Origin of the sequence: Lysobacter sp. TY2-98, assembly GCF_003367355.1 — a bacterium.
Classification (GTDB): Bacteria; Pseudomonadota; Gammaproteobacteria; order Xanthomonadales; family Xanthomonadaceae; genus Cognatilysobacter.
On record NZ_CP031413.1, the window covers coordinates 849725 to 907395 of the forward strand.

At 67.7% G+C, this 57671-nt stretch carries 49 protein-coding genes and 1 pseudogene (2 of these 50 running past the window's edge); 21 read left to right on the forward strand and 29 right to left on the reverse strand.

Translation table 11 applies throughout. The annotated features are described in order from the left end of the window. Positions 1–98: the final stretch of a 23S rRNA (pseudouridine(1915)-N(3))-methyltransferase RlmH gene (gene rlmH, locus DWG18_RS04120; RefSeq protein ID WP_115645665.1), read on the forward strand. The gene continues 373 nt to the left of window position 1, outside the view; only the last 98 of its 471 coding nucleotides appear in the window; its start codon lies off the left edge, out of view; its stop codon occupies positions 96–98. Between the two features lie 49 nt (positions 99–147). Here rlmH and DWG18_RS04125 read toward each other — a convergent pair whose 3' ends face one another. From DWG18_RS04125 to DWG18_RS04135, 3 genes are all read right to left on the reverse strand, one after another. Continuing rightward, positions 148–816, reverse strand: a complete 669-nt coding sequence (locus DWG18_RS04125) for an energy transducer TonB (protein ID WP_115645667.1) — start codon at positions 814–816, stop codon at positions 148–150. A gap of 210 nt (positions 817–1026) precedes the next feature. Then, on the reverse strand, positions 1027–1227 hold the full coding sequence (locus DWG18_RS04130) for a hypothetical protein (protein WP_115645669.1): 201 nt from the start codon (positions 1225–1227) through the stop codon (positions 1027–1029). A 1-nt stretch (position 1228) separates the two neighbouring features. Further along, positions 1229–1966 (reverse strand): SIMPL domain-containing protein, encoded by a 738-nt coding sequence (locus DWG18_RS04135; protein ID WP_115645671.1) that lies wholly within the window; start codon positions 1964–1966, stop codon positions 1229–1231. 137 nt (positions 1967–2103) lie between these two features. Between DWG18_RS04135 and DWG18_RS04140 the strand changes: the two genes are divergently transcribed. The 4 genes from DWG18_RS04140 to tldD all read left to right on the forward strand — a co-directional run bounded on the left by DWG18_RS04140 (position 2104) and on the right by tldD (position 9594). Next, a complete protein-coding gene (locus tag DWG18_RS04140; RefSeq protein WP_115645673.1) occupies positions 2104–2691 on the forward strand; it encodes a Maf family protein in 588 nt (195 codons plus the stop codon). After that, positions 2688–4178 (forward strand): ribonuclease G, encoded by a 1491-nt coding sequence (gene rng / locus DWG18_RS04145; RefSeq protein ID WP_115645675.1) that lies wholly within the window; start codon positions 2688–2690, stop codon positions 4176–4178. Before DWG18_RS04140 ends, rng begins: the two co-directional genes overlap by 4 nt. A gap of 27 nt (positions 4179–4205) precedes the next feature. Further along, positions 4206–8069 carry a YhdP family protein gene (locus tag DWG18_RS04150; protein WP_115645677.1) on the forward strand — a complete coding sequence of 1288 codons (3864 nt, stop codon included), beginning with the start codon at positions 4206–4208 and terminating at the stop codon, positions 8067–8069. A gap of 70 nt (positions 8070–8139) precedes the next feature. Next, positions 8140–9594, forward strand: coding sequence for a metalloprotease TldD (tldD, locus tag DWG18_RS04155; RefSeq protein ID WP_115645679.1), 1455 nt, complete (start codon positions 8140–8142; stop codon positions 9592–9594). A 13-nt stretch (positions 9595–9607) separates the two neighbouring features. Here the strand turns inward: tldD and yjgA are convergent, their stop codons facing one another. Then, the gene (gene yjgA / locus DWG18_RS04160; RefSeq protein WP_115648025.1) at positions 9608–10186 is read right to left on the reverse strand and encodes a ribosome biogenesis factor YjgA; all 579 of its coding nucleotides are present in this window, start codon (positions 10184–10186) and stop codon (positions 9608–9610) included. 80 nt (positions 10187–10266) lie between these two features. Here yjgA and pmbA point away from each other — a divergent pair, with 80 nt between their 5' ends. Together pmbA and DWG18_RS04170 are read left to right on the forward strand one after the other, a co-directional pair. Beyond that, on the forward strand, positions 10267–11634 hold the full coding sequence (gene pmbA / locus DWG18_RS04165; protein WP_115645681.1) for a metalloprotease PmbA: 1368 nt from the start codon (positions 10267–10269) through the stop codon (positions 11632–11634). Between the two features lie 100 nt (positions 11635–11734). Then, a complete protein-coding gene (locus tag DWG18_RS04170; protein WP_205289395.1) occupies positions 11735–12163 on the forward strand; it encodes a DUF4870 domain-containing protein in 429 nt (142 codons plus the stop codon). A 72-nt stretch (positions 12164–12235) separates the two neighbouring features. Here DWG18_RS04170 and DWG18_RS04175 read toward each other — a convergent pair whose 3' ends face one another. The 6 genes from DWG18_RS04175 to DWG18_RS04200 form a co-directional block, all read right to left on the reverse strand. Continuing rightward, positions 12236–13114, reverse strand: coding sequence for a farnesyl diphosphate synthase (locus DWG18_RS04175; RefSeq protein ID WP_115645683.1), 879 nt, complete (start codon positions 13112–13114; stop codon positions 12236–12238). Next, a complete protein-coding gene (locus tag DWG18_RS04180) occupies positions 13107–13370 on the reverse strand; it encodes an exodeoxyribonuclease VII small subunit (RefSeq protein WP_115645685.1) in 264 nt (87 codons plus the stop codon). Before DWG18_RS04180 ends, DWG18_RS04175 begins: the two co-directional genes overlap by 8 nt. 82 nt (positions 13371–13452) lie before the next feature. After that, positions 13453–14739 (reverse strand): tRNA lysidine(34) synthetase TilS, encoded by a 1287-nt coding sequence (tilS, locus tag DWG18_RS04185; RefSeq protein WP_115645687.1) that lies wholly within the window; start codon positions 14737–14739, stop codon positions 13453–13455. 87 nt (positions 14740–14826) lie between these two features. Continuing rightward, positions 14827–15786: an acetyl-CoA carboxylase carboxyltransferase subunit alpha gene (locus tag DWG18_RS04190; protein WP_115645689.1), complete on the reverse strand. Its 960-nt coding sequence runs from the start codon at positions 15784–15786 to the stop codon at positions 14827–14829. Positions 15787–15869: 83 nt separating this feature from the next. Then, entirely contained in the window at positions 15870–19388 is a 3519-nt protein-coding gene (gene dnaE, locus DWG18_RS04195; protein ID WP_115645691.1) for a DNA polymerase III subunit alpha, read from the reverse strand. A 115-nt stretch (positions 19389–19503) separates the two neighbouring features. After that, positions 19504–19731: a hypothetical protein gene (locus DWG18_RS04200; protein WP_162823694.1), complete on the reverse strand. Its 228-nt coding sequence runs from the start codon at positions 19729–19731 to the stop codon at positions 19504–19506. Between the two features lie 132 nt (positions 19732–19863). Here DWG18_RS04200 and DWG18_RS04205 point away from each other — a divergent pair, with 132 nt between their 5' ends. From DWG18_RS04205 to DWG18_RS15215, 3 genes are all read left to right on the forward strand, one after another. Continuing rightward, positions 19864–21987 (forward strand): tetratricopeptide repeat protein, encoded by a 2124-nt coding sequence (locus DWG18_RS04205; protein WP_115645695.1) that lies wholly within the window; start codon positions 19864–19866, stop codon positions 21985–21987. A 40-nt stretch (positions 21988–22027) separates the two neighbouring features. After that, a complete protein-coding gene (locus DWG18_RS04210; RefSeq protein WP_115645697.1) occupies positions 22028–22243 on the forward strand; it encodes a hypothetical protein in 216 nt (71 codons plus the stop codon). Between the two features lie 149 nt (positions 22244–22392). Next, complete coding sequence (locus tag DWG18_RS15215) at positions 22393–22551, forward strand: hypothetical protein (RefSeq protein ID WP_162823696.1); 159 nt, start codon at positions 22393–22395, stop codon at positions 22549–22551. A gap of 119 nt (positions 22552–22670) precedes the next feature. On the opposite strand, the gene DWG18_RS04220 is transcribed toward DWG18_RS15215, so the two are convergent. The 13 genes and pseudogenes from DWG18_RS04220 to pyrH all read right to left on the reverse strand — a co-directional run bounded on the left by DWG18_RS04220 (position 22671) and on the right by pyrH (position 36041). After that, positions 22671–23324, reverse strand: coding sequence for a ribonuclease HII (locus DWG18_RS04220; RefSeq protein WP_240318597.1), 654 nt, complete (start codon positions 23322–23324; stop codon positions 22671–22673). Further along, positions 23317–24503, reverse strand: a pseudogene (lpxB, locus tag DWG18_RS04225) (lipid-A-disaccharide synthase). Before lpxB ends, DWG18_RS04220 begins: the two are co-directional and overlap by 8 nt. A gap of 34 nt (positions 24504–24537) precedes the next feature. Beyond that, a complete protein-coding gene (gene lpxA, locus DWG18_RS04230; RefSeq protein WP_115645705.1) occupies positions 24538–25320 on the reverse strand; it encodes an acyl-ACP--UDP-N-acetylglucosamine O-acyltransferase in 783 nt (260 codons plus the stop codon). A 2-nt stretch (positions 25321–25322) separates the two neighbouring features. Next, the gene (fabZ, locus tag DWG18_RS04235; protein ID WP_115645707.1) at positions 25323–25790 is read right to left on the reverse strand and encodes a 3-hydroxyacyl-ACP dehydratase FabZ; all 468 of its coding nucleotides are present in this window, start codon (positions 25788–25790) and stop codon (positions 25323–25325) included. Positions 25791–25857: 67 nt separating this feature from the next. Next, the gene (lpxD, locus tag DWG18_RS04240; RefSeq protein WP_115645709.1) at positions 25858–26880 is read right to left on the reverse strand and encodes a UDP-3-O-(3-hydroxymyristoyl)glucosamine N-acyltransferase; all 1023 of its coding nucleotides are present in this window, start codon (positions 26878–26880) and stop codon (positions 25858–25860) included. 7 nt (positions 26881–26887) lie between these two features. Beyond that, positions 26888–29350: an outer membrane protein assembly factor BamA gene (bamA, locus tag DWG18_RS04245; RefSeq protein ID WP_115648027.1), complete on the reverse strand. Its 2463-nt coding sequence runs from the start codon at positions 29348–29350 to the stop codon at positions 26888–26890. 80 nt (positions 29351–29430) lie between these two features. After that, positions 29431–30789 carry an RIP metalloprotease RseP gene (gene rseP, locus DWG18_RS04250; RefSeq protein WP_115645711.1) on the reverse strand — a complete coding sequence of 453 codons (1359 nt, stop codon included), beginning with the start codon at positions 30787–30789 and terminating at the stop codon, positions 29431–29433. A 124-nt stretch (positions 30790–30913) separates the two neighbouring features. Then, positions 30914–32098 (reverse strand): 1-deoxy-D-xylulose-5-phosphate reductoisomerase, encoded by a 1185-nt coding sequence (locus tag DWG18_RS04255; protein ID WP_115645713.1) that lies wholly within the window; start codon positions 32096–32098, stop codon positions 30914–30916. Further along, a complete protein-coding gene (locus DWG18_RS04260) occupies positions 32098–32934 on the reverse strand; it encodes a phosphatidate cytidylyltransferase (protein WP_115645715.1) in 837 nt (278 codons plus the stop codon). Before DWG18_RS04260 ends, DWG18_RS04255 begins: the two co-directional genes overlap by 1 nt. Then, positions 32931–33692, reverse strand: coding sequence for a polyprenyl diphosphate synthase (gene uppS / locus DWG18_RS04265; RefSeq protein ID WP_115645717.1), 762 nt, complete (start codon positions 33690–33692; stop codon positions 32931–32933). Before uppS ends, DWG18_RS04260 begins: the two co-directional genes overlap by 4 nt. Positions 33693–33747: 55 nt before the next feature. Beyond that, complete coding sequence (frr, locus tag DWG18_RS04270) at positions 33748–34305, reverse strand: ribosome recycling factor (protein WP_115645719.1); 558 nt, start codon at positions 34303–34305, stop codon at positions 33748–33750. Between the two features lie 71 nt (positions 34306–34376). Next, positions 34377–35318 (reverse strand): cation diffusion facilitator family transporter, encoded by a 942-nt coding sequence (locus DWG18_RS04275; RefSeq protein ID WP_115645721.1) that lies wholly within the window; start codon positions 35316–35318, stop codon positions 34377–34379. A gap of 3 nt (positions 35319–35321) precedes the next feature. Further along, complete coding sequence (pyrH, locus tag DWG18_RS04280; protein ID WP_115645723.1) at positions 35322–36041, reverse strand: UMP kinase; 720 nt, start codon at positions 36039–36041, stop codon at positions 35322–35324. A gap of 249 nt (positions 36042–36290) precedes the next feature. On the opposite strand from pyrH, the gene DWG18_RS04285 reads away from it, so the two are divergent. Then, positions 36291–39272: a TonB-dependent receptor gene (locus tag DWG18_RS04285; protein ID WP_115645725.1), complete on the forward strand. Its 2982-nt coding sequence runs from the start codon at positions 36291–36293 to the stop codon at positions 39270–39272. A 136-nt stretch (positions 39273–39408) separates the two neighbouring features. Here DWG18_RS04285 and tsf read toward each other — a convergent pair whose 3' ends face one another. After that, positions 39409–40278 carry a translation elongation factor Ts gene (gene tsf / locus DWG18_RS04290; protein ID WP_115645727.1) on the reverse strand — a complete coding sequence of 290 codons (870 nt, stop codon included), beginning with the start codon at positions 40276–40278 and terminating at the stop codon, positions 39409–39411. A gap of 132 nt (positions 40279–40410) precedes the next feature. Continuing rightward, positions 40411–41235, reverse strand: coding sequence for a 30S ribosomal protein S2 (rpsB, locus tag DWG18_RS04295; protein ID WP_115645729.1), 825 nt, complete (start codon positions 41233–41235; stop codon positions 40411–40413). A gap of 406 nt (positions 41236–41641) precedes the next feature. On the opposite strand from rpsB, the gene map reads away from it, so the two are divergent. The 7 genes from map to xth are packed head-to-tail and all read left to right on the forward strand — an operon-like array spanning position 41642 to position 48809. Next, positions 41642–42418: a type I methionyl aminopeptidase gene (gene map / locus DWG18_RS04300; protein ID WP_115645731.1), complete on the forward strand. Its 777-nt coding sequence runs from the start codon at positions 41642–41644 to the stop codon at positions 42416–42418. Further along, a complete protein-coding gene (gene glnD, locus DWG18_RS04305) occupies positions 42415–45081 on the forward strand; it encodes a [protein-PII] uridylyltransferase (protein ID WP_240318598.1) in 2667 nt (888 codons plus the stop codon). The genes map and glnD overlap by 4 nt, the downstream gene beginning before the upstream one ends. Beyond that, positions 45078–45980, forward strand: coding sequence for a 2,3,4,5-tetrahydropyridine-2,6-dicarboxylate N-succinyltransferase (gene dapD / locus DWG18_RS04310; protein WP_115645733.1), 903 nt, complete (start codon positions 45078–45080; stop codon positions 45978–45980). Before glnD ends, dapD begins: the two co-directional genes overlap by 4 nt. 1 nt (position 45981) lies before the next feature. Then, the gene (locus tag DWG18_RS04315; RefSeq protein WP_115645735.1) at positions 45982–46344 is read left to right on the forward strand and encodes a Spx/MgsR family RNA polymerase-binding regulatory protein; all 363 of its coding nucleotides are present in this window, start codon (positions 45982–45984) and stop codon (positions 46342–46344) included. Continuing rightward, positions 46341–46577 (forward strand): hypothetical protein, encoded by a 237-nt coding sequence (locus DWG18_RS04320; protein WP_115645737.1) that lies wholly within the window; start codon positions 46341–46343, stop codon positions 46575–46577. Before DWG18_RS04315 ends, DWG18_RS04320 begins: the two co-directional genes overlap by 4 nt. Then, entirely contained in the window at positions 46574–47707 is a 1134-nt protein-coding gene (gene dapE, locus DWG18_RS04325) for a succinyl-diaminopimelate desuccinylase (protein ID WP_115645739.1), read from the forward strand. Before DWG18_RS04320 ends, dapE begins: the two co-directional genes overlap by 4 nt. Positions 47708–47747: 40 nt before the next feature. Then, positions 47748–48809: an exodeoxyribonuclease III gene (gene xth / locus DWG18_RS04330; RefSeq protein ID WP_115645741.1), complete on the forward strand. Its 1062-nt coding sequence runs from the start codon at positions 47748–47750 to the stop codon at positions 48807–48809. Between the two features lie 52 nt (positions 48810–48861). On the opposite strand, the gene DWG18_RS04335 is transcribed toward xth, so the two are convergent. Next, entirely contained in the window at positions 48862–49476 is a 615-nt protein-coding gene (locus tag DWG18_RS04335) for an HAD family hydrolase (protein WP_115645743.1), read from the reverse strand. Between the two features lie 450 nt (positions 49477–49926). On the opposite strand from DWG18_RS04335, the gene DWG18_RS04340 reads away from it, so the two are divergent. Beyond that, positions 49927–51528, forward strand: a complete 1602-nt coding sequence (locus DWG18_RS04340) for a M28 family metallopeptidase (protein WP_343195083.1) — start codon at positions 49927–49929, stop codon at positions 51526–51528. Positions 51529–51710: 182 nt separating this feature from the next. On the opposite strand, the gene DWG18_RS04345 is transcribed toward DWG18_RS04340, so the two are convergent. Beyond that, positions 51711–52367 (reverse strand): hypothetical protein, encoded by a 657-nt coding sequence (locus tag DWG18_RS04345; protein ID WP_115645746.1) that lies wholly within the window; start codon positions 52365–52367, stop codon positions 51711–51713. Positions 52368–52562: 195 nt separating this feature from the next. Beyond that, complete coding sequence (locus DWG18_RS04350; protein WP_115645748.1) at positions 52563–54797, reverse strand: M3 family metallopeptidase; 2235 nt, start codon at positions 54795–54797, stop codon at positions 52563–52565. Between the two features lie 151 nt (positions 54798–54948). Between DWG18_RS04350 and DWG18_RS04355 the strand changes: the two genes are divergently transcribed. Both DWG18_RS04355 and DWG18_RS04360 read left to right on the forward strand, forming a co-directional pair. Further along, positions 54949–55371, forward strand: a complete 423-nt coding sequence (locus DWG18_RS04355) for a CBS domain-containing protein (protein WP_162823697.1) — start codon at positions 54949–54951, stop codon at positions 55369–55371. 145 nt (positions 55372–55516) lie between these two features. Next, positions 55517–57553, forward strand: a complete 2037-nt coding sequence (locus tag DWG18_RS04360) for an amidohydrolase family protein (RefSeq protein WP_115645752.1) — start codon at positions 55517–55519, stop codon at positions 57551–57553. A 51-nt stretch (positions 57554–57604) separates the two neighbouring features. On the opposite strand, the gene DWG18_RS04365 is transcribed toward DWG18_RS04360, so the two are convergent. Beyond that, on the reverse strand, positions 57605–57671 hold the end of the coding sequence (locus DWG18_RS04365) for an acyltransferase family protein (protein ID WP_115645754.1). It continues 1130 nt past the right edge of the window; 67 of the gene's 1197 nt are visible here — the last part of the coding sequence; the start codon falls outside the window, past its right edge; its stop codon occupies positions 57605–57607.

A 57671-nucleotide genomic window follows, 5' to 3' on the forward strand; every position in this document is an offset into this window, starting at 1 on the left:
CGTTGACGCTGCCGCACATGATCGTGCGACTCGTCGTCGCGGAGCAGCTCTACCGCGCGGCGGCCCTTCTCGCCAATCATCCGTACCACCGCGCCTAAGGCACAAAAAACCCGCATCCGGCGAACCGGATGCGGGCTGGTCTGTGCGTCAGTCGAGCTTGAATTCCACCGGTACGATGCCGATCGCCTGCACCGCGACCCCGTTGCGCATTGCCGGGCGGAAGCGCCAGTTCGCCAGAACCTGTCGACGTGCCGCGGCATCGAGTGCGCGGTAGCCACTGCTGCGCGAGATCCTGACGTCGATCGGCCGTCCATCGACATCCACAAGTACCTCCAGCATCACCGTCCCCTGTTCGTTTGCGCGCAGGGATGACGACGGATACGACGGCGCGGGATTTGCGGCGTATTCGAGGTGTGCGCCGGTGAGGGGCTCGCCGCGATCGGGTGGTGCGATGTCGCCCTTATCCGCCACGGGCCCCAGCGTCGTGCCCGGTGGAATCACCGTATCGCCCGGTTGTGCTTCGGTATCCGGCAGCGGTGGCGGCTCGACCACTTTCTCCTGCTGTTTGATCATCGGTGTCGGATGCGTGATCTCGACCCGGACCGGCTTGGTGTCCTGCTTCGGCGGCGTCGGGTTTTCCTTCGGCTTCGTCGAGACGAAGATCACGTCCGGAGCGGCGTCGCGCACGGCTTTCATCACCGGCGACATCGGCGCAATCAACAACAGCAACAACAGCCCGTTGACTGCGATCGCACCGCTGATCGAGGCGATGCGCGTCGGGTCGAGTTGGATGCGGGGTGCGTGGATCGTGTGCATGGCCGGCTCCTCGGTGGTCGGTGCCGATACGAACGGGCCTGCGGATGAAGTGGGGTTGTGCGGATCGGAAGAAGTTTCGAAGCGATCCACGCGTCACGATTTCGGCCCGTATCGGCGAGTCGCCGATGTCGCCCGGACGGCTTGCGCCTCCCATGCAGCCAAAGAAAAAGCCCGCACGCGGCGGGCTTCTTCTCATCCATCCATCAAGTCCTATTCGCCTGCGGGATGCGGGTCATCGCCCTGCGGTCGGTCGAGGCCGCCGGCCTCCGGGTTCGGCAACTTGCCGGTGCGCGGATCCCGCGCATCGGCCTTGTCGCGCGGCTGGTTCTCCGCGTAACCCGGATTCGCGCCGGGACGTGGATCGGCGGAAGCCGGGGTGTCGCGGCCGCGGGGGATGTCGGGCGTCGTCATGTCACTTTCCGAGTTCGAATACGACGTTGAGGTTGACGGAAAGCACGTTCTCGCCAGGCGAAATCGGCGTCGCCTCGTCGCGCGCCATCTTGGCCATCGCCATCATGGGAATCGGGCGCGGAATCGTTGCGCCGCCGCTCTCGTCGATGCTGACGATGCGACGCACGCGCATGCCCAGCGTCTTCGCGTACATCTCGGCGCGGGCGCGGGCCTTGTCGAGCGCGGCGCGGCGGGCCTCGTCATAGACCGGATCCTTCTGGTCGATGTCGAACGTTGGGCCATTGATCTGGTTCGCACCGGTCGCGACGAGCGCATCTAGGATCTTCCCGAGCTTGGCGATGTCGCGCACGGTGACGTTCACGGTGTTCGTCGCCTGGTAGCCGGTGATCGTCGGCGGCTGGTTCTCGGCGTAGCGGTACTGCGGATTGAGGTTGACGCCCGAGGTCTGCACGTCGCGATCGGCTACGCCCGCGGCACGGATCGCGGCGACCACCTTGGCCATGCGGTCGGCGTTGTCGCGCAACGCGGAATTCGCGTCGGCCGCCTGTGTGACCACGCCTGTCGAGACCGTTGCGATGTCGGGGGCGCGACGCGCTTCGGCCTGTGCGGACACGGAGAGCAGGGTCGAATCCGGCGCGGCCATCGGAATGGGCGAGGCGGTCTGGGCGTCGACGGTCATGGCGAGGCTCCCGAAAGCGAGCGCGGCGGCGAGGGCGAGGGGACGAACGAGGGGGCGCATGGCAGGCATGGAAGCTCCGATGTTTGGGGGGAAGGGTCGGTACGTTGCGGTGAACGGCTGGTGAGACGTCACGGGGTCGCGACACGATGCCGAAGGTTCAGGGTCGCCGCGACAGGTGGCGGGTTATTCTCCAGTCGATGCTCTATCTCGCCTCCAAGTCCCCGCGCCGACGCGAGCTTCTCGGCCGCCTCGGCCTCGATCCGCGCCTGCTCGACATCGACATTCCCGAAGTCCGCCAACCTGGCGAACCTGCGCTCGACTACGTGCGTCGGGTCTCGCGCGAAAAAGCGGGCGCCGGCCTGCTTTCGGTGGCCGCCGTGCCCAACGCGCTGGTGCTCGCCGCCGACACCGAAGTCGTGCTCGACGACGAAGTCTTCGGCAAACCCATCGACGCGGACGACGCGGTGCGCATGCTCACGAAACTGTCGGGCCGCACCCACCAGGTGATCAGCGTCGTGTGGCTGCTGTCGGCCGGCCGCGAAGCGCAGGCGATCAGCGTGTCCGACGTCACGTTCGCGCCACTGACGTCCGCGCAGCTCGACGGTTACATCGCCTGCGGCGAATGGGCAGGCAAGGCCGGTGCGTACGCGATACAGGGACGCGCCGAGGCCTTCGTCACGCGGCTGGATGGAAGCTACTCCGGCGTGATGGGCTTGCCCGTCCACGAAACCGCCCGGCTCCTCGCGGAGTTCGGCATCGATGCATTCACGAGCGCGGCGGCATGACGGAAGAGATCCTGGTCAACGTCACCCCGCGTGAGACGCGCGTGGCCGTCGTCGAGAACGGCATGCTGCAGGAACTGCACATCGAACGCGGCTGGCGTCGCGGCGTGGTGGGCAACGTCTACAAGGGGCGCGTGCAGCGGATCATGCCGGGCATGCAGGCCGCCTTCATCGACATCGGCCTGGAGCGCGCCGCGTTCCTGCATGCCGGCGACATCGTGAAGCCGGCACCGGTGACGGACGCCAGCAACGGCGACGACGCGCCGCTGCCTCCGCAGCCCACACGGCCGATCACCGAGCTGCTTCGCGATGGGCAGGACATCGTCGTGCAGGTGGTGAAGGATCCGATCGGCGGCAAGGGCGCGCGCCTGACGACGCAGCTGTCGATCCCGTCGCGCTATCTCGTGCTGTTGCCGCGCACGCGCGTGGTCGGCGTGTCCGCGCGCATCGAGGACGAAGCCGAACGCGCGCGACTCAAGCAGATCGTGTCGTCGCTGTCGCCGCCGGGCGCACAGCACGGCTACATCGTGCGCACGAACGCGGAAGGCCAGCCGGACGAAGCGATCGCCGAGGACATCGCGTATCTCAATCGCGTGTGGTCGCTGATCGAGGAGAATTCGAAGTCGGCGAAGCTCGGCGAGCGCGTCTACGAGGATCTCTCGCTGCCGATGCGCGCGGTGCGCGACCTCCTGCGTCGCGACGTCGAGAAGGTGAAGGTGGATTCGCGCGAAACCTGCGATCGCCTCAAGGCGTTTGCCGCGCAGTACATGCCGGGGCTCAACGAGAAAATCGAGCACTACGCCGGCGCGCGGCCGATCTTCGACCTGTACGGCGTCGAGGACGAGATCCAGCGCGCGCTCGAGAAACAGGTGCCGCTGAAGAGCGGCGGCTACCTCGTCATCGACCAGACCGAGGCGATGACGACGATCGACGTGAACACCGGTTCATTTCTCGGCCAGCGCAACCTCGAGGAAACGGTTTTCCGCACGAATCTCGAGGCGGCTCAGTCGGTCGCGCGTCAGCTGCGGCTCCGTAACCTCGGCGGCATCATCATCATCGACTTCATCGACATGACGGACGCCGAGCACAAGCGGCAGGTGCTTCGTCAGCTCGAGAAGGCGCTTGCCCGCGATCACGCCAAGACGACCGTGTACGACTTCTCTCCGCTGGGTCTCGTCGAGATGACCCGCAAGCGCACGACCGAGAGCCTGCAGCGGCAGCTCTCGGAGCCGTGCCATGAGTGCGGCGGGCGCGGTTCGCTGAAGACGCCCGAGACGGTGACGTACGAAATCTTCCGCGACATCGTGCGGCAGGTGCGCCAGTTCGATGCGCAGCGGCTGTTGGTCATCGCGTCGCCGAAGGTCGTTGCGCGCATTACCGACGAGGAGTCGGCGGCCGTCGCGGAGCTGGAGGAATTCCTGAGCAAGTCGATCCGCTTCCAGGCCGACGAGCAGTATTCGCAGGAGCAGTTCGATGTCGTGCTGCTCTGACCGCGGCGTCGCGGCGTCGCACGACGCGTGATTTTCCGCCACGCCAAGCGGGCGCACGTCGGCCTCGGCTACGTCGCCGCCGTCGCGGTGCTCGGTTTCGCGCTGCTGCTGGGGCTCGTCAGCCTCGCGCTGCCGCTGCTCGCGCAGCATCCGGCGCAGGTCAAGGCGTGGTTGGAACATCGCACCCAGCGGCCGGTGTCGTTCACCGGCCTGCGTACGCACTGGACCAAGGTCGGCCCGCTGATCGAGTTGCGCGGCCTCCGTATCGGCGACGGCGATCGCGCGGTTGCGGTCGGTGACGCCGAGCTGCTTGCGTCGGTCTATCTCGGCCTGCTGCCGGGTCATGCGTTCACCGAACTCCGCCTGCGCGGCCTCGACCTCACGCTGGAGCGCGCCGACGACGGCACGTGGGACGTGCGCGGGCTTCCCGGGCAGAAGGACCAGAAAAGCGGCGATCCTTTCGGCGCACTCGACCGCCTCGGCGAGCTGCACGTGATCGACGGCCGTCTCGCGATCGTCGCGCCGGCGTACGGCGTCGACACCGCGATTCCGCGCGCGGACCTGCGCCTGCGTGTCGACGGTTCGCGCGTGCGTGCCGGCGTGCGTGCGTGGATGCGCGCGAATGCGGCGCCGCTCGACGGCGTGCTCGATTTCGATCGCGACAGCGGCGACGGCCGCGCCTATGTCGGCGCCGAGCGCGTCGACCTGCGCGACTGGGCCGCGGTGCTTCACGCCGGCGGTGTGCGTGTCGCTGGTGGCGTGGGCAGCGCACGCGCGTGGGCGGAGCTGCGCGACGAACGCGTCGTGCAGGTCACGGGGCAAGGCGCGCTTTCCGGCGTGACGCTCGAAGGCGCGCCACTCGATGGCGCGGTGCCGCGGGTGGTGTTCGATCGCGTCGACGCGCTCGGCGTGTGGCGCGTCAAAGGACGCGCGTGGACGATGACGCTGCCGACCTTGCGCGTGCAGCAGAAGAAGTCCGGCGAAGTGCTCGATGGTCTCGCGCTCGCCGGCGGTGGTCGTTTCGATCTCGCCGCGCGTCATGTCGACGTCGCGCCGCTGCTCCAGGCCGCAGCGCTCACCGATCGGCTGCCGGAAAGCACGCGTCGCTGGATTCGTGCGGCGGCGCCGGGCGGTCTGGTCGACGACGCACGCGTGAGCAGTACGCAGGGGCGTACCAACGTGCAGGCCAGGCTCGCGTCGGTGGGTTTTGATCGCGTCGGCACCGCGCCCGGGCTTCGCGGCATCGCGGGTCGGCTCGCCGGGGATACCGACGGCGTACAGCTCGACTTCGAGCCCGCCAGCACGATCCGCTTCATCTGGCCGCAGGCCTTCGGGCCGGACCACCTCGTGCATCTCACCGGCCGCGCGGCCGTCTGGCGCGATGGGCCCGGCTGGCGTCTCGGCACGCGCGCGCTGCACATCGGCGGCGAAGGTTATTCCGCCGACGTGCGTGGCGGCCTGTTCTGGCAGGGCGACGGCACGCGTCCCTTCATCGATCTCGCCGCCGACGTCGGCCCGACCGCCGTACCCGTCGCCAAGCGTTTCTGGGTACGCGACGTAATGGCGCCCAAGGTCGTGCAATGGCTGGACAACGGCCTCATCGGCGGTCGCGTCGAACACGGTCGTGCGGTGGTGGTCGGTGATCTCGACGACTGGCCGTTCCGTCATCACGAAGGCACGTTCGAAGCGCGCGGCCACATTGCAGGCGGCATCGTGAAGTTCCTGCCCGACTGGCCGCCGGCGGAAGGCGTCGACGCCGACGTGATGTTCGACGGCACTGGCTTCGATGTCGCCGGCGGTGGTCGCATCGGTCGCGTGCAGTTGCCGGTGCTCAAGGCATCGATCGACGATTACTCGCACGGCGCGCTCGTCGTCGAAGCGCACGGTACGGCCGAAGCGTCGCAGTTACTCGACGTCGTGCGTGCGAGCGGCCTGCGCAAGCTGCAGCCGGAAACGATCGACGCACTCGCCGCGAGCGGCCCGGCCAAGGTCGACTTCGGTCTCGAGCTCCCGCTTGGTCGGCCCGAGCCGCTGTCGATCAAGGGCGCGGTGGACCTCGACGGCGCGATGCTCAGCGATCGCCGCTGGGACCTGCGCTTCGACGACGTGCACGGCCGCGCGACCTACGATCTCGCCGGCTTCACCGCGACCGATCTCGACGTTCGCCATGACGGCCAGCCCGGCCAGCTGTCGCTGCGCGTCGGCGACGGTCACGTGCGCACGCCTACCAACATCGTGGAAGGTGACGTTGCCGCGAATTTCGATATCGACGACCTGCTCAAGCGCGCTCCGGAGATGAGCTGGCTGTCGCCGTACGTGGCCGGGCGTTCGGCGTGGACAGTGAGCGTGGTCGTGCCCAAGGACGTCAGTAGGCCCGGCGGCGCCGCGCACCTGCAGCTACGCAGTACGCTTGCAGGCACGTCGCTCGACCTGCCGGCGCCGTTGCGCAAGCCGGCGGCGCAAGCGTTGCCTGCGTTCGTCGATACACCGCTTCCCGTCGGCAGCGGCGAGGTGAAGGTGAGCCTGGGCAACCTGGTCGGCGTTCGTGCACGCACGATCGGAAGCCGGACCGGTGTGCGCGTGGTGCTCGGCAGCGGCACGGTCGACGATGCCGCGCCGCCGTCGGGCATCGTGGCGACCGGACGTGCCGCGCAGCTCGACGCGCTCGACTGGATCGCGTTCGCGCGCGGCGGTGGCACGGGGTCGGGCGACGGCCTCGCGCTGCAGCGCATCGACGTCACCACGCCGCGCCTCAACATGCTCGGCGGTGTGTTCGGCGAAACACGTCTGCAGGTGCAGCCGGTGGCTGGCAACGCGCTGTCGGTGCGCGCGGACGGTGCGACGCTTTCGGGCAGTCTCAACGTGCCCGATGGCAATGGTCCGATCGCGGGTCGGTTCGCGCGCGTGTACTGGAAGTCGGCGGCCGCGCCAGCGCCCGCGGTCGCAGCGACGACAAGCGCGCCGCGCGTCGCACCGATGACGCCGACGGCGCGACGTCCCGCGCCGACGCGTGCACCGGCGGCGACGAACGCGGCGGTCGATCCTTCGAAGGTGCCCGCACTCGCCATCGATGTCGACGACCTGCGCATCGGCGCCGCTCAGCTCGGGACCGCGCGCTTCCGTTCGCATCCCAACGTGGCGGGTATGCAGCTCGACCAGTTCACGGCGCGCGGTCGTGGCCAGCGTATCGACGCCACCGGAGAATGGACCGGCAGGACGGCATCGCGCACGCACATCGACGCGACCGTCGCCACCGACGACTTCGGCGCACTGCTGGACGGTTTCGGCCTCGGCGGTCGTCTCGGCGGCGGCAAGGGCGATGCGCACTTCGATGCATCGTGGACCGGCGCGCCGATGGACTTCGCGCTCGCCACGCTGGAAGGCACGCTGGCGGTCGACGTGCACAACGGTCGACTGCTGGAGGTCAATCCCGGCGCGGGCCGCGTGCTCGGCTTGCTGAGCCTCGCCGAACTGCCGCGTCGCCTCACGCTCGATTTCGGCGACTTCTTCGCCAAGGGCTTCAGTTTCAACCAGCTCGGCGGCAACGTGCGCTTCGACGGCGGCCTCGCGCGCAGCGACGATTTCGGCATCAAGGGCCCGGCCGCGGACATCCGCATCCGCGGCGCCGCCAACATGCGCGCGCAGACCTTCGACCAGACAATCGAAGTGCATCCCAAGTCGGGCAACCTGCTGACCGCCGTCGGTGCGATCGCGGGTGGCCCCGTCGGCGCGGCGATCGGCGCCGCGGCCGGCGCGGTGATGCAGAAACCGCTCGGCCAATTGGGCGCGAAGGTCTACCGCGTCACCGGCCCGTGGGCCGATCCCAAGGTCGAAGTGATGACGCGCGACCAGACGCGCGCGATGGCGCTCGCGAAGCCACCGGCCGGTTGAGGCCGATCACATCGCCCCGCATATAGTCCGGACGCGGCGCATGCGCGCGTCCTCCACCAATGGAATTCCGATGACGACTTCGCTTTCGACCGCCGAATCCCGCCTGCTCGCGCCTGCCGGCCTCGATGTCGCGTCGCTGGATCGCGCGCTGGGTGCGCTGGTGGGGCCGGGTGTCGACTTCGGCGATCTGTATTTCCAGCACGCACGGCGCGAGAGCTGGACGGTGGAAGACGGCATCGTCAAGGACGGTGCGCATTCGATCGAGCAGGGCGTCGGTGTGCGCGCCATCAGCGGCGAGAAGACCGGCTTCGCGTATTCGGACGAGATCGACGGGCGTGCATTGCTCGAAGCCTCGACGTCCGCGCGTGCGATCGCCAAGGGCAGCGTCGTCGGCACTGAGCTCGCGAAGGATCGTCCGCTGGTGCGCGGCAGTGGTCGCGAGCTGTACGCCGCGTTCGATCCGATCGATGCGCTGGCGAACGAGGAGAAGGTCGAGTCGCTGCGCCGTATCGACCGCCTGCTGCGCGCCGCGGATCCGCGCGTGAAGCAGGTGACGGTGAGCCTGTCCGGCGGCGTCGACACCGTGCTGGTCGCGCGCAGCGACGGCCTGCTTTCCGCCGATGTGCGTCCGCTGGTTCGGCTCAACGTGCAGGTCATCGTCGAGCAGAACGGACGACGCGAGCAGGGCTACGCGGGTGGCGGTGGTCGCTACGGCTATGCGGAGCTGCTCGGCGGAGGTCGCCCTGAACATCTCGCGCGCGAAGCGCTGCGCCAGGCGCTGGTGAACCTCGATGCGGTGGATGCGCCGGCCGGCGTGATGCCCGTCGTGCTCGGCAGCGGCTGGCCCGGCGTGCTGCTGCACGAGGCCGTCGGTCATGGTCTGGAAGGCGACTTCAATCGCAAGGGTACGTCGACGTACGCGGGCCGCATCGGCCAGCGCGTGGCGTCACCCGGCGTCACGATCGTGGATGACGGCACGCTGCCGGGACGTCGCGGCTCGCTCAACATCGACGACGAAGGCACACCGACCAACTGCACGACGCTGATCGAGGACGGCGTGCTCGTCGGCTACATGCAGGACACGCTCAACGCGCGCCTGATGGGCATGGCGCCGACGGGAAATGGGCGTCGCGAATCGTTCGCGCACCTCGTCATGCCGCGCATGACGAACACCTACATGCTCGCCGGCCCGCACGATCCGCAGGAGATGATCCGGTCGGTGAAGAAGGGCCTGTATGCGGTGAATTTCGGCGGCGGGCAGGTCGACATCACGTCGGGCAAGTACGTGTTCTCGGCGACCGAGGCCTACCTGATCGAGGACGGCCAGATCACCGCGCCGGTGAAGGGCGCGATGCTGATCGGCAACGGGCCCGAGACGATGCAGAAGGTGCGCATGATCGGAAATGATCTTGCGCTCGACGAAGGCGTCGGGGTCTGCGGCAAGGACGGACAGAGCGTGCCGGTCGGCGTCGGCCAGCCGTCGCTGCTGATCGAAGGTCTGACGGTCGGCGGGACGAAGGCCTGAGCCTTCGCGTGGATCAGTCGTCCGTGTCGTCGATCTCGATCGGGTCGACGCCGTCGTCGTCCGCGCCTTCGTGCGTACCGAGGATCACGGCGCGCAGCTCGCGGAACAGCTCACGGAACGCGCGCGGCGGCTTGTTGCGGTTGCGCTCCTCGACTGCGTTGCGCACGAGCTGGCGCAGACGCTGGCGATCGGCGTCCGGATGCAGGTCGAGCAGTTCGGCGAGCGCGGCATCGCCGCCGTCGAGCAGCTTCGTACGCCACGCTTCGACGCGATGCATCGCCGCGACTTCCGCGCGCGAGCTTTCGCTCTTTTCGTCGAGCGCATCGCGCATGGCCTGCAGCTCGCTGTCGTCGAGCTTGCGCATCTGCTTGGCGAGGAACGCCAGCTGTCGCTTGCGCGCGATGTTGGAGGTGATGCGGCGCGTATCCAGAATGTGCGGCGTGATCGATTCCGGCACCGGCACGCGCGCGAGCTGCGCGTCGGTCAGGCCGGCGAGCGTCTCCGCGAGATCGAGCACGCCCAGCGCCTCGCGCCGCTGCTCACTGCGGGAGGGGCTGTGGAATTCACCGGTTTCTTCGTCGCGACCGCGCATCGTCATAATCCTGCGCGACGGGCGACGCCACGCGTTGAGCCGTCCGCAGGCCTGCGGACATGGGATGAAAGGATAAGACATTGAACGCGACGACCTCTTCGCCGGCCCTCCACGACGACAGCATCGAGCGCCTCGAGGCGCTCGACGGCCTGTCGCAGCGGCTGCTCGACCTGGCACGTGAGCGCGGCGTCACCCAGGCCGAGGTGAGCTGCTCGGAGGAGGCCGGCCTGAGCGTCAACGTGCGCATGGGCGAGGTGGAGACGGTCGAATCCACGCGCGATCGCGGTATCGCGGTCACCGTCTACTTCGGCCGTCGCAAGGGCAGCGCGAGCACCGCCGACCTGCGCGAGGAGAGCCTGATCGCGACGGTCGACCAGGCCTGCGCGATCGCGAAGTACACCGAGGACGATCCGGCGGCCGGCCTTGCGGACGCCGAGCTGATGGCGCGCGAAACCCCCGAGTTCGATGCCTGGCATCCGTGGGCGATCGACGCCGACCGCGCCATCGACCTCGCGCTGGCCTGCGAGCAGGCGGGGCGCGATGCCGACGCGCGCGTGGAGAACTCCGACGGCGCGTCGCTCAGCACGGGGCGCAGTCTTTCGGTGTACGCGAACAGTCACGGCTTCGTAGGCCGCGAGCGCGGCACGCAGCATTCGCTGGGATGCGCGCTCATCGCCGGTCGCGGCGATGCGATGCAACGCGATGGCTGGTACACGTTCGGTCTTGCGTCGGACGATCTCGAGTCGCCGGTCGCGGTGGGCCGTCGCGCCGCCGAGCGCGCGGTGTCGCGACTGTCGCCCAAGCAGCTGCGCACCGGCGAATACACCGTGATGTTCGCATCGGAAATGGCGCGCTCGCTGGTCGGCCATCTGCTGTCGGCGGTGTCGGGTGGCGCGCTGTATCGCGGCGCGAGTTTCCTCGTCGACAGCCAGGGCACGCAGCTGTTCCCCGACTGGTTCTCGATCCACGAACGGCCGTTCCTGCGTCGCGGCCTGCGTTCGTCCGCCTACGACGCCGAAGGCGTGGCAACGCGCGAATCCCCGCTGGTCGAGAACGGCGTGCTGCAGCGTTACGTGCTCGGCAGCTACTCGGCGCGAAAGCTCGGCTTGCAGACCACGGCGAACGCGGGCGGCGTGCACAACCTCGATGTCGCCGCGAACGCCGGTGATTTCGACGCGGTGCTCGCCGGCATGGGACGCGGCCTGCTGGTCACCGAGCTCATGGGCCACGGCGCGAACGCGACGACCGGCGATTACTCGCGCGGCGCCGCAGGCTTCTGGGTCGAGGACGGCCGCATCCAGTACCCGGTGGACGGCATCACTGTCGCGGGCAACCTGCGCGAGATGTTCCAGCGCATCGAGGCGGTGGGGACCGACGTCGACCCGCGTTCGCACATCCGCATGGGATCGCTGGTGCTCGGCCGCATGACCGTCGCCGGCGAGAGCTGATGGCGACCGCTGATCGGGCAAATGGCGATCGATGGTTGACCGTCATGCACGCTTGGACTGAAAGTCGGTGTCTACACGACCTTCACGCAGGAGCGAACCGATGAGCGAATTCGACCAGAACCCCGGCGGCGCGACACCTCCGCCGTACTCGCAGCCCACGCCGCCGCCGCATTCGGGCTCGACGGGCGCTGATTCCGCCGAAGAGCGCAACTGGGCGATGCTGGGCCACCTGTCCTCGTTGTCCGGCCTGATCGTGCCGTTCGGCAACGTGCTCGGTCCGCTGGTGGTGTGGCAGATCAAGAAGGACACCATGCCTTTCGCCGCCGAGCAGGCGAAGGAAGCGGTCAACTTCAACATCACCGCCGCGCTGGCCGCGATCGTCGCGTCCGTCTGCATGATCGTGCTGATCGGCTTCCTGCTTCTGCCGATCGTGGTGATCGCTTGGCTGGTGCTGACGGTGATGGCCGGCATGGCGGCGAGCCGTGGCGAGAACTACCGCTATCCGTTCACGCTGCGCCTGATCAACTGATTCCGCTGCGGTGATGCGAAAACGCCGGCTTCGTGCCGGCGTTTTTGTTTGGTGCGATCGGTCGTCGCGCGCTCAGTGCGCGCGTTCCACGGCAAGACGTGCGAGCGAGCGCAACGGCGCTGCCGCGTCACCGAACGCATCCAGCGCACCCGACATCGACGCCGTCAGGTCCGCGAGCCGTAGACGCGACGCATCGAGACCCAGCAGCGTGGGGAACGTCGCCTTGTCCTGCGCGAGGTCCTTGCCGGCGGTCTTGCCGAGCTGCGCCGTATCGGCTTCGACGTCGAGGATGTCGTCGCGCACCTGGAAGGCGAGGCCGAGCGCGTCGGCGAAGGCGTCGAGATGGGCGCGGGCTTCGGCATCGGCGCGACCGCTGATCGCACCCATGCGCACGGCGGCGCGGATCAGCGCGCCGGTCTTCATCGCATGCAGCCGTTCGAGCGCGGCCACGTCGACGTCCGCGCTGCGGCCGGTGGCGTCGAGATCCAGCGCCTGGCCGCCACACATGCCAACGGCGCCGGACGCGCCGGCAAGTTCGCGAACCAGCGCGATGGCGATGTCCGCATCGGCGCGCGCGTGGGCGAGCGCGTCGAACGCCAGCGACTGCAGCGCGTCCCCGGCGAGCACGGCGGTGGCTTCGTCGAAGGCGACGTGCACCGTCGGCTGGCCGCGACGCAGCGCGTCGTCGTCCATCGATGGCAGATCGTCGTGCACGAGCGAATACGCGTGGATCAGTTCGACCGCCACCGCCGAGGCGAGCAGCGCGTCCTCGTCGGCGTCGAACAGCGCACCCGTCGCGAGCACCAGCAGCGGGCGCATGCGCTTGCCGCCGAGCAGCACGGCATGGCGCATGGCGTCGCGCAGGCGCGGCGGGGCGTCGGGGAGGTCGAGCGCCTGGTCCAGCGCGGCGTCGATGCGCCTGCGCCAGGCGTCCAGGCGGGCGTCATGCATCGGGCGCGGCGGCGTCCGGATACGGCTGGGCCGTCGACGGATCCTGCGGGTCGGTGAGCAGGCGCACGCGCATCTCGGCTTCTTCGAGCGCGGTCTGGCAGCGCCGGTACAGGCCCACGCCTTGCTCGTACGCGGCCAACGACTCGTCGAGCGAGAGGTCGCCCTGTTCCATCTTCTCGACCAGCTGTTCGAGCGCGTCGAGCGAGCGCTCGAAATCGGCGACGGGGGAGGGTTCGGTGGCTTCTTTGCGCGGCATGGGGGAAGTGTGGCGGCGGGCGCGGGGCAGGGTCAATGCGACGGAAGTGTTGCCTCAGCCACGTCGCATGCGGGTGACGCGCTCAGGCGGGGACTGTCCACACGACGCGGGAGCCACGCGCGTCGAGCAGGCGAGCCAGCGCATCGCCGACGACGCGGTCGCCCGCGGCCCAGACCGTGTCGTCCACGACCAGCAGTGGCAGCTGCTCGCGGATCCACGGTGCGATGCCTGCGTCGCGCAGCGCGTCCTTCAGGGCGTGGTGGTGCGTGCGACCGGCCAGGCGAATGCGTTCGCCGCCGCGGCGTGCGCGGACGCGGGCGTTCGCAGGCAGCTCGACCGGCGGGTCGAGCGCGAGCCGGCCGCCATTCGGCAGCACGAGCGGCACGAGTCCGTCCCACGTGACGTCGAACGTCGCGTCGAGCGGCGCAACGAGCCGCGAGGCGCGCAGGCGATCGCGCCACGCGCGAGCCGTGGCGCCGTGCCAATCGAAACGCGCCTGCGCGTCGTCGCGCGCATCGAGCAGATCACGCGTGATGCGTTCGACACCGTTTGCAGGCAACGGTGGGAGGCCGAGCCCCGCGATCCAGCGACGCAGCACGCGTGCGCGCGCGTCGGGCGAGAGTGCGCGCAACGCGGGAATCGATAAGGTGTCCGTCGAGTCGAGTGTGCAGGCCGCCAGCGATGCCACGTCGTCGCCCTGCAGCTGCGACGAGGCTTGCGCCGCGAGTGCGGCGGAGCGCGCCAGCGCGGCATCGACAGATGGCCAACGCTGGCGGAGGAGCGGCATCACCTGCTCACGCAGGAAAACGCGGTCGAGCGACGCGTCGCCGTTGCTGGGATCGGCAAGCCACTTCAAACCGTGCGCGTTCGCATAGGTCCGCAGCGTTTCGCGCGACACCGCGAGCCACGGGCGCCACACGACGCCTCGCGCAAGCGGACGCAGCGGGCTCATCGCCGCGAGGCCATCGACACCGGATGCACGCAACGCGCGCAGCAGGAACGTTTCGGCCTGGTCGTCGCGGTGGTGCGCGAGGGCAAGATGCTCGCCGGCGCGAAGATGGCCGGCGAATGCGGCATACCGCGCTTCGCGCGCGGCGCCTTCGCGTCCGAGTCCGGACGCGCGCACGTCGACTTGCACGACGTCGACCTCGACGCCGCACTGCGCACCGACGGCAATGCAGTGCGCGGCCCAGTCGTCCGCATCGGCCTGCATGCCGTGGTGCACGTGCAGTGCGCGCAGGCCACGCGTGCGAATGCGTGCGTCTGTCGCGAGCGCATGGAGCAGCGCCGTGGAATCGAGTCCACCGCTGAATCCCACGCACACCGGTGCGTCGACGATGGGATCGAAAGGCGGTGCGGCACGGGTCATGCCGGAATGCTGCCACGCGTCTTGCAAAGGACGAAGCCCGACACGATGGAGAGCGGCGATGTCGGTCGACGCGTGTCGACCCTGCGATTACGCGGCTTCGTACGCGCCGTAACCGCGCAGGCGCTGGTAACGACGCTCGAGCAAGGTATCGGCGGGAAGGCCTGACAGCGCATCGAGCTCGTTGATCAGCACCGTCTTCAGGCGCTTGGCCATCTGGCGCGGATTGCGGTGCGCGCCGCCCGTGGGTTCGCGCACCACCTTGTCCACCAGACCCAGCGACTTCAGGCGCGACGCGGTGAGGCCCAGCTGTTCGGCGGCGTCCTTGGCCTTGTCGGCCGACTTCCAGAGGATCGACGCGCAGCCTTCCGGCGAGATCACCGAGTAGGTGCTGTATTCGAGCATCAGCGTGCGATCGCCGACGCCGATCGCGAGCGCGCCACCGGAGCCGCCTTCGCCGATCACCGTGCAGACGATCGGGATCTTCAGCTCCGCCATTTCCATCAGGTTGCGCGCGATCGCTTCCGACTGGCCGCGCTCTTCCGCGCCGACGCCCGGGTACGCGCCCGGCGTGTCGATGAAGGTGAGCAGCGGAAGGCCGAAGCGCTCGGCCATCTTCATCAGGCGCAGCGCCTTGCGGTAGCCCTCGGGACGCGGCATGCCGAAGTTGCGGCGGATCTTGGACTTGGTGTCGCGGCCCTTCTGGTGGCCGATGATCATCACGCTGCGGCCGTCGATCCGACCGAGGCCGCCGACGATGGCGGCGTCGTCCGAGAACGCGCGGTCGCCGTGCAGCTCCTGGAACTCGTCGCACATGGCCTCGATGTAGTCGAGGGTGTACGGGCGCTGCGGATGGCGGGCGAGTTGCGAGACCTGCCAGGGCGAGAGGTCACGGAAAATCTGCGCGGTGCGCTTGCGCGCCTTGTCCTGCAGGGCCCGGATTTCGGCGTCGGCGTTGACCGCATTGCCGTCGCTCGCCTGCCGCAGTTCGGCGATCTTCGCTTCAAGATCGGCGATGGGCTGCTCGAAATCGAGGTAGTTCGGGTTCATGCGGGACCGGCGGGGTGAAAGGCGGGCAGTGTAGCGGGTGAGGGCGGAAACCTGCCCACCGGGACCGTATGGTCGGAGCGGCGCTAGTGCGCCCAGGGCTTCGAGAGCGAGGCTTTCACCGTGACGACGCCGGGTGTCGCCCGCAACGCCTCCATGAGGTCGGGGCTCAGGCGCACGCCCTGCGCGCCGTCGAGGTCCACCATGCCGTGCGTGCCGTCCAGCAGCAGGTGCAGGCGCAGCGGCGTGGGGCCCGGGCGGTGCGCGGCCAGCACCGCTTCGACACGCGCCATCGTGCCCGGCTGGCGCAAGTCGAGGCGCACCGACAGACGCTGCGCATGGCGTCCGCAGACCTGCGCGAAATCCCAGCAGCGTTGCGCCTTGAGCGCGAAGCCCCCGGAGAAAGCATCCTCGCGCAGGCCGCCCTGCACGACGAGCAGCTTGTCGCGCCCGATCAGCGACGCATGTTCGGCGTAGGTCTCGGCGAAGAACGCGCATTCCAGGCGACCCTTGCCGTCCTCGATCTGCACGAAGACCTGCGAGTCGCCCTTCTTGCGGAAGCCGACGACGAGGCCCGCGACGGTCGTCTCCATTTCCGGACGCCAGCCGCCGCGACCGCTGTCGGGGCGCCCCGCCCAGATGCGTTCGAGATCGCCGAGGTCGAAGCCGATCAGCGCGTGCACGTCCTCGCGGTGCGGATCGAACGGATGGCCGCTGAGGTAGTGGCCGAGCGTCTCGCGCTCGTGTTCGAGCAGCTTGCCGACCGGCCACTCGTCGCATTCGGGCAGGTCGAGATGCAGCGCGGGCGCGGCGGTATCGAAACCGCCGAACAGCGAGACCTGTCCCGCGGCGGTTTCTTTCGCCAGCTGGTCGGTGGCGCGCAGCACCTCGGGAATCTGGAGGAACAGGCTCGCGCGGTTCTTGCCGATCGCATCGAGCGCGCCGGCCTGCGCCATCGCTTCGAGCGCGCGGCGATTGAGCTTGCCGTCGTCGGCACGCTGGCAGAGGTCGAGCAGATCGGTGAACGGACCGGCGCGGCGTGCTTCGACGATCGCTTCGCAGACGCCGCGTCCCACGCCTTTCACCGCACCGAGGCCGTAGCGGATCGTGTCCGGCGTGCGTGCTTCGAACATGTAGGCCGATTCGTTGACGTCCGGCGGCAGCACCGTCATCCCGATGGCGCGTGCCTCGTCGAGGAAGCCCGTCACCTTGTCGGTGTTGTCCATGTCCGACGACAGCACCGCGGCCATGAACTCGGCCGGGTAGTGCGCCTTCAGCCATGCCGTCTGGTACGACACCAGCGCATACGCGGCGGCGTGCGACTTGTTGAAACCGTAGCCCGCGAACTTCTCGAGCAAGTCGAAGATCGGCCCGGACACACGCGGTTCGATGCCGTGGTGTTCCTTCGCACCGGCTTCGAACTTGACGCGTTCCTTCGCCATCTCCTCGGGCTTCTTCTTGCCCATCGCGCGACGCAGCAGGTCCGCGCCGCCCAGCGAATAGCCGCCCAGGATCTGCGCGGTCTGCATGACCTGCTCCTGGTAGACGACGACGCCGTACGTGGGCGCGAGCACCGGTTCGAGCAGCGGATGCGGGAAGACCACGTCCTGGCGTCCGTGCTTTCGCTCGATGAAATCCGGGATCAGGTCCATCGGGCCCGGGCGGTACAGCGACACGAGTGCGATGAGGTCGTCGAAGCGGTCGGGCTGCGCGCGCTTGAGCAACTCGCGCATGCCGCGCGATTCGAACTGGAACACCGCGACGGTATCGCCGCGCGCGAACACCTCGTACGCCTTCGCGTCGTCGAGCGGCAGCGTGGTGATGTCCAGCGGTTCGCCGCCTTCCTTCGCGCGCCGCTTGTTGATCGCCTTCACCGCCCAATCGATGATCGTGAGCGTGCGCAGGCCGAGGAAGTCGAACTTCACCAGGCCGACGGCTTCGACGTCGTCCTTGTCGAACTGCGTGACCGGATTGCGGCCGCGGCCGCCTTCGTCGTGTTCGGCGAACAGCGGGCAGAAGTCGCTCAACGGCGACGGTGCGATCACCACGCCGCCGGCGTGTTTGCCGGCGTTGCGCGTCAGGTCCTCGAGCGAGAGCGCGAGATCCATCAGGTCGCGCACGTCGTCTTCGGCGCGGTAACGCGTGATCAGTTCCTGCGACGCGAGCTCGGGATCCTTCTTCGATGCATCCGACTGACCGAGGGCGTCTTCGAGACCGATGCCGAGCGTGTTTGGAATCAGCTTCGCGATGCCGTCGACCATGCCGTACGGATGGCCGAGCACGCGGCCGCAGTCGCGCACTGCCGCCTTCGCCGCCATCGTGCCGTACGTGATGATCTGCGAGACGCGGTCGCGGCCGTACTTGCGCGCGACGTAGTCGATGACTTCGTCACGGCGATCCATGCAGAAGTCGATGTCGAAGTCGGGCATCGACACGCGTTCGGGATTGAGGAACCGCTCGAACAGCAGGTCGTAGGGCAGGGGATCGAGATCGGTGATGCCGAGCGCCCACGCAACCAGCGAACCCGCACCGGAACCACGACCCGGACCGACGGGAATGCCCTGCTGCTTACCCCAATTGATGAAGTCCGCAACGATCAGGAAGTAGCCGGGAAACCCCATCTTGATGATGACGTCGAGCTCGGTCTCCAGACGCGACGTGTACTCGTTCGTGGTGCGGCCGTCCGACGGCGGCACCTTCTCGAGACGCTTGGCCAGACCGTCGCGCGCGGTGTTGCGCAGCCACGACTCGATGGTGTGTTCGCTCGGCACCGGAAACGCGGGGAGCGCGTATTCGCCGAGCTTCATCTCGACGTTGCAGCGCATGGCCAGCGCATGCGCATTCGCGATCGCGTCGGGCACGTCGGCGAAGAGATCGTCCATCTCCTCGCCGGAGCGCAGGAACTGCTGCGGACTGTAGTCGCGCGGACGCTTGGGATCGTCGAGCACGCGGCCGGTCGCGATGCAGACGCGCGCCTCGTGCGCTTCGTAGCCGGCTTCGTCGACGAAGCGGACGTCGTTGGTCGCGATGACCGGAATCTCGCGCAGCGACGACGCATGCAGCGCGAACGCGTTGAACGCATCCTCGCCCTTGCGGCCGGTGCGCGTGAGTTCGAGATGCAGCCGGTCGCCCAGCACGTCCTTCCAGTCGACCAGCCAGGCTTCGGCAAGATCGTGGCGGCCGCCGCCAGCGAGCTGCGCGGCCAGGCTGTCGCGACCCGCGATCGCGAACAGGCTGCCGTTGTCCTCGCGCAGCCAGTCCGGACGCATGGCGACGCCATCGGCGCGATGGCCTTCCATCCACATGCGCGTGAGCAGGCGCGACAGCGTGAGGTAGCCCTGGCGGTCGCGGCAGAGCAGCGTCATGCGCGAGGGGGACTCGTTGCCGTCGGCGAGCGCGACGTCGGCGCCGATGATGGGCTTGATGCCCGCCGCTTCCGCCGCCTTGTAGAACTTCACGGCGGCGAAGACGTTGTTGATGTCGGTGATCGCCACCGCCGGTTGGCCCAACGCCACGCATCGCTTGATCAACTCGCCGATACGGATCGTCGAGTCGGCGAGCGAGTATTCGCTGTGGAGATGGAGGTGAACGAAGCGGGACGTCATGCAGTCGGGCGGCCGGCCGCGCAGCGGCGGATTTGCAGCCTAACAGCCGCCCGTCTCAGGGTCAGGACTTGACACCGCCGGCGCGGGCGCGAAGTGCGCCGCGCGCCACGGTCGTTCAGCAGATATGGAAGACATCGGCGGGGGAGTCGGTGTAGTGGGACTCGCGCACCCGGCGGCACTGTGCTTCGAACGCGGCGGCCTCGGGATCGTCCGACGGCACGAGCGCGCCACGGCGGGCGGCGTCGAGCGCTTCGGCACACTGCAGGCGGCGCGCGATGGCGTCCGGGTCGGCCGACGGCGCGGACACGTGAAACGCATGAGAGAGGGCGGACAGGACGTTCATGCTGGTTCTCCATTCGCACCTGACGAGCGGTGCGTGTGCAGAGTCCCCCAAGGCGCGCGCTGAGTCATGATGCGAAAGTGATGCTTCTCCGATTCATCTCGAAGGTTTGCGAGGGATTCAGGAGCTAGACCGATGACGGCGGATGGCGTGCCCCCCAACGCCCCCGTCGTCGCAAGCCGCTACTGCTTCGACGACGTCGTGGTCGATCTGAACGCGCGCACCCTGGTGCGTGCCGGCGAAGTGCGCACCCTCGAGCCCAAGGCGTTCGCCGTGCTCGCGCTGCTTCTGGAGCGGCCGGGCGAGCTGGTGCCGCGCGACGACCTGCTGGACGCAGTCTGGGGACATCGCCACGTCACGCCGGGCGTGCTCACCCGTGTCATCGCGCAGCTGCGGCATGCGCTGGACGACGACGCCCAGCACCCGCGCTACATCCAGACCCGGCATGCGCTCGGTTACAGCTTCATCGGCGAGCTGCGGCCGGACCTCGTGGTGAACGATGCGCCAACCGTGCAGCCGCCGTCGGCGGAAGGCGATGCGCGCGTGTCGACGGCCGAACCTGCCGCGCAGCCGTCGTCCCTACCGCGCGAGCCGCAGACGCGCGGCTACCCGCGGGCCGCGTGGATCGTCGCGATGACGCTGGCGGCGGTCGTCCTCGTGGCGACGGCGATCGGCCTCTACCGCCAGCGCGTGACGCCGCTGCCGCATGCGATCGCGCCGTCCGTGGCGGTGCTGCCGTTCCGCTCGCTCGGCCCCGATCCGGCCGATCGCTACTTCGCGGAAGGCCTGGGCGCGGAGATGCAGAACGCGCTCGCCGGCGTCCACGGCCTGCAGGTCGCCCCGTGGCGGGCGGATGCCGGCAACGACGCGCGCTCGCTCGGCCGCCGGCTCGGCGTCGCCAGCGTGCTCGACGCCGCGGTGCGACGCGGCCGCGATCGCGTGCAGATCGATGCGCGGTTGGTCGAGACCTCGTCGGGCGGCACACTCTGGAGCCGCCACTACGACCGGCCCGTCGGCGAGATCTTTGCGATGCAGAGCGCGATCGCGGCCGATGTCGCCGCGGCGCTGGTGGGCGCGTTGCCCGATGCGGGCGAAGGCCTGCGTCGGCGTCTTGCGCCCACGCGCAACGTCGCCGCGTTCGACGCCTACCTGCGCGGCCTGCACGAACTGCTGTCCGGCGACCGGGGCAACCAGCGCGCGCTCGACTACTTCCGCCAGGCGCTGGCCAAGGATCCCGGCTTCGCGCGTGCGCAGGCGGGCATCTGCCGCACCGAAACCTGGCGCTTCGAGAGCCAGCGCAATCCCGATGCCTTCGAATCCGCGCAGCTCGCCTGCCGCACGGCCGAGAACATGGACCCGACGATCGGCGAAGTGCAGCTCGCGATGGGGGATCTCTATCGCGTGCAAGGCGACGACCAGAAGGCCGGTCGCTACTACCGCGGCGTCGTCGACTACCCGGGCCTTCGCGCGCAGGCACTCGTGGGCCTGGCCAAGCTCGACGTCGCCGGAGGTCGCGTCGACGACGCACTCGCGCATTTCCGCGAGGCGCAGCAGGCGAACCCTTCCGATGCCCACGTCTACGCCGAGCTCGGCTACCAGCAGTACCTCGCCAATCGCCGCGACGACGCGATCGCCTCGATGGCGCAGGCGACGCGCATGGCCCCCGACAACGGCGACTACTGGAGTCTCTACGGCGGCCTGCTGCTGACGGCCGGCCGCACGGACGCCGCCGAGCCGGCGCTCGAACGCGCGGCGACGCTCGAACCCGACGATCGCGTCCTCGCCAACCTCGGCACGGTGAAGTACCAGCACGGCGACTACGCCGCGGCGGTGGCGCTGTACCGGCGCGCGACGGCCCTCAGTCCCGACACCTACATCAACTTCGGCAACCTCGGCGACGCGCTGCTCGCGCGGGAGAGCACCGCGGGCCTGGCGCCCGAAGCCTTCCGTCGCGCGGCGGAGCTCGCCCAGCACTACGTCGACTTCAATGGCGGCGAGGCGACGGACCTCGCGGCGCTCGGGTGGTATCGCGCCAACATCGGCGAACGCGAGCGTGCGCTTGCCTTCGTCCGCGCCTCCGAAGCGAGGGACGGGAAGGACGAGAACGTCGCCTACTACAACGCGGAGACGCTGCTGCGGCTCGGTGACGTCGAAGGCGCGCGCCAGCGTCTCGCCATCGCGCGCCAGGCGGGCATCGCGGAATCGCGCCTCACCACCAATCGACTTTTCCAGCGCGCCGGCCTTGTGGCCGCGCGCTGACGGTCCCGCCCGCTACGGGCATCTGCGTCGAGGTCACTCCATGTCTGACACCCGGGCCGAACGCCGCACCGACGAGCAACGCATCGACATTCCACTGCCGCACGGCGGCCATGTCGCCGTCATCGTGCATTACCACTACGGGTGGACTATGCCCATCGTCGGCCCTCCGAAACCGCCCAAGGGGCCGTTCCTGCAGGTGCCGGTGGGCGAGGGCGGCGTCGTCGCGATCGACGTCGAGATCACGCCCGCCGGTTGATCCCGATGACGGCGCGCACGGTGCGCCGCCACCGACACGACTCTTCGACGCCGATTGCGCGCTGCGTGCGTGATCGGGCATCGACGAGCGCGCGCGTCCGCTCCGACGCGCCGACAACCTTGCCCGCACGGGCGCATTCAGGAGATCCCATGAGCAACCAACCGTCCACCCCGCAAACCCCGCAGAACCGTCCGGCTTCACCGCCGGGCGATGCGAAAGCCGCGTCGTCCGCGCGCGTGCCGCCGCGCGACGCGGTGACGTCGCCGCTCAACGTCCCCGTCGTCGGTCCGCCGAAGCGCAGCGAGTAGGTTCGTCCGACCGATCGCGTTGGGGCGGCGCGATCGGGATGATCCGAGGGATCCATCGTGCGCTGCGGTGCGACGACGCGCGAGTCACCGCGCATCGTGTCGGCTGCAGACCGGAACGTTCAGAGCAACGCCGGCACCGGCGCTTCGTTGCAGGCACCCAAACTCGAACGCACGGGCGCGAAGCTTCGTCGGTGTTCGGGGCAGGGGCCGTGCAGCGCGAGCGCGGCGAGGTGCTGCGGCGTCGAATAGCCCTTGTGCTGATCGAAGCCGTACTGCGGCCAGCGCGCATGCAGTTGCACCATCAACGCGTCGCGATGCGTCTTGGCGAGGATCGACGCCGCCATGATCGACCGGCAGCGCGTGTCGCCGCCGATCCACGCTTCGCCCGCACACGGCAAGCCCTTGGGCACGACGTTGCCGTCGATGCGCGCGATGTCCGTGGCGTGATGCACGGCCTCGACGCATTCGCGCATGCCGAGCATGGTGGCGTGGAAGATGTTGAGGCGATCGATCGTCGCGACGTCGATCACCGCAATGTGCCAGGCGATGGCGCGTTCACGGATGCGCACGGCCAGCACGTCGCGACGTTCGGCGTCGAGCTGCTTGGAATCGTTGAGCCCGTTGATGGGCGTGCGTCCCGGCGTGAACACCACCGCCGCCACGACCACCGGTCCCGCCAGCGGCCCACGACCGGCCTCGTCGACGCCCGCGATGCGTTGCGGGCCGCGGTCGACGGCGATCTCGAGCTCGGGTTGCAGTGGCGACTCAGCCATGCCGCGAGGATACGACCTCGGCCACGGCATCCGCGGCGCGCGCCGAGGCATCGCGTCGCAGTTCTTCGTGCAGGTTGGTGAACCGCGGCACGAGCTCGGCGATGGCCTGGGGGCTGCGCAGCCAGTGCAGTACGGCGGCCGCGAGCTTCTCCGGCGTGCAGTCCTGCTGCATCAGCTCCGGCACGACGTCGGCACCGGCGAGGATGTTGGGCAGCGCGTAACGATCGACCTTGAGCATCCCGAGGCCCTTCACCATCCGGTACGTCATCGCCGCGACCTTGTAGGCGACCACCATCGGGCGTTTCGCGAGCAGGCCTTCAAGCGTGGCGGTGCCCGACGCGAGAAGCACGACGTCGCTCGCGATCATCAGCGTGCGGGCGTTGCCGTCGATGATCGACAGCGCAGCGCCCAGTCGCTCGCGCGCTGGCGACTGCGCGAGCACGCGTTCGAAGGTTGCACGGGCGCGAGCGTCCGCCATCGGGGCAACCACGCGCAGCGCCGGCAACACGTCGTGAACGCGCGCGGCGGCATCGAGGAAATCCGCCCCGAGACGCTCAATTTCACCGGTGCGTGAGCCTGGGAGCAATGCGAGCACCGGCGCGTCGTCCGGAAGCCCAAGTTCTGCGCGCGCCGCCGTGCGGTCCGGCACCAGCGGCATCTCGTCCGCCAGCGGATGGCCGACGAAGCGCGCATCGACGCCATGCTTCGCGTAGATCGCGGGCTCCATCGGAAACAGGCAGAGCACGCGATCGGCGGACTGGCCGATCTTCGCCGCGCGACCTTCGCGCCAAGCCCAGACCGACGGGCTGACGTAGTGCACGGTGGCGACGCCGCGCTGCTTCAGCCAGCGCTCCACGCCGAGATTGAAGTCCGGCGCGTCGATACCGATGAACACGTCCGGCTTCCACGCCAGCACCCGATTCCGAAGCGCACGGCGCAGGCGCAGCAGACGCGGCAGGTGACGCAGAACTTCGGCCAGCCCCATGACCGCCAGCTCGCCGGCGTCGTGCCATGCATCGAAGCCGGCCTCGCGCATGCGGTCGCCGCCGACGCCGGCGAATTCGGCGTCCGGCCAGCGCGCGCGCAGCGCGTCGATCAGGCCGGCGCCGAGCAGATCGCCCGAGGCTTCGCCAGCGACGATGGCGATGCGATGCGGGCGCGGAGGCGTCGACATGGAATCGGCGGACGTGAAGCGTCGCGAGTCTGTGTTGGATCAGCGCAGCAGCGGGCGGTCGCCGCTGTTGACGAAGTCGAGCAGCATCCGCACGTCCTCGCTGTCGCCCGCGATCTCGGCGAGCTTGGTGCGCGCGTCGTCGAGCGAGCCGCCGGCGACATAGAGCGCGCGGTAGGCGCGCTTGATCGCAGAGATGCGGCCGGCGTCGAAACCGCGGCGCTTCAGGCCTTCGGCATTGATGCCGCGCGGACGGCCGTAGTCTTCCTGCGCGACCATCACGAACGGCGGCACATCGCCATTGACGAACGCGCCCATGCCGACGAATGCGTGCGCGCCGATGCGGCAGAACTGGTGGACGCCGGCGAAGCCGCTGAGGATGACGTGGTCGCCCACGGTGACGTGGCCCGCCAGCGTCGCGTTGTTCGAGAACACGCAGTCGTTGCCGATCGTGCAGTCGTGCGCGACGTGCACGTAGGCCAGCAGCCAGTTGCGATCGCCGATGCGGGTGACGCCGCCGCCGTTGCCGGTGCCGCGGTTGAGCGTGACGAACTCGCGGAAGGTGTTGTCGTCGCCGATCACCAATTCGACACGCTCGCCGCCGAATTTCTTGTCCTGTGGCTCGCCGCCGACGGCGCAATGGCCGATGAAGCGGTTGTTGCGACCGATGCGCGTCGGGCCCATGACGCTGCAGTGCGGCCCGAACTCCGTGCCGTCGCCGACTTGGACATCGTCGCCGATGTAGCAGAGCGCGCCGACGACGACGCCGTCGCCCAGGCGCGCACCGGCCTCGACGACCGCGCTCGGATGGACGCGCGCGCCCATCGTCAGCGCTGCGCCTCGGCGCAGAGGATCTCGGCGCAGGCGACGACTTCGCCGTCCACGCGCGCGACGCCGGCGTACATCGCCATGTTGCGGATCACGCGCTTGAGTTCGACGTCGAGTTCGATGCGGTCACCCGGCACCACCTGCTTCATGAACTTCGCGCCGTCCACCTTGACCAGATAGAACAGCTTCTCGTCCTGCGGACCCGCACCTTCCGACTTCGCGGTGAGCGTCGTCAGCAGGCCGCCGGCCTGCGCCAGCGCCTCGATGATCAGCACGCCGGGCATGACCGGGTTGCCCGGGAAATGGCCGGTGAAGCACGGCTCGTTCGCGGTGACGTTCTTGTACGCGAGGATACGCTTGCGGGGCTCGAACGCGACGACGCGATCCACCAGCAGGAACGGATAGCGGTGCGGCAGAAGGGCTTCGATACCGCGGACGTCGACGGGGAGCTGCACGGTCTGGTTCATTCGTGATCCTGCGGAGCGGCCGGACGGGCCGGCGCCGAAGCCGCCCATGATACGGCGGGGCGCGAATTCAGTCCCGGCGGCTGCGGAACAGGCGGTCGAGTTGGCGGAAGCGGGCGGCGGCCCGGCGCCAGGCGCGGTTGTCCATCAGCGGCGTGCCGGACGAGTACTCGCCGGGTTCGCGGATCGAATGGGTGACGAGGCTCATCGCGGTCACCACCACCCTGTCGCAGAGTTCGATGTGGCCGACGATGCCCGCGCCGCCACCGATCAGGCAGTAGCGGCCGATGCGCGTGCTGCCGGCGACCGCCACGCAGCCGGCCATCGCCGTGTGCGCGCCGACGCGCACGTTGTGGCCGATCTGGATCTGGTTGTCGAGGCGCACGTCCTCCTCGAGGACTGTGTCGTCGATCGCGCCGCGATCGATGGTGGTGTTCGCGCCGATCTCGCAGTCGTCGCCGACGACCACGCCGCCCAGCTGCGGCACCTTGAGCCACGTACCCTTTTCCATCGCGATGCCGAAACCATCCGCCCCGAGTACCGCACCGGGATGCACCAGTACGCGCGCGCCGAGGCGGGCACGGGTGACGAGCGTGACGCGGGCGACCAGTCGCGTGCCCTCGCCGACGATGCAGTCGTCGCCGATCACGCAGCCCGGTCCGATCGTCGCGCCCGCATGCACGACGCTACGCGCCCCGATGCTGACGTGCGGGCCGATGCTCGCGGTCGGATCGATGGACGCGCTCGCGTCCACGACGGCGGACGGGTGGATGCCAGGGGGCGCGGACGGCAGCGTTTCGAACAGCGCGGCGATGCGCGCGTAGGCCGAATACGGATCACGTGCGACCAGCGCCGTGCCGGGCGCAGCCTCGGCATCGCCCGCGGCGAGTACGACGATGCCCGCGCGGGTCGCTGCGAGTGCCGCGCGGTACTTCGAATTCGACAGGAAAGTGAGCCGGTCGGGCGCCGCGTCCGCGATGGTCGCGACGCCCGTGACGGTGGTGGCGGCGTCGCCACGCACCTCGAGCCCGAACCGGTCCGCGAGCTCGCCGGCGGTGTACTGCGGGCGATGCGCGTCGGGGCCCGGGCTCATGCGCGGATCAGAACACGCCGCCGAAGGTGAACTGCAGATGCTCGATCTCGTCGCCGTCCTTCTTGCGGAACGGGATGGCGTAGCTGATCGAGATCGGACCCATCGGCGAACGCCACAGCAGCGAGATACCGCCCGCCGCACGCAGCTCGCCCGCATCGAAGTCCCCGCGGCTGGCGAACACGTTGCCGACGTCCACGAAGGCCGAAACACGCGCCTGCGGGCTGTTGATCAGCGTCGGGAAGAACATTTCCACCGAGCCGACCGTCTTCACCGCGCCACCGATCGGCTGCGAGAAGTTCGAGCCAAGGGGCTTGTCGCGCGGGCCGAGGGTGTTGTCGGAGAAGCCACGTACGGAGCGCACGCCACCCGCGTAGAAGTTCTCGAAGAACGGCAGGCCGGTCGCGGTGAGGGTCTTCTGGAAATCCGGAGACGTCGTGAGGCACGGCTCGGTCGGAGCCGCACCCGGGTCGTAACGCACCAGCTTGCCGGTCGAATCGTAGACGGGAACAGGGGCGTTGAAGCACACGTTACGCACGTGATCGCTGCCGTAGCTGTCGCCGTAGCCGAGTTCCGCGCGCGTGTTGAGCACGAGATGGCGATTGAGACGCCAGAACTTCGAGATGTCGTAGTTGAGCTTGTAGTACTCGGCCGTCGACCCCGGCAGCGCGATTTCAGCGCTGAAGCGCTGCATCAGGCCGGTGTTCGGCGTCAGGAAGTTGTCGAGCGTGTTGCGCGACCAGCCGATCTGCCCGCGCAGCGTGTGGAATGTGCGATTGCCGACGGCGTCGATGTAGTCGACCAGCGACTGCGGCGCGCTGCCCGGGTACGCGAAGATCTCGTTCGAGTCCACGCCGAACAGGGCCGTGATCGTGTCGGTTTCGCTGATCGGAATGCCGAGGACCGCCTGCGCAGCGCCGCTCGTCGAGGTGTACTGCGCGGTGTTGAAGTTCGAGTTGTCGAACTCGCGCCACCACAGGTTGTAGCCGAGCGAAACGCCGCTGTCGGTGAAGTACGGATTGACGAACGAGAAGTCGTAGCGCTGCAGGTACGAGTTGCGGTTCGCCTGCACCGACACGCGGTTGCCGGTGCCGAGGAAGTTGTTCTGCGACAGCTGGATCTGCGTGGTCAGGCCGCTGAGCTGCGAATAACCGAGGCCGAACACGAAGCTGCCCGACGTCGTTTCCTTCACCGAAACGACGACGTCCACCTGATCGGGAGTACCCGGCACCGGCTGCGTATCGACATCGACGGTTTCGAAGAAACCCAGGCCCTGCAGACGGATCTTCGAACGGTCGAGCGCGGCCTGCGAGTACCACGAACCTTCGAACTGGCGCATCTCGCGACGCAGCACCTCGTCCGACGTGCGCGTATTGCCCTTGAAGATGATGCGACGGACGTTGACGCGCGGGCCCGGCACGACCTGCAGGTTCAGGCCGACGGTCTTCTTCTCCTTGTCGATGTCCGGCACCGCGTTGACCTGCGCGAACGCGTAACCCACGTTCGACAGGGTGGCGCTGACGGCGTCCGACGAAAGCTCGAGCAGGCGACGCGAGAAGATCTGGCCTTCCTTCACGTAGACGCGCTTTTCGATCTGCTCCTTCGGCAGCACCGTGTCACCGGTGATCTCGACCTTGGAGACCTTGTACTGATCACCTTCCGTCAGGCCGGCGGTGATGAACATGTCGCGGCGGTTCGGGCTGATCTCCACCTGCGTGCTGTCGACGCTGAAGTCGACATAGCCGCGGTCGAGGTAGAACGAGTTGAGCTTCTCGAGGTCGCCGGACAGCTTCTCGCGCGAGTACTGGTCATCGCGCTTGTACCAGCTCTTCCAGTTCGTCTCGCGCGACTCCCAGGTGTCACGCAGGTCTTCTTCGCTGAACTTCTCGTTGCCGACCAGGTTGATGTGGCGGATGCGCGCGGCGGCGCCTTCCTTGATCGCGATGGTGACGTCGACGCGGTTGCGGTCCAGGCGCGACACCATCGGGTTGATCTCGACGTTGTACTTGCCGCGGTTGTTGTACTGGCGCGTCAGTTCCTGCGTCACCCGGTCGAGCGCGAGGCGGTCGAAGGTGCCGCCCTCCGCGAGGCCGATCTCCGTGAGGCCCTTGGTCAGGTCCTCGGTCTTGATGTCCTTGTTGCCAGTCAGCGTGAGCTTGTTGATCGACGGACGTTCGGTGACCTCGATGACCAGGATGTCGCCCTGGCGCACGACGCGCACGTCCTCGAAGAAGCCGGTCTTGTAGAGCGCACGGATCGCGTCGGCGACTTTCGTGCCGTCCACGGTATCGCCGCGCTCGATCGGCATGTAGGTGAACACCGTGCCGGCGGAGATGCGCTGCAGGCCGTCGACGCGGATATCGCTGACGGTGAAGGGCGCGAACGTGTCGGCGAAGGCGGAGGTGACCGGAGCCGCGACCATCGCGGACGCGAGGGCAAGGGCGAGCAGGCGGCGGGGCAGGGGTCGCGTCATCATCAGTCCGGTTGGATCGAATCCAGGGAAACGCCGCAGGCAATCGGCCGGCGCGGTGGAGAGGTCGGCCGAAGCCGCCGTCAGCGCACCAGGTTGTTCACGATGTCGTTGTAGAACGCCAGGCCCATGAGGCCCACGATGATCGCCAGGCCGACGAATTGCCCGGCCGCCATGGCGCGATCGCTGACCGGGCGGCCTTTGATCAGCTCGATAAGGTAATACAGCAGGTGACCGCCATCCAATATCGGGATGGGGAGCAAGTTCAGAATGGCCAGGCTCAGCGAGAGCATGGCGAGCATCGACAGGTACCACGCGGGGCCGTGGGAGGCGTAGGCGTTGGCTGCGCGCGCGATGGTGATCGGGCCCGCCACGGTGTTGCGGACGTCGACCCGACCCAACAGCGCGCGCCCCAGCATCGCAACCAGTTCGTGCGCCTGGTGCGCGGTTTCGCCTATCGCGGCGGGCACGGCCTGGAGCGGGCCGTAGCGCAGGACGGCGTCGGGCACGGGGTCGCTAGGCTGCGCGAACCCCATGCCGAGCATCCAGCGCGTCTTGCCTTCCTCGGTGCGCAGGACGGGGCGCATCGGCCACGCGAGGCGCTCGCCGCCGCGCTGCACTTCGATCATCGCGGTTTCGCCGCCACGGCCCACGGCGTCCACCAGGGGCGCGACGTCGTCCGCGCCGTGCACGGGCTGGCCATCGATGGCGGTGATGAGGTCGCCGTCCTGGAGGACTCCTGTGGCCGGATAGCCGGGCAGGATCTTGCCGACCCGCGCCGGCACCAGCTGATGGCGCGGCGCAATGCCGATCGCCTCGACCGCGCGCAGTTCATCGATGCTCGCGGGCAGTTCGGACAGACGCAGGCGACGCGTCGCCTCGTCGCCATCGCCCGTCCGAACGCGCACGTCGACATCGTGACGATCGAGCGCGGCGGGGATGAGCGCGAATTCGGCCTCGGACCACGTCGGGGTGGGGCGGTCCCCAATCGCCAGCACGGTGTCGCCGGCATGCAGGCCCGCGCTCGCGGCGAGACCTTCGGCGCGTCCGATCATCGGCACGAAGTCGGGGCGTCCGATCACGAACATGCCCCACAACATCAGCACGCAGAGCACGAGATTCGCGACCGGGCCGGCGATCACCACGGCCATGCGCTGCAGCACCGGCTTGCGGTTGAACGCGAGGTGCAGGTCCGACGGCGCGACCTCGCCTTCGCGTTCGTCGAGCATCTTCACGTAGCCACCGAGTGGAATCGCGGCGACGCAGTATTCGGTGCCGTCCGCGCCAGTGCGCGACCACAACGGGCGTCCGAACCCGACCGAGAAGCGCAGCACGCGTACGCCGCAGCGCCGCGCGACCCAGTAGTGCCCGAACTCGTGGAAGGTCACGAGGATGCCGAGGCTGACGATCAGCCACCAGATGGATCCGAGCAGCTCGTTCAAAGCATTCTCCCGCGACGACCGGTCGCGGCTGCGGTAGCAGACCGCCGAACCGGCGGTTGGTTCAGTCCACGCGGAATGGTGGCCCAGAGGGGCCTGCGTTCGATGAACGGGAGTGGTCGCGTCCTCATCGGGCGTGCTCCAGGCGCCGGGTCACGTGCGCGCGGGCCAGGCGGTCCGCCTCGCGGAGGCCGTCGAGGTCGGCGACGGCGCCGCCTCCATGCGCATCGAGTGTCGAGGCGACCAGCGCGGCGATGTCGAGGAAGCCGATCCGTCGCGCGAGGAAGGCTTCGACCGCGGTCTCGTTGGCCGCATTCAGGACGGCCGGCGCTGCGCCGCCCGCGCGGAGTGCGCGGAATGCGAGCGCGAGGCAGGGGAAGGCGTCGAAGTCGGGGGTTTCGAAGTCGAGCCGTCCGCCCTGCGCGAGCAGGTCGAGGCCGGCGACACCCGACTCCAATCGCTCCGGCCAGCCCAGGCCCACTGCGAGCGCGGTGCGCATGTCGGGGAGGCCGAGCTGCGCGAGTGTCGAGCCGTCGACGAACTCGACCAGCGAGTGCACCAGGCTCTGCGGATGCACGAGCACATCGATGTGCTCGGGTGCGACGCCGAACAGGTGGTGCGCCTCGATCACCTCGAGGCCCTTGTTCATCAGCGTCGCGGAATCGACCGAAATCTTCGGGCCCATCGACCAGCGTGGATGGGCGATCGCCTGTTCGGGCGTCACGTCCCGCAATGAGTCGCGCGTGCGACCGCGGAACGGGCCGCCCGACGCGGTGAGCACGAGACGGCGCAGCCCGCGGGTATCGCGCGTGGCGCGGCCGTCGAGTGCCGGCAGGCACTGGAAGATCGCGTTGTGTTCGCTGTCGACCGGCACGATGTCCGCGCCCGATTCGCGCGCGGCGCGCATGACCAGTTCGCCGGCGAGAACGAGCGATTCCTTATTGGCGAGAGCGACGCGCTTGCCTGCGCGTACGGCGGCGAGCGTTGAATCGAGCCCCGCCGCACCGACGATCGCAGCGACGACGGTGTCGCAGGCGTCGCCCGCGGCAAGTTCGTCGATCGCCTGCATGCCGGCATGCGCCTGTGTCGGCACCCCGGCATCCGCGAGTTTTGCGCGCAGCTCGCCGAACAGCGCGGGCTCGGCGATGACGGCATGGTCCGGTCGATGCGTGTGGCAAAGCGCGACCAGGGCATCGACATTGCGACCCGCCGCGAGCACGTTCGCGCCCAGCTGATGCGGATGACGCGCGATGACGTCGAGCGCCGATGCACCGATCGAGCCTGTCGCGCCGAGAACGGCCACGCGGCGCATCACAGGCCCAACAGCGCCTTGCCGAGCGCGAAAACAGGAAGCGCGGCGAGCACGGCATCGATGCGATCGAGCACGCCACCGTGGCCGGGAATCAGCGTGCCGGAATCCTTCTTGCCCGCGTGGCGCTTGAGCAGGCTCTCGAACAGATCGCCGATGACCGAAACGAGTACCGACGCGGCGCCGACGAGCGCGACCTTCCACAGGTCATGCGCGGCCGCACCGGCCATCAGTGAGAACAGGATCGCGACGATCGTGCCGACGACGACACCGCCGGCGAGGCCTTCGATCGTCTTGTTCGGGCTCACGCGCGGGGCGAGCTTGTGACGGCCGAGGTAGCGACCTGCGAAATAGGCACCGGTGTCGGCGGCCCATACCGTCGCGAGCGATGTCAGGAGCCAGCGGTCACCGTTCGCCCCATCTGCATGCAGCCACGTCAGCGCGCACCATGCGGGGACCACCGCGAGCGTGCCCGCGGCCAGCTTGAGCGCACGCGCCCAGGTTTCGTGGTTGCTGCCGAACTCGAAGCGCTGCAGCCAGAGCAGCGCCAGCAGCCACCAGATGACGCCGATGATCGATGCGAGCTTGTACAGCACCAGCGTGCCGCCTTCGCGCGAATGCGAAGACCAGACGATCGCGACCATCAGGCCGAGGTTGGCGATCAGGAGCACCCACTTCTGCAGCGAATCCTCGACTTCGGCGAGGTCGAGCCACTCCCACAGGCCTGCAAGGAAGACCGCCGCGGCAGCCACCATCATCCAGGGCGTATCGAGCAGCAGGATCGCCGCGATCGCGACGGGCGTCATCACCAGGGCAGCGGCAACACGGGTACGGGTCATTCAGACGTCTCGGGATTGCCGCCGACCTGTGCCCCGGTCAGGCCGAATCGGCGTTCACGGCGCGCGTAGTCGTCCAGCGCAACCTGAAGTGTCGCCGCATCGACGTCGGGCCACAACAAATCGGTGAACCACAGTTCGGTGTAGGCCAGCTGCCAGAGCAGGAAGTTGCTGATTCGCAACTCACCGCCGGTGCGGATGAAGAGGTCGGGCGCGGGCAGGTCGGACAGCGCGACGCGCTCGCCCAGCAGTTTTTCGTCGATCGCCGACGGCTCGAGCCGACCGGCCGCAACATCCTCGGCCAGCGAGCGGGCGGCGTTCGCGATGTCCGAGCGGCCGCCGTAACTGACGGCGATCACCAGGTTCAACGCGCGATTCGCCGACGTACGCGCTTCCGCCTGCGCCATGCGCGAACGGATCGAATCGGAAAGACGCGAGCGATCGCCGATGAAGCGCACGCGCACGCCGCGGCGATCGAGTTCCTCGACCTCGCGTTCGAGCGCGCCGGTGAACAGCTTCATCAGCCCGCCGACCTCGTCCTGCGGGCGGTCCCAGTTCTCGCTCGAAAACGCGAACAGGGTCAGCACTTCGATGCCGCGCTCGAGGCACAAATCGATGCACACATTGACGGCGCGCGCGCCCGCACGATGGCCGATCAGGCGGGGACGCCGGCGCTTCTGCGCCCAGCGGCCATTGCCGTCCATGATGATCGCGAGGTGGCGCGGAACGCGCGAGCTGCCTGCGGAGGCGGAAGAAGTCACGTCGGTCGTCTGAAGAAGGCGCGGACTGGCGATGGCCCGCTGCGGTGCCGGGCGGTCAGACCGCCATCAGCTCCTGTTCCTTCGTCTTGACGACCTCGTCGACGTTCTTGATCGCCTCGTCGGTGAGCTTCTGGATGTCGGCTTCGCCGCGAGTCGCGTCGTCCTCGGTGATCTTCTTCTCCTTGAGGAGTTCCTTCACCTGGTGATTGGCGTCGCGACGGATGTTGCGGATGGCGACCTTGCAGTCCTCGCCACCGGAATGCACGACCTTGGCGAGCTCCTTGCGACGCTCCTCGGTGAGCGGCGGCAGGTTGAGGCGGATCACCATACCGGCGGTGTTCGGCGTCAGGCCGAGGTCGGAGGCGAGGATCGCCTTCTCGACCGCACCCACCATCGGCTTTTCCCACGGCGTGATCGTGAGCGAACGCGCATCGCTGACGGCGACGCTGGCGACCTGCGACAGCGGCACGTCCGAGCCGTAGTAGTTGACCTTGATGTGATCGACGATCGCGGTGCTGGCGCGACCGGTGCGCACCTTGACGAGGTCGTGCCGGAACGCGTCGACGCTCTTGGCCATGCGCGCTTTGGCGTCGTTCTTGATCTCGTTGAGCATCGCAGGCTCCGTGTCAGGGTCGTCGGTCGGCCGCGGATTATAGGGCAGGGCGCGGTGACGGCTGCTTCGCTTCAGTGGTGCGGTGCACGATCATGCAGATCGTGCTCGCAGCCCGGGCCGTGCTCGACCTGCAGCGTCGGATGGTTGATGCCGAAGCGGTGGTCGAGGTCGTGCGTTACCCGGTCCAGGAAGGCGTCGTGGTCGTCCAACAGCGGCCGCACAAGGTGCGCCGTCATCGCGATTTCGCCTGCGCCCAGCGACCAGATGTGCACGTGATGCACGGCTGCCACCCCTTCGAGACCGACCAGGTAGGTCTCCACCTCGGAATGGTCGATGCCGCGTGGCACCGCATCCATCGCGGCGTTGAAGCTCTCACGCAGTAGCCCGAAGGCACTGACGCCGACGACAAGGCTGACGAGGACAGCCGTCGCCGGGTCCAGCCATTCCCAGCCCAGTGTCGCCATGCCCAGGCCGGCGAGTACGGCAGCGACGGAGACTGCGGCATCGGCCATGAGATGCAGGAAGGCGGCACGACGGTTGAGGTCGTGTTCCTGGCCGCGATGCATGAGCATGGCGGCGCCGAGGTTCACGGCGATACCGATGGCGGCGACAACCATGACCGGCAAGGCCGGGATCTGCGGCGGCGCGCTGAAGCGCTGGATCGATTCCCCGATCAGCGCACCGGCGAAACCGACCAGCAGCAGGGCGTTCGCGAGCGGCGAAAGCAGCGTCGCGCGGCGCCAACCATAGGTATGGCGGGACGTCGGCGCCCGCCGCGCCAGCGCGGCCGCACCCCAGGCGAGCGCAAGGCCGGCGACGTCGCCGAGGTTGTGCAGGGCGTCCGACAGCAGCGCCAGCGAGTTCGTCGAAAAGCCGTACCAGGCTTCGATGGCGGTGTAGGCGAGATTGAGCAGCGTCGCGATCGCGAACGCGCGGGTGGCGTGGGCATGCACGTGGTCGCGCGAATGCCCATGCGAACGGCTATGCCCGTGATGGGCGTGCGCAACGCCCATCGATCAGGCCGCGCGAACCAGGGTGCCGATGGACTCGCCCCGGAGGATGCGCAGCAGCTGGCCCGGTTGCTCCATGTCGAAGACGCGGATCGGCAACGAAGCATCGCGGCAGAGCGCGAACGCGGCGGTGTCCATCACCTGGATATCGCGGGCGAGCACGTCGTCGTAGGTCAGCGTGTCGAAACGCGTGGCGTCGGGATGCTTCTTGGGGTCGCGGTCGTAGATGCCGTCGACCTTGGTCGCCTTGAGCAGTAGATCCGCACCGATCTCGATCGCGCGCAGGGCAGCGCCCGAATCGGTGGTGAAGAAGGGATTGCCGGTGCCGGCGGCGCAGATCACTAGACGGCCCTTTTCCAGGTGACGGACCGCGCGGCGGCGGATGTAGTCCTCGCAGACCTGGTTGATCTTGAGCGCGCTCATGACCCGGCAGCGCGCACCGAGCTTCTCGAGCGCGTCCTGCATCGCCAGCGCGTTGATGATCGTGGCCAGCATGCCCATGTGGTCGCCGGTCACCCGGTCCATGCCCGAAGCCGCCAGGCCGGCGCCGCGGAAGATGTTCCCGCCGCCGATGACCAGCGCGACCTCTGCCCCCGCCTGCTGCGCCTCGATGACCTCATGGGCCAGGCGGGTGATGACCTTGGGATCGATGCCGTAATCCTCGCTGCCCATCAGCGCCTCGCCGGAAAGTTTCAGGAGGACGCGGCGGTAGGCGAGATCGGTCATGGGGGCCATTCGGAGGGGAGGCGCGCAATTCTAAACGGTCGCCGGGATCGGGGCCGGACAGGCGACGCCATGGCGCGTCGCAACATTTGGGCGCGCCGTCACAAGGTCCAAGTGGCCGATAAACGTGACACGAGCCGCATATCGGCAACTGGACGTTTAATTTGTGTTTAGAAAACTCCCGGCCATGCATGACCTCCGGCATACATGCACGCGGCGCCGAGCGGCGCTTATCCCCAGGAGAGAGAATTCATGCAGCGGTCCCGATTTGGCCTGCGTCGAAGTGTCCTGTGTGTGGCACTCGGCGTGGGCATGGTGTCAGGCAGTGCGTTTGCCCAGAGCTCGGTAGGTTCGCTTTTCGGAAAGACCTCGGCCGGCACGCATGTGGTGATCGAGAACAAGGACACCGGTACCAGCCGTGAGCTGGTCGCCGACTCCGAAGGGCGGTTCCAGGCCAGCCAACTCGCCCCGGGCACGTATACCGTCACGGCGAACGGCGTCGCAAAGACCGTCGCCGTGCGCGTCGGCACGGGCTCGGAAGTGAATCTTGAAGCCGGCGGCGCCGGTCAGCTCGACACCGTTCGCGTCGTCGGCGATCGAATCAATGCCATTGACGTCTCGTCGACCGAGTCGACCACGACGCTGACGGCGAAGGAGATCCAGGCGCTTCCGGTCCAGCGCGACGTCACCAATGTCGCGCTGCTCGCGCCGGGTACCGTCAAGGGCGATACCGGTTTCGGCAACCTTGCATCATTCGGAGGTGCTTCCGTTGCCGAGAACGGCTACTACATCAATGGTTTCGACGTAACCAACATTCGTACGTTCCTGTCGTACGCCACGCTGCCCTTCGAAGCACTGGCGGAACAGCAGACGAAAACGGGCGGTTACGGCGCCGAGTACGGTCGTTCGCTGGGCGGCGTGGTGAACATCGTCACCAAGCGCGGCACCAACGACTTCAAGTATGGCGGCAGCGTCTACTGGAGTCCGTCGTCGCTTTCGAGTTCCAAGAAGGACGTCGCCTGGCGCAACCCGAGCGCGACGGATCCGGCGCTCTACGTGTACGAGTCCCAGGACCGCAGCGACGAGCTGACCTACAACGCCTACGCGTCGGGTCCGATCGTCCGTGACCGCCTGTTCTTCTTCGGCCTCGTCAGCGGGCAGGACAACACGACGGACCAATACCGCCGCGAGCACAGCTACCACACGTCCAACACCTCGCCTCAGGGCATGGTCAAGCTGGACTGGAACATCACGGACGATCATCGCGTCGAAGTCACCGCGATCGACAATCGTGAGATCGTTAGCCATCGCGACTATTCGTATGCCAACGGCGGTGAGTTCGGTCGCACGCACGATGACCTCGATGCGGAGTACGACATCGAAACCGGTGGGCGCATCTACATCGGCAAGTACACCGGCTACCTCACGGACAACCTGACGCTGTCGCTTGAAGCGGGTCGTCTGACCTATTCGAACTCGAATCGCAACCCACTGAATCTGGAAGGCGCGGATTGTGTGCGTGCGTTCGACAGTCAGGCGAACTCGGCGGTCACCAATTACACCGGCTGCTGGAACCCGTCGCAGGCGACCATCATCGACCCGACTTTCGGCAAGGAAAAGGACATCCGCAACAGCCGCCGCGCTGACGTCGAGTGGGTCTTCGGACCGCACACGCTGCGCTTCGGCTACGACGGCGAGAAGTTCGAGTCCGGCCACGCCGGCACGACCTACACGGGCGGCGCCTATTGGCGTCACTACTACGTCTATCAGGCAGCGGGACGCCGGGTGAATGGCGTGACGTTGCCGTTCGGCACGCACTACGCGCGTCGCTGGATCAGCCAGACGTCGTCTGGCTCGTACAGCGTTGAAAACACCGCGTACTACCTGGAGGACAGCTGGCAGATCACGGACAACTGGCTCATTTACGGCGGCCTGCGCAACGAGACGTTCGACAACAAGAACGCGCAGGGCAACACGTTCGTCAAGGCGAACAACAACATCGCGCCGCGTCTGGGCTTCAGTTGGAACGTCAACGGTGACAGCACGGCCAAATTGTTTGGCTCGGCGGGACGCTATTACATCCCCGTGTCATCCAATACGAACATTCGCGGTTCGGGCGCGGAGCTCTTCACCGAGGAGTTCTTCAACACGTCCGGCTTCGATCCCGCAACCGGCCTGCCGACCGGGCTGGGCGCCCAGATCGGACCGAAGAACGTGACCAGTGACGGTTCGGTTCCCGATCCGCGCACACTCGCCGCGGGCAACCTGAAGCCGATGTTCCAGGACGAATTCATCCTGGGGTACCAGCAGCGCCTGAACTCGATCTGGACTGCCGGCATCAAGGGCGTCTACCGCTCGGTCAAGAACGGCATGGACGACTGGTGTTCGCTCAAGGCCTACAAGGACTTCGCCGACGACAACGGCTATACGAACTTCGACATCGATTCGGTGGCGTCGTGCTTCCTGCTCAATCCGGGCAAGGACGCGCAGGTCGCGATGGACATCAACGGCGACGGTAACCTGGTCGATGTCACCATTCCTGCGCGTTACTTCGGGCTGCCGAAGTACAAGCGCGAATACCGTGCGATCGAACTGTCGGCGGAAGGGCGTGGTGATCGCTGGTGGCTGCAGGGTTCGTACACGTGGTCGAAGAGCTACGGCAACGTCGAGGGCTACGTGAATTCCTCGTTGGAGCAGGCGGATGCCGGCGCCACGCAGGACTTCGACAATGAGCACTTCGAGGACGGCGCGTACGGCGACCTGCCGAACGATCGTCGCCACACACTCAAGCTGTTCGGCAACTACGATCTGACCAGCGAGTGGAGCGTCGGCGGCAATCTGCTGGTGCAGTCGGGGCGGCCGGTGAATTGCTTCGGGTTCGTGCCCCAGTTCGGCAACATCGACGACAGCAAGCTCGCGCTGTATTCCGGCTCAAGCTTCTACTGCAAGCTGCCCGACGGCACGACCGAACTTCGCAGTCGGGGTTCCGCGGGTCGCACGCCATCGACGTGGAACTTCGATGCGTCGGTGAGCTACGTGCCGCAGTGGGCGGGTAAGCACCTCACGCTCAACATGACGGTGTTCAACCTGTTCAACAACCAGAAGGTGACGGAGTACAACGAGTTCAGCGCATCGGGCTCCGCTGCGGCCAACACGTACGATCAGAACTTCCTCAATGCGGTGAACTTCCAGAGTCCGCGCTCCGTTCTGTTCAGTGCGCGCGTGGACTTCTGACCGCGCGTCGGCCTCCGATCCAAGTCGGAGCCCGAAGTTCGTCCAAAAAAAACCCCGGCTGAGAGGCCGGGGTTTTTTGTGCGGCGTTCCGGCGGTGTTGCGCCGGACCCGCTTCTATCCGCATTGACGCGCCGGCTTACGCCAGACCCGCCTGCTTCATCACTTCGGCCGCGAAATCGTCGGTCTGCTTCTCGATGCCTTCGCCGACGGCGAGGCGGACGAAGTTGACGACTTCGGCGCCCGCGGCCTTGAGCGCCTGCTCGACCGTCTGGTTGGTGTCGAGCACGTAGGCCTGGCCGGTGAGGCAGATCTCGTTGACGGTCTTGGCGATCTTGCCGGCGATCATCTTCTCGAGGATCTCCTGCGGCTTGCCGGTGTCCTTGACCTGGGCGAGGGCGATTTCCTTCTCACGCGCGACGAAGTCGGCCGGGACGTGCGCCGGCGAGATGTACGGCGGGTTCATCGCGGCGATGTGCATGGCCAGGCCACGCGCGAGTTCGATGTTGCCGCCCTTGATCTCGACGATCACGCCGATGCGGCCACCGTGGACGTACGCGGCGAGCGTGTTGTCGCTGTCGATGCGGGCCATGCGGCGGACCTGCACGTTCTCGCCGACCTTGGCGATGACGGCGGCGCGCGCTTCTTCGACCGTCTCGCCGGACGGCAGCTTGACGGCCTTGAGCGCGTCGACATCGTTCGCGCCGAGCGCGGCCTGGCCGACGGCGTCGACGAAGCCGAGGAAGTTCGCGTCCTTCGCGACGAAGTCGGTCTCGGAATTGATCTCGACCAGCAGCGCCGTCTTGCCGCTCTGGGCCGCGACGATCTTGCCTTCCGCGGCGATGCGGCTGGCCTTCTTGTCGGCCTTGGCCAGGCCGGTCTTGCGCAGCCAGTCAGCGGCCGCCTCGACGTCGCCGTTGTTCTCGGTGAGTGCCTTCTTGCACTCCATCATGCCGGCGCCGGTGCGCTCGCGCAGTTCCTTGACCAGGGAAGCAGTGATCTCTGCCATGGGCGTAGCCTCTGGGATTCGAAATGGGGGTAGGCGCCGCGAAATCCGGTGCGGATCGCGGCAGGCTGGCCGTCGTGCGTGGCCAGCGGAAGACGGAAGGCGCCAGCGTGCGGCGCCTTCCGGTGATGCGGATTACTCGGCGGCCGGAGCGTCGGCCTTGCGCGGTGCACCCTTCTTGGCCGGAGCGCGGCGCGGACCCTTGCGGTCGTCCTTCTCGCCACCTTCGGCACCGGCTTCGGCGAACTCTTCCTCACGGACCGAAGCGGCCTGCGGCGCGGCAGCCTTGCCCTCGAGCACGGCTTCGGCAGCAGCGCGCGTGTACAGATGCACGGCGCGAATCGCGTCATCGTTGCCCGGGATCGCGTAGTCGACGAGCTCCGGGTCGTAGTTGGTGTCGACGACGGCGATGACCGGGATGCCGAGCTTCTTGGCTTCCTTGATCGCGATGTCTTCATGGCCGATGTCGATCACGAAGATCGCGTCGGGCAGGCGGTTCATGTCCTTGATGCCGCCCAGCGACGCTTCCAGCTTCTCGCGCTCACGGCGCATCTGCAGGACTTCGTGCTTGACGAGCTTCTGGAAGGTGCCGTCGGTTTCAGCGGCCTCGAGGTCCTTCAGGCGCTGCACCGACTGCTTGACCGTGCGGAAGTTGGTCAGCGTGCCGCCCAGCCAACGCTGGTTCATGTACGGCATGCCGCACAGCTCGGCCGCTTCCTTGATCGCCTCGCGCGCCGAGCGCTTGGTGCCGAGGAACAGGATGACGCCACGCTTCTGCGCGACGCCCGAGAGGAAGTTCATCGCATCGTTGAAGAGCGGAACGGTCTTCTCGAGGTTGATGATGTGGATCTTGCCGCGGGCACCGAAGATGTACGGACCCATCTTCGGGTTCCAGTAACGGGTCTGGTGGCCGAAGTGGACGCCGGCTTCCAGCATCTGGCGCATGGTGATCTGGGGCATTGCGATAACTCCAAGGCGGTGGAATCCGGCCGATGAAATGACGGCCGCCCGCACGAGCGGGCAAGGATTCCGGGGTTGGGCCTCCCTGACGCGTCCGATGTCCGAACCCCGAAGGGCACCCCGGCATCGACAGTGGCGACAGGTGTGTATTCGCCCGGGATTCCGCGTCGGCGGAGGCCCTGCGCCCGGCGTGGGCGGCTCGCGATGGGTTGCGAAGCCGGAAAAGTGTAGCCGGGACGCGGACTTGGAGCAACCGGCGGGCCCGCTCCGGGGGCTGACGATCCAAGCGCGAGGGCCGCACGATCAGCCACCGCCGTCACGTCCTGTGCGCTCGATGCATTCCGCCGCATCGCAACGTCCCGTGCGACCACCGCGTTCACCGGGCACGGCGCGGCATAATGCGCGGATGCCGATCACCCTCAAAACCCCCGAAGACATCGAGAAGATGCGCGTCGCCGGCCGCCTGGCGGCCGAAGTGCTGCAGGTCGTTGCGCCGCACGTCAAACCGGGGGTGACGACCGAGGAGCTGGACCGCATCTGCCACGACCACATCGTGAAGGTGCAGGGAGCCATCCCGGCCAACGTCGGCTACAAGGGTTTCCCCAAGACCGTCTGCACGTCCGTCAACAACGTCATCTGCCACGGCATTCCGAGCGTGGGCAAGGTGCTGAAGGACGGCGACATCATCAATATCGACGTGACCGTCATCAAGGACGGCTTCCACGGCGATACCAGCCGCATGTACTACGTCGGCACGCCGTCGGTGATGGCCAAGCGGCTGGTCGACGTCACCCGCGAAGCGATGTTCCGCGGCATCCGCACGGTCAAGCCGGGCGCCACGCTGGGCGACATCGGCCACGCGATCCAGACCTACGCCGAATCCGAGCGCTTCTCGGTGGTGCGCGAGTACTGCGGCCATGGCATCGGTCGCGTCTACCACGAGGATCCGCAGGTGCTGCACTACGGCCAGCCGGGCCAGGGCCTCGTGCTGAAGCCAGGGATGGTGTTCACCATCGAGCCGATGATCAACGAAGGCACGCGCCACACGAAGGTGCTGCCCGACGGTTGGACCGTGGTCACCAAGGACCGCAAGCTTTCGGCGCAGTGGGAGCACACCGTCGCGGTCACGGACGACGGCGTCGAGATCCTCACGCGCCTGCCGGGCGACGACAACGACCTATGAGCGACGCCGCGGCCCTCGATGCCGCGTGGCCCGTCACCGATGAGGCGCCCGACGCCGCGTGGATCGCGGCGGCGCGCATGCAGCTGTCCACGTTGGCGGCTTCACTCGAGGCCGCGTTCGATGCCGGTGGCGCGACTGTCGACGTCCGACCACTGATCGCGCGCCGCGCGGCAGGCGTAGACGCGATCGTCCGATCGGCCTGGCATCGCGCGGTCGGTGTCGAATCGGGCGACGGCACCTCGACGCCGGCGCTGCTCGCCGTCGGTGGGTACGGTCGCGGCGAGTTGTACCCGCAGTCGGACATCGACCTGCTCGTGCTGCTCGATGCGGCTGCGCAGAACGCGTACGCCGCGTCCATTGCGCGCTTCGTCGCGTTGTTGTGGGACGCCGGGCTTCCGGTCGGGCACGCCGTGCGTTCGAGCGCGCAGTGCGCCGCTGCGGCGGCGGACGACATCACGATCGTGACTTCCATGCTCGAGGCGCGCGTGCTCGCCGCGGGCGACGACGTGATCGCGCGCCTGCAGGCGGCAGTCGATCCGGCGCAGGTGTGGCCACCGTCCGCCTTCTTCGACGCCAAGCGTCGCGAGCTGCGTGAGCGTCATGCGCGCTACGGCGATACCGCCGACAACCTCGAACCCAATCTCAAGGAAGGCCCCGGCGGCTTGCGCGACCTTCAGACGCTGCGCTGGATGGCGTTGCGGTTGCTGCACACGGGTGATTTCGCGTCGCTGACGACGCTGGGCCAGCTCGGTGCCGACGAACACGCAACGCTCGAACGCCAGCACGACGTCCTCGCGCGGCTGCGATTCGGGCTGCATCTGGTCGCGGGTCGTCGTGAAGAGCGTCTTCGCTTCGACCATCAGAAGACGCTCGCTGCCCGCCTGGGTTTCGTCGACGCGCCGGGTGCACTGGCGGTCGAGCAGATGATGCAGACGTTCTATCGAAGCGCGGGCCTCGTGCAGCGCATCGGCGAACGCTTGCTGCAGCGGTTCGAGGAACAGCTGGAGGGCGAGGGCGCTGCCGAGCAGCTCGACGATTCCTTTGAGCTGCGACGCGGCTATCTCGCCGCGACGTCGCCGTCGTGGCCACGCACCATCGACGACGTATTCGCGCTGTTCGCGGCATGGGCGTCGCGGCCCGAGGGCGAGGAGGGCATCCGCGGGCTGCATTCGCAGACAGCGCGCGCACTCGCCGAGTTCCTCGACGAGGTACCCAGCTACGACCGCGCGTCGCAGACGGCGCGCGCCGCATTCATGGCGTTGCTGCGTGCCCCGCAGCCCGTCCGCACGCTGACGCGCATGGCCCGCCTCGGCGTGTTGGGACGGTGGATTCCCGCGTTCGCGAACGTGTCGGGTCGCATGCAGTTCGACCTGTTCCACGTCTACACCGTCGATCAGCACACGCTCGCAGTGCTCGCGAACATCGCTGCGTTCGTCCGCGGGGACGACGAGCGTTTCTCGCTCGCGCACGAAGTGCATCCGCGCCTGCGCAAGCCCGAGCTGCTGCTGCTCGCCGCGTTGTTCCACGACATCGCGAAGGGACGCGGCGGCGATCACTCGGAGCTCGGTGCCGTTGATGCGCGCGCGTTCGGTGAGGCGATGGAACTGCCCGCGGGCGACGTAGCGACCATCGAATGGCTGGTTGCACAGCACCTGTTGATGTCGGTCACCGCGCAGAAGCAGGACATTGCGGATCCCGAAGTCATCCACCGCTTTGCGCAGAAGGTCGGTGATCGCGAGCGTCTCGAACTGCTCTATCTGTTGACCTGTGCCGACATCGCGGGCACGTCGCCCAAACTGTGGAACGCGTGGAAGGACCGCCTTCTCGCGGATCTCTACACGTCGACACGCCTCGCGCTGCGTCGCGGACTCGAAAATCCCCTCGCGGCGGATGAGCGCGCCGACGAGACGCGGTCGGCGGCTGCGGCGCTGCTCCGCGCCGACGGCAGCGGCGACGCCATCATCCGATCGACGTTGTCGCGCATGCCGGCGGTGGGATTCCAGCGTGCACGTCCGGACCAGCTCGCATGGCAGGCGCGCACGCTGCTCGCACTGGGCGATCGCACGACCGCCGTCGCGGTGCGCCCGCTCGGCGATTCCGGGGTGCTCGAAGTCTTCGTGCATTCGCCCGACCGCGACGGCCTGTTCGCCGCGATCGTGATCACGCTCGACCGTCTCGGCCTCGCGATTGCACAGGCGCGCGTGCTCGACGGCCCGGAAGGCCGCGTGTTCGACAGCTTCGAGGTCGTGCCCGCGGACGCGCGCCTGCAGCCGACGCCGGAAGACGTCGCGCGACGCCTTGAGCACGTGCTCGCCGGGGCGCTCGATTCGCTGCGGCCCGCACGCCGCGCGCAGCCGCGCCACCTCAAGCATTTCCGCATCGCGCCGCAGGTCGGTTTCGATCGCATCGACGCACCGCCGCGCACCATGCTCAGCCTCGTCTGCACCGACCGTCCCGGCCTGCTCGCCGACGTGGCGCTCGTGCTGCGCGAGCAGGGCCTGCGCGTGCACGACGCGCGCGTCGCCACGTTCGGCGAGCGTGCGGAAGACGTGTTCCAGATCACCCGCGCCGACGCTTCGAACGTCGACGCTCCACTCGATGAACCTCACCAGCACGCGCTGCGCGATGCGCTGCTCGCCTGCCTCGACGGAGATTGCCCATGAGCCCGCCGGCCAAGAAGACCGCCGCCAAGAAGACCTCACGCCGCAAGGCGGCACCGAAAGGCCCGGGTCGCGACGAGCTGAAGTTCCTCATCGACAGCGCATGGGAGCGCCGCACGATGCTGACGCTCGACGAGATCGACGGCTCGACGCGCCCGACCGTCAATCTCGTGATGGATCGCATCGAAAGCGGCGAATACCGCGTGGCCGAGCCGGATGGAAAGGGCGGTTGGGCGGTCAACGAATGGCTGAAGAAGGCGGTGCTGCTGTACTTCCGCACGCAGGACATGGAAGTGATCGAAGCCGATCCCGCGCCGTTCTGGGACAAGGTGCCGGCTCGCTTCCAGGGCTTCGACGAAGCGCAGTTCCGCAAGGCCGGCGTGCGCGTGGTGCCGGGCGCGATCGCGCGTCGTGGCTGCCACATCGCGAAGGATGTCGTGCTGATGCCGAGTTTCGTCAACATCGGCGCATATGTCGGCGAAGGCACGATGGTCGACACGTGGGCAACGGTGGGTTCGTGCGCGCAGATCGGCAAGCACTGCCACCTCTCCGGCGGCGCGGGGATCGGCGGCGTGCTGGAACCGCTGCAGGCGACGCCCACCATCATCGAAGACCACTGCTTCATCGGCGCGCGCTCGGAAGTCGTGGAAGGCGTCATCGTCGGCCACCATTCGGTGATCGGCATGGGCGTGTTCCTCGGGCAGAGCACTCGCATCTACAACCGCGCAACCGGCGAGATCAGCTACGGCTACGTGCCGCCGGGCAGCGTCGTGGTCTCTGGCCAGCTGCCTGCGGCCGACGGCTCGCACTCGCTGTACTGCGCGGTGATCGTCAAGCAGGTCGACGAGAAGACGCGCGGCAAGACCTCGATCAACGACCTCCTGCGCGGTCTGGCGGACTGACATGGCGACGACGCTCTACGGCCTCGCCAATTGCGACACCTGCAAGAAGGCGCGCAACTGGCTCAAGCGCTTCGACGTCGCGCACGAGTTCGTCGACTACCGCGATCAGCGGCAGTCGCCGGAGACGCTGCTCGAGTGGAAGGACGCGGTCGGCGGCTGGGACGCGCTGATCAACAAGTCGTCGACGACCTGGCGAAACCTGCCGCCGACGCGCAAGACTCCGGGTTCCGATGCCGAATGGAAGCTGTTGCTGCGCGAGTATCCGCAGCTGATCCGCCGGCCCGTCGTCGTGACGGACGATGGCGTCGTCACGCAGGGCTTTACTGACAACGGTTTCAAGAAGCGCTTCGGAGTCGACGCGTGAGTGCAGGGCAGCGCCTGCTCGTTGCACTCGCCGCGCTGGCCGGCTTCGTGGTGGTGGCGATGGTCGCGTCGTTCATCGCACTCGCGTTCGGCAATGCGCTGTTCGGGTGGCACGACAATCCCGGCCCCGAGCTGGGGGTGGGGCTGATCGCGGGCTGCGCGGGCGCGATGCTCGCCGCGGCGTGGTGCAGGAACCGGTTCGGACGCGTGGTCGTGACGGAGAAGACAGGATGACAGACGTTCTCGATCTCACCCGTGCGCTGATCGAGCAGCGTTCGCTGACGCCCGACGATGCCGGCTGCCAGGCGCTGGTCGCAGCCCGCCTTGGGGCAGCCGGCTTCGCCTGCGAGTCGATGCGATTCGGTGACGTCGACAACCTGTGGGCCGTGCATGTCGGCACCAGTGACGGGCCGACGCTGGTGCTGCTGGGGCATACCGACGTCGTGCCGAGTGGCCCGGTCGAAGAGTGGACCAGCGATCCGTTCACGCCTGAAATCCGCGGCGGCAGGCTGTACGGCCGAGGGGCGGCGGACATGAAGGGCAGCGTCGCGGCCTTCGTCGTCGCGTTGGAGCGTTTTGCCCGCGAATACGCAGGTCATCGTGGACGCGTCGCACTTCTGCTGACGTCGGACGAGGAGGGCATCGCTCTCGATGGCGTGCGCAAGGTCGCGGATGCGTTCCGTGTACGTGGCGAGCGCATCGACTGGTGCATCACCGGCGAACCCTCCTCGACATCGAAGCTGGGCGATCTGCTGCGTGTCGGCCGACGCGGCAGCCTGTCCGCCACGCTTACCGTGCGCGGCATCCAGGGGCATGTCGCCTACCCGGAAAAAGCGCGCAATCCCGTGCATGAGGCCATGCCGGCGCTTGCGGAGCTCGCGGCGCGGCACTGGGACGATGGCTACGAGACGTTCCCGCCCACCACCCTGCAGATCAGCAACATCGTCGCCGGCACGGGCGCGAACAACGTGATTCCGGGCGAGCTGCAGGCGCTGTTCAACCTGCGCTACAACCCGCATTGGAATGCGGCGCGGCTCCAACACGAGTGCGAAGCGATCCTCGCGCGGCATTGCAGCGATTACACGATCGACTGGCATCGCAGCGGCGAACCGTTCTACACGCCCGATGGCGAGCTTCGTCAGGTCTGCCGCGACGTGCTCACGCAGTTCGCCGGCTGCGCGCCCGAAGAGAGCACCGGCGGTGGCACGTCCGACGCGCGGTTCATCGCGCCGCTGGGCGCGCACTGCGTCGAGATCGGGCCGGTGAACGCGACCATCCACAAGGTGGATGAACATGTGTCGGTGGCGGATCTCGAACGCCTGCCGGACCTGTACTTCGAGCTGATGCGCCGCCTGCTGGGCTGATCTCACCGGCCGTCGACGCCGCCTGCCTAGCATCGCGCGCATGGCCCGGCTCAAGATCGCGACGTACAACATCAACGGCGTGCGCGCACGCCACGGTGCACTGCTGGAGTGGCTGGAACGCGAGAAGCCCGACGTCGCCTGCTTGCAGGAATTGAAGGCACCCGACGAAGCGTTTCCGCAGCTCGACATCGAGAAACTCGGCTACGGCGCGATCTGGCACGGACAGAAGTCGTGGAACGGCGTCGCCATCCTTGCGCGCGGTACGCAGCCGCAGGAGCGCCAGCGCGGCCTGCCCGATGATCCCGACGGCACGCAGAGCCGCTATCTCGAAGCGGACGTGCACGGCCTGCGCATTGCCTGCCTGTACCTGCCGAACGGCAACCCGCAGCCCGGGCCGAAGTTCGCCTATAAGCTGGCGTGGTTCGCGGAGTTGCGGCGTCGAACGGCCGCGCTCCTGCGCAGTGGCAAGCCGACGGTGGTCTGCGGCGATTTCAACGTGGTGCCGACGGACGAGCTCGACATCTACAACGCGAAGTCGTGGCGCAACGATGCGCTGTTGCAGCCTGAGAGCCGCGACGAATGGTTCAAGTTGCTCGAGCAGGGCTGGACTGACGCCATCCGTACGGTGCACGGCGACGAGAAAATCTACACGTTCTGGGACTACTTCCGGAAACACTGGGAACGTGATGCCGGGCTGCGCATCGACCACCTGCTGCTGAGCCCGGACCTCGCGCCGATGCTGCGCGATGCGAACGTGGATCGCTGGGTGCGTGGACGGCCCGGCGCGAGCGATCATGCGCCAACCTGGGTGCTGCTGGATGCGTCGGGTGGTGCGATGGCGAAGAAGGCGCGGAAGGCGGTGTCGAAGGGCGCCACGCGAGCGGGCGCCGGGAAAAAGGCCGTCGCAAAGGTCGCAAAAAGGGTGGCGGCTCGGAAGACGTCGGCGTCGCCGAATGGCGTGGGAAAGAAAGTCGCTGCGAAGAAGGCGACCGCCAGGAAGCCTGCGGTTCCGAAGGCGACGAACGGCACGCCTCCGACGACTGCCAGGCGTGCTTCGAAGTCCGCGGCTGCGACGCGATCCGCTCGCAAACCGAAGGTCTGAACGCGCAGACACCGTCGACGCGTTCGTATGTCACGATGTGCCTCGCATTGGGTTACGTCGCGAGCAGTCCTTCATCGGCATTCGGTATTCGCTGGTAGTACGGATGGTGCGCGATGCCGAGCATGCCCGTGTCCTCGGCCGTGTCGCCGTACGCATGGATGCGCTCGAACTGCGATAGATCGAAGGCCTCGCGAATGCGTCGGACCTTTTCCCCGCGCACGCATTGCGCGCCGTCGTAGCGACCGGTCATTCGCCCGTCGCGTCGCTCGAGGCGCGAGCACAGCACGGGCAGGTCGTGCGCTCTGGCCCACGGTTCAAGCAGCACGTCGAAGTTGCCGGAGACGATCACCACCGTGTCGCCGCGCCGGCGATGCGCGTGGATGCGCGCCATTGCTTCGGGGCGCACCAGTGGCGGGAGACCGGTCTTCGCGAACGTTTCACCGATCGCCTCGATCGACGCCGCGTCAGCGCCGGTGAACGCAACGCGCGCGATCGCAGCACGGACCGGGTTACCCGTGATCAGCCCGCGGCGGTACGCGAGGATCAACGGCGCCAGCGGCGGATAGCCGAGCGCGATGCGCCACCGCGCTGTCGCCGCCGCGATGAACGGTGGGTAGGTCTCCACCGTCGTGATCGTTCCATCGAAGTCGAAGAGCGCGAGGTCCATGAACAGGCGTTGGTGCGGCCGCTTGTGGGATCACGAAGCTTAATGACATGGGTCGTCGCCGTCCCTGAGACCCCGGGAGCGCAGACTGCGCGGCCCCACACCGGAAGGCCTCCCCCATGCCTCCTCGTCCAAGCCTCGCGGCGCCACGCCGCAACACCCCCGCACCCGTGCCGATCGCGTCTGATGCCGACCGGCTGCGTCGCGGCCTGCCGCTCGAATCCGGCGAAGCACTGCCGCCGCCGCCACCGCGGCCCCTTCACTGAACGATCAAGTCATGGGCTCTGCGAACCGCGCCGTCGCGCACGTTTCGCGCGCGATCGCGTGGATGTTGCGGCGCGGCCGCTTGCTACCATCGACCGGCTGTCCCACGCACGCATGAGGTTCGCCTTGTCCAGGTTGCTCGCCGCATCACTTCTTACTGTTTCGATCGGTCTCGCGCTTCAACCCGCGATGGCCGCCAAGGCACCCGACATCAGCGCGCAGCGCCTGTCGTCGATCGTGCGCACGCTGTCGTCCGACGCCTTCGAAGGCCGTGGTCCCGCGACCGCCGGAGAAACGAAGACGGTCGATTACCTCGTTTCGCAGATGAAGGCCATTGGCCTGCAACCAGGCGGCGAAATGAAGGCCGGCAAGCGCGCATGGACGCAGCCGGTGCCGCTGCTGCGCGCAAGCATCACCGGCACGCCGGCGCTGTCGTTGAATGCCGGTGGTCAGTCGCAGTCGCTCACGCAGGGCGAGCAGGTCGCGATCCGCGCCGCGCTCGATGGTTCGAAGTCGGTATCGATCGACAACGCGCCGCTGGTCTTCCTCGGTTACGGCGTCAAGGCGCCGGAGCGCAACTGGGACGACTTCAAGGGCGTGGACCTGCACGGCAAGATCGGCGTCGTCCTGATCAATGACCCGGACTTCGAAACGGGGCAGGGCGACTTCGGCGGCAAGGCGATGACGTACTACGGTCGCTGGACCTACAAGTACGAAGAAGCCGCGCGCCAAGGCCTCGCGGGCTTGCTGATCGTGCACGAGACCGACCCGGCCTCGTACGGCTGGAACACGGTCAAGAACTCGAACACCAACACGATGTTCGATGTCGTGCGTGACAACCCCAAGGGTTCGCATCCGCCGATGGAAGGCTGGATGCAGCGCGACGTCGCGGTCGAGCTGTTCAAGAAGTCGGGCCTCGATTTCGACGCGCTGAAGAAGCAGGCGCAGACGCGCGACTTCAAGCCGGTCGAGCTGAAGGGCGCGACCTTGTCCGCGAAGTACGCGGTCGACAGCCAGGTGATCACCTCGCAGAACGTCGTCGGCCGCCTGCCGGGCAAGAAGCGTCCGGACGAGACCGTGATCTACAGCGCGCACTGGGATCACCTCGGCGTCGGCCAGCCCGATGCGAAGGGCGACAAGATCTACAACGGCGCCGTCGACAACGCGACCGGCACCGCCGCGCTGCTCGAACTGGGTCGCGCGTTCGCGAAGGCGCCGCGCACCGATCGTTCGGTGGTGTTCCTTGCGGTCACCGCGGAAGAGAAGGGCTTGCTCGGCTCCGAGTACTACGCATCGAAGCCGCTGTATCCGCTGGGCAAGACCGTCGGCGTCATCAACATGGACGCGCTCGATCCGCACGGCCTGTCGAAGAACTTCACGACGTCGGGCAGCGCGCAGGTCGAACTGCTCGACGATCTCACCGCGACGGCGAAGAAGTGGGGCCTGACGTACAGCGCCGATCCGCATCCGGAAGCCGGCCATTTCTTCCGCTCCGATCACTTCCCGTTCGCCAAGCGCGGCGTGCCGGCGATTTCGTACGGTTCGGGTAACGACTGGGTCGAAGGTGGCGTCGCGGCCGCGGAAGCCTCGGACAAGGCGTACACGGCCGATCGTTACCACCAGCCGGCCGATCAGTGGGAAGCCAGCTGGACGTTCAAGGGCATGGCGCGCGACCTGCAGATGCTCTACACGCTGGGCCGCGATCTCGCGACCTCGAAGCAGTGGCCGAACTGGGGCCAGGATTCGGAGTTCCGTGCGGCGCGTGACGCGACTGCGGAAGATCGTCGCTGATCACGTAGCTGGTCATGTCGTGACATGAAAACGGGGCCTTCGGGCCCCGTTTTCGTTGGTCGCTAGGTCGCGGCGTCACATGTGTCGCGGCGGTCGCGCTTCGTTCCCCACAGCATCGATTGTGTGTGGGATGCGGTGTCGCGGAAGCGCATCGGGCAAGGCGATCGACGTCGCGCCCTGGATTACTTCGGCGTCATCGCCACGTCGATGTGATCGATGTGCCAGCGACGCTGTGCCTCGGTCGATCCCGGCACGTCGTTCACGCGACGCAACGTGACTTCGCCTTTGCGCGGCCGCGAATTCGCTGCGTTGTCGGTTGCACTGAGCTCGATCGGCACGGTGACGTACATCGAGCCCGCGGCGCCCTGGACGCCGCCCGGTGCGAACACCTGCGCATGCGGTTTGCCGAGCTTGGCGAGTTCGGCGCGGAAGTCGGCGGCTCGGCCCGCGTCTGCCCACAGCGCGTCGGCGTCGTTCGTCTTGCCGGCGTCGACCAGTGCGAAATAGGTCTCGACCGTCGTGGCGGCGGCCTGCGGGCTGGCGACCTCCGGCGGTGTCGTCGGTTCGGGCAGCGAGGCGTTTGACGAATCGGGTGGCGTCGAGGAGGCGGGCGGTGGCGTCGTGTCGGCCGGCGTTGTCGTGGTCGACGCGTCGGATGACGGCTCTGCCGACGGCGCATTCGCCGCGTCGCTAGTCGTCGCTGGCGCGGTGCTGTCGGTGGACGTCGAGTCAGTCGATGTCGGCTGGCACGCGGTCGCGACGCCGAGTGCTGCGATGAGCGCGAATGCGGGGCGCAACGTACGGATCACACGGTGATGAGGCGCGAACGGCTGGGGCATGGTGGGATCTCCCGAACGGAAGCGCCGACAGTGGCGCATGCACCGGCGAAACGAGGTGACGAGCGGGCCAGGCATGGGGTGCCGACTCGCGCGGGTCGCGGATGGCGCGATGCGGCGCGAACACCGGCGACCGCATCGCCCAAAACAAAACCGCCCGGATTGCTCCGGGCGGTTTCGTCGAACAACGCGGGTGGCTTACTTCTTCGCCGGCGTCGCGGGCTTGGCGTCGCTCGGCGCCTTGCTGTCGTCGGCCGTCGTTGCGTCGAGACCACGACGCTTCAGCAGCGGCTCGATCCACGGGTCGCGGCCCGTGTAGTTGCGGAACAGCACCATCGCGTCCTGGCTGCCGCCCTGCGAGAGCAACGTCTCGCGGAAGTGGTCGCCGTTCTTGCGGCTCAGGCCGCCGTTCTGCTTGAACCACTCCACGCTGTCGGCGTCGAGCACTTCCGACCAGATGTAGGCGTAGTAGCCGGCCGCGTAGCCGCCCATGATGTGGCTGAAGTACGGGGTCTTGTAACGCGGCGGCACGGCGTAGAAGTCGACGCCGTCCCTCTTGAGCGCATCGGCTTCGAACGCCATCACGCCCGACGCGGCCGGGATCTGCGACGCCGGCAGCTGGTGCCAGTTCTGGTCGAGCATCGCCGCGCCGAGGTATTCGGTCGTGGTGAAGCCCTGGTTGAACTTGCTGCTCGCGAGCACCTTGTCGAGCAGTTCCTTCGGCATCGGCGCGCCGGTCTGGTAGTGCTTGGCGTAGTTCGACAGGATCTCCGGCCAGTCGGCCCACATCTCGTTGACCTGCGACGGGTACTCGACGAAGTCGCGCGGCACGCTGGTGCCCGAGAAGTACGGGTACTTCACGTTCGAGAACATGCCGTGCAGCGCATGGCCGAACTCGTGGAACATCGTGGTCACTTCATCCCACGTCAGCAGCGTCGGCTGGCCCGCCGGCGGCTTCGGGATGTTGAGGTGGTTGGCGACGACCGGCAGGTAGCCCGTGAGCTTCGACTGGTCGACGTACGAGTTCATCCACGCGCCGCCGTTCTTCGACGGACGCGCGTACATGTCGGAGATGAAGATCGCGAGCTGCTTGCCGTCCTTGTCGAACACGTCGAAGACGCGCACGTCGGGCTCGTAGACCGGCAGGTCCTTGCGCTCCTTGAACGTCAGGCCGTAGAGCTGGTTGGCCGCGTAGAAGACGCCGTTCTGCTGGACGTTGTCGAGCTCGAGGTAGGGCTTGAGCTGCGACTCGTCGAAGTTGTACTTCTTCTGGCGCACCTTCTCGCTGTAGTACGCCCAATCCCATGGCTCGAGCTTGAACGTCGGCTGGCCCTTGGCCTTCTGCTCGGCGTCGATCATGGCCTGCAGGTCGGCGGCTTCGCGCTTGGCGTTGGCCACGGCCGGCGGGGCGAGCTTGCCGAGCATCGAATTGACGGCTTCCGGCGTCTTCGCGGTCTGGTCTTCCAGCGCATAGGCGGCGTAGGTCGGGTAGCCGAGCAGCGCGGCCTTCTCGGCACGCAGCTTGGCGACCTGCGAGACGATGCCGGTGTTGTCGAACTTGTTGCCGCGGCTGCCGCGCGCGATCGACGCCTTGAAGATCTTCTCGCGCAGCGCGCGGTTCTCGAGGAACGTCAGCGGCGGCTGGATGGTGGTGTTGACCAGCTCGATGACGTATTTGCCCGGCATCTTGTGGTCGGTCGCGGCCTTGGCCGTCGCCGCGATGGCTTCTTCCGGCAGGCCGGCGAGGTCGGCCTTGTTGTCGACGACGATCGCCATGTCGTTGCGCTCGGCCAGCACGTTCTGGCTGAACTGCGTGCCGAGCTTCGCCATCTCGGCGTTGATCGCCTTCAGGCGCGCCTTCTGTGCGTCATCGAGCTTGGCACCCGAACGCACGAAGTCCTGGTAGTACTTCTCGACGAGGCGCTTGCTTTCCGGGTCGAGGTTCAGTGAATCACGCGTGGTGTAGAGCTTTTCGATGCGCGCGAACAGCTTGGGGTTCAGCGCGATCGCGTCGTAGTGCGCCGCGAACTTCGGCGAGTACTGGCTGTCGAGCTTGTCGCGCGTCGGATTCGTGTCGGCGCCGACGAGGTTGCCGAACACGGTCTGCGCGCGACGCAGGATCTGGCCGCTCTTTTCCAGCGGGATGATGGTGTTGTCGAAGGTCGGCGCGGCCTTGTTGTTGGCGATCGCGTCGATTTCCTTCAGCTGCTCGGCCATGCCGCGATCGAAGGCCGGCGCGAAGTCCGTATCCTTGATCTTGTCGAACTGCGGGTAGTGCAGGGGCAGCGGGCTGATCGAATAGAACGGGTTCACGGTGGCCTTGGCCGTCTTCTTGGACACGGACTTCTTGGCCGGAGCCGCAGCGTCGGAGACCGCCGGAACGGCGGTCGCCGCGACGGCCAGCGCCAGCGCGAGGGCGAGAGGATGCTTCATGGAGGAGCCTCGACGGAGTGAACGCGAAGCGTACCCGACGGCCGCTTCACGAACCCATGACGAAAGGCATACCGCCCGCGCCACGCCGGTTTCACGCCCGTCCGACCCGCAGTCCCGCAGCGTTCCCGCATCCCATAGCCCCGGAGGATCCATGGATATCCGCAGCGTCATGACGCCCAACCCGGCGACCTGCCAGGCCGAAACGCCAGTGCGCGACGTCGCGCGCCTCATGCTCGAGAACGACATCGGCCTGGTGCCGGTGATCGACGCGCAGGGCCGCGCCATCGGCACGGTGACCGACCGCGACATCGTCGTCCGCCTCGTCGCCGAAGGCCGCGACCCGCAGCAGTGCGTCGCGCGCGACTGCATGACGCAGCCGGTGACGACTGTCTCCGTGGACGGCAGCCTGAGCGACGCCACCGAGGTGATGGAATCGCGCCAGATCCGCCGCCTGCTGGTCGTCGACGGCGACGGCCGCCTCTGCGGCGTGATCGCGCAGGCCGACATTGCGCTCAGCGGCCGCGACCGCAAGACCGCCGAACTGCTGCGCGGCGTGTCCGAACCGAAGCACTGACGGCATACCGGTCCGTATCCGAATGCGCCGCCTCCGGGCGGCGCTTTTTTTTTGCGTCGCGTCATGACGAAAGGGCCGTATGGCGGGAACGCCGTCGCGCTAGGCTCGGCGGGCGCCACTGCCGGCGCGAACCGAGGCGTTCCCGATGAAGCCGCTGGCCCGAAGCCTGCTGATCGCGATGTGCATGTTGCCCGCCGTCCCCGCATGGAGTGCCACGACGCAGCGCTGGGTCGTGCTCGTCGACAACGGCAAGAAGGCCGGTGAGCAGGTGGTCACCACCGGCGACGACGGCGTGGTGCGCACGTCCTTCATCTTCAAGGACAACGGCCGCGGGCCGGAGATGAAGGAGGAATACAGGCTCGCGCCCGATGGCACCTTCACGAATTTCCACATCACCGGCACGTCGACCTTCGGCGCGAAGATCGACGAGACCTACACGCGCACCGGCGACCACGCCGAGTGGAAGACCACTGCCGACCACGGCGAACGCACGGTGAGCGGTACCGCCGAATACGCGCCGCTCGCGGGCACGCCGCAGTCGGGCGCGGCCACGGTCGCCGCACTGGCCAAGCGCGCCGACGGCAAGCTGCCGCTGGTGCCGGGCGGCACGCTGACGATGCGCGAACTCGCGCGCGAGCAGGTGTCGAACGGTAAAGACACGAAGACCGTGCGACTGCTCGCGCTCACCGGACAGGGCCTGACGCCGAACTTCGGCTGGTTCACCGACGACGCCACGCCGGGCATGTTCGCCTTCATCGCGCCCGGCTTCGTGCAGATGGTACCGGAAGGCTGGGAAGGCGTCGGGAAGCAGCTCGAAGAGCGCCAGAAGAAGGCCGAGGGCGAGCTGCTCGTGCAGATGCAGAAGCAACTCGCCAAGCCGCTGCCGGGCAGCACGCTGATCCGCAACGTGCGCGTGTTCGACAGCGTGAACGCGAAGCTCGGCAGCGCCAGCGACGTGCTGATCCGCGACGGCAAGATCGTGTCGGTCACGCCGACCGGCAAGGCGACGAAGGCCGACCGCAGCATCGATGGCGCTGGGCGCGTGATGATCCCGGGGCTGTGGGACATGCATGCGCACGTCTCGCGCTGGGATGGCGCCTTGCACATCGCGTCGGGCATCACCAGCGTGCGCGACATGGGCAACGACAACGACACGTTGCAGCAGATCATCGGCGAGGAAAAAGCCGGCACGCTGCTGATGCCGCACATCACGCCGGCCGGCTTCATCGAAGGCGAAAGCAAGATGTCGGCGCGCAACGGCTTCGTGATCAAGAATCTCGACGAAGCCAAGAAGGCGGTCGACTGGTACCACGACCACGGCTACCCGCAGATCAAGATCTACAACTCGTTTCCGAAGGACGTGCTGAAGGACACCGTCGCCTACGCGCACAGCAAGGGCATGCGCGTCAGTGGCCACGTGCCGGCGTTCCTGCGCGCGCAGGACGTCATCGATGATGGATTCGACGAGATCCAGCACATCAATCAGCTGATGCTGAACTTCCTCGTAGACGACACGACCGATACGCGGACGCTCGAGCGCTTCTACCTGCCGGCGCGCAAGGTCGCGGACCTCGACTTCGACAGCAAGCCGGTGCAGGACTTCATCCACACGATGGCGACGAAGAAGATCGCCAGCGATCCGACGCTGGCGACGTTCGAGTTCATCCACCAGCGTGATGGAACGATGTCGCCGATCATCGCGCCGGTGGCCGACCATTTGCCGCCGGATGTGACGCGTGGTCGCATGGCGGCGGAGATGAACATCCCAGACGACGCGACGTACCAGCAGTTCGACAAGTCCTACAAGAAGATGGTCGAGTTCGTCGGCCGCATGTACAAAGCGGGCGTGCCGCTGCTCGCGGGCACCGACGAAATGCCGGGCTTCACGCTGCAGCGCGAACTCGAGCTCTACGTGCAGGCGGGGCTGACGCCGTCGCAGGTGCTGCAGGTGGCGACGCTCAACGGTGCGACGGTGGCGCGTGCGACCGATCGCGGCGTGATCGCGCCGGGCAAGGCGTCGGATCTGGTGCTGCTCGATGGCGAGCCGACGCAGAACATCTCCGACGTGCGCAAGGTCGCGCTGGTGATCAAGGGCGCGACGGCGTATGCGCCAGCCGAGATCGACGAGGCGGTGGGCGTCGCGCCGTTCGCGAAGCCCGCGGTGATCGTGGCGACGAAGTAACGACACGCGGACGCCCGGCATTGCGCCGGGCGTCCGTTTGATTCGCGTGCGTCAGGCGAGCTCGTTCGCGGGTTCCGCAATGCGCAGCGTCGATGCCGTTGGACGGGTCTCGCGCGGC

Excerpts from the sequence above, each read along its gene's own strand:
- glnD (WP_240318598.1), top strand. The coding sequence starts at position 42,415 with ATGAGCGACGCCGCGGCCCTCGATGCCGCGTGGCCCGTCACCGATGAG.
- bamA (WP_115648027.1), bottom strand. The coding sequence starts at position 29,350 with ATGACGCGACCCCTGCCCCGCCGCCTGCTCGCCCTTGCCCTCGCGTCC.
- DWG18_RS04340 (WP_343195083.1), top strand. The coding sequence starts at position 49,927 with ATGGCCGCCAAGGCACCCGACATCAGCGCGCAGCGCCTGTCGTCGATC.
- DWG18_RS04140 (WP_115645673.1), top strand. The coding sequence starts at position 2,104 with ATGCTCTATCTCGCCTCCAAGTCCCCGCGCCGACGCGAGCTTCTCGGC.
- DWG18_RS04285 (WP_115645725.1), top strand. The coding sequence starts at position 36,291 with ATGCAGCGGTCCCGATTTGGCCTGCGTCGAAGTGTCCTGTGTGTGGCA.
- DWG18_RS04220 (WP_240318597.1), bottom strand. The coding sequence starts at position 23,324 with ATGGCTGAGTCGCCACTGCAACCCGAGCTCGAGATCGCCGTCGACCGC.
- DWG18_RS04190 (WP_115645689.1), bottom strand. The coding sequence starts at position 15,786 with ATGAACCCGAACTACCTCGATTTCGAGCAGCCCATCGCCGATCTTGAA.
- DWG18_RS15215 (WP_162823696.1), top strand. The coding sequence starts at position 22,393 with ATGAGCAACCAACCGTCCACCCCGCAAACCCCGCAGAACCGTCCGGCT.
- DWG18_RS04315 (WP_115645735.1), top strand. The coding sequence starts at position 45,982 with ATGGCGACGACGCTCTACGGCCTCGCCAATTGCGACACCTGCAAGAAG.
- DWG18_RS04135 (WP_115645671.1), bottom strand. The coding sequence starts at position 1,966 with ATGCGCCCCCTCGTTCGTCCCCTCGCCCTCGCCGCCGCGCTCGCTTTC.
- lpxA (WP_115645705.1), bottom strand. The coding sequence starts at position 25,320 with ATGGGCGCGCGCGTCCATCCGAGCGCGGTCGTCGAGGCCGGTGCGCGC.
- DWG18_RS04275 (WP_115645721.1), bottom strand. The coding sequence starts at position 35,318 with ATGGGCGTTGCGCACGCCCATCACGGGCATAGCCGTTCGCATGGGCAT.
- DWG18_RS04260 (WP_115645715.1), bottom strand. The coding sequence starts at position 32,934 with ATGACCCGTACCCGTGTTGCCGCTGCCCTGGTGATGACGCCCGTCGCG.
- xth (WP_115645741.1), top strand. The coding sequence starts at position 47,748 with ATGGCCCGGCTCAAGATCGCGACGTACAACATCAACGGCGTGCGCGCA.
- DWG18_RS04175 (WP_115645683.1), bottom strand. The coding sequence starts at position 13,114 with ATGCATGACGCCCGCCTGGACGCCTGGCGCAGGCGCATCGACGCCGCG.
- tilS (WP_115645687.1), bottom strand. The coding sequence starts at position 14,739 with ATGACCCGTGCCGCACCGCCTTTCGATCCCATCGTCGACGCACCGGTG.
- map (WP_115645731.1), top strand. The coding sequence starts at position 41,642 with ATGCCGATCACCCTCAAAACCCCCGAAGACATCGAGAAGATGCGCGTC.
- DWG18_RS04125 (WP_115645667.1), bottom strand. The coding sequence starts at position 816 with ATGCACACGATCCACGCACCCCGCATCCAACTCGACCCGACGCGCATC.
- DWG18_RS04360 (WP_115645752.1), top strand. The coding sequence starts at position 55,517 with ATGAAGCCGCTGGCCCGAAGCCTGCTGATCGCGATGTGCATGTTGCCC.
- rng (WP_115645675.1), top strand. The coding sequence starts at position 2,688 with ATGACGGAAGAGATCCTGGTCAACGTCACCCCGCGTGAGACGCGCGTG.
- tldD (WP_115645679.1), top strand. The coding sequence starts at position 8,140 with ATGACGACTTCGCTTTCGACCGCCGAATCCCGCCTGCTCGCGCCTGCC.
- frr (WP_115645719.1), bottom strand. The coding sequence starts at position 34,305 with ATGCTCAACGAGATCAAGAACGACGCCAAAGCGCGCATGGCCAAGAGC.
- DWG18_RS04355 (WP_162823697.1), top strand. The coding sequence starts at position 54,949 with ATGGATATCCGCAGCGTCATGACGCCCAACCCGGCGACCTGCCAGGCC.
- DWG18_RS04335 (WP_115645743.1), bottom strand. The coding sequence starts at position 49,476 with ATGGACCTCGCGCTCTTCGACTTCGATGGAACGATCACGACGGTGGAG.
- DWG18_RS04350 (WP_115645748.1), bottom strand. The coding sequence starts at position 54,797 with ATGAAGCATCCTCTCGCCCTCGCGCTGGCGCTGGCCGTCGCGGCGACC.
- rpsB (WP_115645729.1), bottom strand. The coding sequence starts at position 41,235 with ATGCCCCAGATCACCATGCGCCAGATGCTGGAAGCCGGCGTCCACTTC.
- yjgA (WP_115648025.1), bottom strand. The coding sequence starts at position 10,186 with ATGCGCGGTCGCGACGAAGAAACCGGTGAATTCCACAGCCCCTCCCGC.
- DWG18_RS04205 (WP_115645695.1), top strand. The coding sequence starts at position 19,864 with ATGACGGCGGATGGCGTGCCCCCCAACGCCCCCGTCGTCGCAAGCCGC.
- DWG18_RS04180 (WP_115645685.1), bottom strand. The coding sequence starts at position 13,370 with ATGCCGCGCAAAGAAGCCACCGAACCCTCCCCCGTCGCCGATTTCGAG.
- dapE (WP_115645739.1), top strand. The coding sequence starts at position 46,574 with ATGACAGACGTTCTCGATCTCACCCGTGCGCTGATCGAGCAGCGTTCG.
- lpxD (WP_115645709.1), bottom strand. The coding sequence starts at position 26,880 with ATGAGCCCGGGCCCCGACGCGCATCGCCCGCAGTACACCGCCGGCGAG.
- DWG18_RS04210 (WP_115645697.1), top strand. The coding sequence starts at position 22,028 with ATGTCTGACACCCGGGCCGAACGCCGCACCGACGAGCAACGCATCGAC.
- dnaE (WP_115645691.1), bottom strand. The coding sequence starts at position 19,388 with ATGACGTCCCGCTTCGTTCACCTCCATCTCCACAGCGAATACTCGCTC.
- DWG18_RS04170 (WP_205289395.1), top strand. The coding sequence starts at position 11,735 with ATGAGCGAATTCGACCAGAACCCCGGCGGCGCGACACCTCCGCCGTAC.
- DWG18_RS04345 (WP_115645746.1), bottom strand. The coding sequence starts at position 52,367 with ATGCCCCAGCCGTTCGCGCCTCATCACCGTGTGATCCGTACGTTGCGC.
- pyrH (WP_115645723.1), bottom strand. The coding sequence starts at position 36,041 with ATGACCGATCTCGCCTACCGCCGCGTCCTCCTGAAACTTTCCGGCGAG.
- DWG18_RS04255 (WP_115645713.1), bottom strand. The coding sequence starts at position 32,098 with ATGCGCCGCGTGGCCGTTCTCGGCGCGACAGGCTCGATCGGTGCATCG.
- fabZ (WP_115645707.1), bottom strand. The coding sequence starts at position 25,790 with ATGAACCAGACCGTGCAGCTCCCCGTCGACGTCCGCGGTATCGAAGCC.
- tsf (WP_115645727.1), bottom strand. The coding sequence starts at position 40,278 with ATGGCAGAGATCACTGCTTCCCTGGTCAAGGAACTGCGCGAGCGCACC.
- dapD (WP_115645733.1), top strand. The coding sequence starts at position 45,078 with ATGAGCCCGCCGGCCAAGAAGACCGCCGCCAAGAAGACCTCACGCCGC.
- DWG18_RS04200 (WP_162823694.1), bottom strand. The coding sequence starts at position 19,731 with ATGAACGTCCTGTCCGCCCTCTCTCATGCGTTTCACGTGTCCGCGCCG.
- DWG18_RS04130 (WP_115645669.1), bottom strand. The coding sequence starts at position 1,227 with ATGACGACGCCCGACATCCCCCGCGGCCGCGACACCCCGGCTTCCGCC.